At 53.9% G+C, this 57,671-nt stretch carries 51 protein-coding genes and 1 pseudogene (1 of these 52 running past the window's edge); 23 read left to right on the top strand and 29 right to left on the bottom strand.

Translation table 11 applies throughout. The annotated features are described in order from the left end of the window. Positions 1-239, top strand: partial view of a fused MFS/spermidine synthase gene (locus JF44_RS0112385; protein WP_033069315.1) — the final stretch only. 2,050 nt of this gene lie to the left of the window's left edge; only the last 239 of its 2,289 coding nucleotides appear in the window; the start codon falls outside the window, past its left edge; its stop codon occupies positions 237-239. 882 nt (positions 240-1,121) lie between these two features. Then, positions 1,122-2,435: an MFS transporter gene (locus JF44_RS0112375; RefSeq protein ID WP_033069313.1), complete on the top strand. Its 1,314-nt coding sequence runs from the start codon at positions 1,122-1,124 to the stop codon at positions 2,433-2,435. Between the two features lie 7 nt (positions 2,436-2,442). On the opposite strand, the gene JF44_RS0112370 is transcribed toward JF44_RS0112375, so the two are convergent. The 3 genes from JF44_RS0112370 to JF44_RS0112360 form a co-directional block, all read right to left on the bottom strand. Further along, positions 2,443-3,099, bottom strand: coding sequence for a LysE family translocator (locus tag JF44_RS0112370; protein ID WP_033069312.1), 657 nt, complete (start codon positions 3,097-3,099; stop codon positions 2,443-2,445). Positions 3,100-3,274: 175 nt separating this feature from the next. Next, complete coding sequence (locus JF44_RS0112365; protein WP_033069311.1) at positions 3,275-3,970, bottom strand: DsbA family oxidoreductase; 696 nt, start codon at positions 3,968-3,970, stop codon at positions 3,275-3,277. Between the two features lie 150 nt (positions 3,971-4,120). Then, positions 4,121-4,366 carry a hypothetical protein gene (locus JF44_RS0112360; protein ID WP_033069310.1) on the bottom strand — a complete coding sequence of 82 codons (246 nt, stop codon included), beginning with the start codon at positions 4,364-4,366 and terminating at the stop codon, positions 4,121-4,123. Between the two features lie 367 nt (positions 4,367-4,733). Between JF44_RS0112360 and cimA the strand changes: the two genes are divergently transcribed. The 7 genes from cimA to JF44_RS0112325 all read left to right on the top strand — a co-directional run bounded on the left by cimA (position 4,734) and on the right by JF44_RS0112325 (position 12,964). Then, positions 4,734-6,347 carry a citramalate synthase gene (gene cimA / locus JF44_RS0112355; protein WP_033069332.1) on the top strand — a complete coding sequence of 538 codons (1,614 nt, stop codon included), beginning with the start codon at positions 4,734-4,736 and terminating at the stop codon, positions 6,345-6,347. A 168-nt stretch (positions 6,348-6,515) separates the two neighbouring features. Beyond that, positions 6,516-7,298, top strand: a complete 783-nt coding sequence (locus JF44_RS0112350) for an RNA methyltransferase (protein WP_033069309.1) — start codon at positions 6,516-6,518, stop codon at positions 7,296-7,298. Between the two features lie 295 nt (positions 7,299-7,593). After that, positions 7,594-8,211 carry a 30S ribosomal protein S4 gene (rpsD, locus tag JF44_RS0112345; RefSeq protein WP_033069331.1) on the top strand — a complete coding sequence of 206 codons (618 nt, stop codon included), beginning with the start codon at positions 7,594-7,596 and terminating at the stop codon, positions 8,209-8,211. Between the two features lie 607 nt (positions 8,212-8,818). Then, positions 8,819-9,799 carry a Bug family tripartite tricarboxylate transporter substrate binding protein gene (locus JF44_RS0112340; protein ID WP_033069308.1) on the top strand — a complete coding sequence of 327 codons (981 nt, stop codon included), beginning with the start codon at positions 8,819-8,821 and terminating at the stop codon, positions 9,797-9,799. 94 nt (positions 9,800-9,893) lie between these two features. Further along, positions 9,894-10,415, top strand: coding sequence for a tripartite tricarboxylate transporter TctB family protein (locus JF44_RS0112335; protein WP_081944437.1), 522 nt, complete (start codon positions 9,894-9,896; stop codon positions 10,413-10,415). Then, positions 10,412-11,926: a tripartite tricarboxylate transporter permease gene (locus JF44_RS0112330; RefSeq protein ID WP_033069306.1), complete on the top strand. Its 1,515-nt coding sequence runs from the start codon at positions 10,412-10,414 to the stop codon at positions 11,924-11,926. Before JF44_RS0112335 ends, JF44_RS0112330 begins: the two co-directional genes overlap by 4 nt. A gap of 99 nt (positions 11,927-12,025) precedes the next feature. Beyond that, positions 12,026-12,964 carry an AEC family transporter gene (locus JF44_RS0112325; RefSeq protein ID WP_033069305.1) on the top strand — a complete coding sequence of 313 codons (939 nt, stop codon included), beginning with the start codon at positions 12,026-12,028 and terminating at the stop codon, positions 12,962-12,964. Positions 12,965-12,998: 34 nt separating this feature from the next. Here JF44_RS0112325 and JF44_RS0112320 read toward each other — a convergent pair whose 3' ends face one another. The 4 genes from JF44_RS0112320 to JF44_RS0112305 form a co-directional block, all read right to left on the bottom strand. Further along, complete coding sequence (locus tag JF44_RS0112320; RefSeq protein WP_238318439.1) at positions 12,999-15,113, bottom strand: mechanosensitive ion channel domain-containing protein; 2,115 nt, start codon at positions 15,111-15,113, stop codon at positions 12,999-13,001. Positions 15,114-15,397: 284 nt separating this feature from the next. Continuing rightward, positions 15,398-15,733: a Grx4 family monothiol glutaredoxin gene (grxD, locus tag JF44_RS0112315; RefSeq protein ID WP_033069303.1), complete on the bottom strand. Its 336-nt coding sequence runs from the start codon at positions 15,731-15,733 to the stop codon at positions 15,398-15,400. A 93-nt stretch (positions 15,734-15,826) separates the two neighbouring features. Further along, on the bottom strand, positions 15,827-16,735 hold the full coding sequence (rarD, locus tag JF44_RS0112310) for an EamA family transporter RarD (protein ID WP_033069302.1): 909 nt from the start codon (positions 16,733-16,735) through the stop codon (positions 15,827-15,829). A gap of 190 nt (positions 16,736-16,925) precedes the next feature. Then, positions 16,926-17,159, bottom strand: coding sequence for a BolA family protein (locus tag JF44_RS0112305; protein ID WP_033069301.1), 234 nt, complete (start codon positions 17,157-17,159; stop codon positions 16,926-16,928). Positions 17,160-17,472: 313 nt separating this feature from the next. On the opposite strand from JF44_RS0112305, the gene JF44_RS0112300 reads away from it, so the two are divergent. Together JF44_RS0112300 and JF44_RS0112295 are read left to right on the top strand one after the other, a co-directional pair. Further along, positions 17,473-17,967 (top strand): glyoxalase superfamily protein, encoded by a 495-nt coding sequence (locus JF44_RS0112300; protein ID WP_052065839.1) that lies wholly within the window; start codon positions 17,473-17,475, stop codon positions 17,965-17,967. Beyond that, on the top strand, positions 17,964-18,422 hold the full coding sequence (locus JF44_RS0112295; protein WP_238318438.1) for a GIY-YIG nuclease family protein: 459 nt from the start codon (positions 17,964-17,966) through the stop codon (positions 18,420-18,422). The genes JF44_RS0112300 and JF44_RS0112295 overlap by 4 nt, the downstream gene beginning before the upstream one ends. Here the strand turns inward: JF44_RS0112295 and moaA are convergent. The 3 genes from moaA to JF44_RS0112280 form a co-directional block, all read right to left on the bottom strand. After that, the gene (moaA, locus tag JF44_RS0112290) at positions 18,419-19,417 is read right to left on the bottom strand and encodes a GTP 3',8-cyclase MoaA (RefSeq protein WP_033069300.1); all 999 of its coding nucleotides are present in this window, start codon (positions 19,415-19,417) and stop codon (positions 18,419-18,421) included. The genes JF44_RS0112295 and moaA overlap by 4 nt on opposite strands. Positions 19,418-19,630: 213 nt before the next feature. Continuing rightward, positions 19,631-20,443: a hypothetical protein gene (locus tag JF44_RS0112285; protein WP_033069299.1), complete on the bottom strand. Its 813-nt coding sequence runs from the start codon at positions 20,441-20,443 to the stop codon at positions 19,631-19,633. Between the two features lie 159 nt (positions 20,444-20,602). Next, positions 20,603-20,788, bottom strand: coding sequence for a DUF3553 domain-containing protein (locus JF44_RS0112280; RefSeq protein ID WP_033069298.1), 186 nt, complete (start codon positions 20,786-20,788; stop codon positions 20,603-20,605). 314 nt (positions 20,789-21,102) lie between these two features. Here JF44_RS0112280 and JF44_RS0112275 point away from each other — a divergent pair, with 314 nt between their 5' ends. The 6 genes and pseudogenes from JF44_RS0112275 to JF44_RS20685 all read left to right on the top strand — a co-directional run. After that, positions 21,103-21,708, top strand: coding sequence for a histidine phosphotransferase family protein (locus JF44_RS0112275; RefSeq protein WP_033069297.1), 606 nt, complete (start codon positions 21,103-21,105; stop codon positions 21,706-21,708). A gap of 142 nt (positions 21,709-21,850) precedes the next feature. Then, positions 21,851-24,559, top strand: coding sequence for a hybrid sensor histidine kinase/response regulator (locus JF44_RS0112270; protein ID WP_033069296.1), 2,709 nt, complete (start codon positions 21,851-21,853; stop codon positions 24,557-24,559). A gap of 15 nt (positions 24,560-24,574) precedes the next feature. Then, positions 24,575-25,081 (top strand): chemotaxis protein CheW, encoded by a 507-nt coding sequence (locus JF44_RS0112265; protein WP_033069295.1) that lies wholly within the window; start codon positions 24,575-24,577, stop codon positions 25,079-25,081. Positions 25,082-25,163: 82 nt separating this feature from the next. Continuing rightward, positions 25,164-25,529 carry a response regulator gene (locus JF44_RS0112260; protein ID WP_033069294.1) on the top strand — a complete coding sequence of 122 codons (366 nt, stop codon included), beginning with the start codon at positions 25,164-25,166 and terminating at the stop codon, positions 25,527-25,529. Between the two features lie 71 nt (positions 25,530-25,600). Beyond that, positions 25,601-27,295 (top strand): chemotaxis protein CheB, encoded by a 1,695-nt coding sequence (locus JF44_RS0112255; protein WP_033069293.1) that lies wholly within the window; start codon positions 25,601-25,603, stop codon positions 27,293-27,295. 9 nt (positions 27,296-27,304) lie between these two features. Next, positions 27,305-28,111: pseudogene (locus JF44_RS20685) on the top strand (CheR family methyltransferase); the annotation flags it as partial. Positions 28,112-28,838: 727 nt separating this feature from the next. Here JF44_RS20685 and ctrA read toward each other — a convergent pair. Continuing rightward, on the bottom strand, positions 28,839-29,534 hold the full coding sequence (ctrA, locus tag JF44_RS0112245; RefSeq protein ID WP_008891622.1) for a response regulator transcription factor CtrA: 696 nt from the start codon (positions 29,532-29,534) through the stop codon (positions 28,839-28,841). A 436-nt stretch (positions 29,535-29,970) separates the two neighbouring features. Here ctrA and fliI point away from each other — a divergent pair, with 436 nt between their 5' ends. Next, on the top strand, positions 29,971-31,566 hold the full coding sequence (gene fliI, locus JF44_RS0112240; RefSeq protein ID WP_033069292.1) for a flagellar protein export ATPase FliI: 1,596 nt from the start codon (positions 29,971-29,973) through the stop codon (positions 31,564-31,566). A 66-nt stretch (positions 31,567-31,632) separates the two neighbouring features. Continuing rightward, positions 31,633-32,061, top strand: coding sequence for a flagellar export protein FliJ (locus JF44_RS0112235; protein ID WP_033069291.1), 429 nt, complete (start codon positions 31,633-31,635; stop codon positions 32,059-32,061). Positions 32,062-32,126: 65 nt separating this feature from the next. Here the strand turns inward: JF44_RS0112235 and JF44_RS0112230 are convergent, their stop codons facing one another. Next, positions 32,127-32,864: a TerC family protein gene (locus tag JF44_RS0112230; protein ID WP_033069290.1), complete on the bottom strand. Its 738-nt coding sequence runs from the start codon at positions 32,862-32,864 to the stop codon at positions 32,127-32,129. A gap of 155 nt (positions 32,865-33,019) precedes the next feature. Here JF44_RS0112230 and JF44_RS0112225 point away from each other — a divergent pair, with 155 nt between their 5' ends. The 4 genes from JF44_RS0112225 to JF44_RS0112210 all read left to right on the top strand — a co-directional run bounded on the left by JF44_RS0112225 (position 33,020) and on the right by JF44_RS0112210 (position 37,306). After that, positions 33,020-34,261 (top strand): ABC transporter substrate-binding protein, encoded by a 1,242-nt coding sequence (locus JF44_RS0112225; RefSeq protein ID WP_033069289.1) that lies wholly within the window; start codon positions 33,020-33,022, stop codon positions 34,259-34,261. 6 nt (positions 34,262-34,267) lie between these two features. Beyond that, a complete protein-coding gene (locus JF44_RS0112220) occupies positions 34,268-35,953 on the top strand; it encodes an ABC transporter permease (RefSeq protein ID WP_033069288.1) in 1,686 nt (561 codons plus the stop codon). A 3-nt stretch (positions 35,954-35,956) separates the two neighbouring features. Beyond that, positions 35,957-36,604: an ATP-binding cassette domain-containing protein gene (locus JF44_RS0112215; RefSeq protein ID WP_033069287.1), complete on the top strand. Its 648-nt coding sequence runs from the start codon at positions 35,957-35,959 to the stop codon at positions 36,602-36,604. Positions 36,605-36,751: 147 nt separating this feature from the next. Continuing rightward, positions 36,752-37,306, top strand: a complete 555-nt coding sequence (locus JF44_RS0112210; protein WP_033069286.1) for a prolyl hydroxylase family protein — start codon at positions 36,752-36,754, stop codon at positions 37,304-37,306. A 24-nt stretch (positions 37,307-37,330) separates the two neighbouring features. Here the strand turns inward: JF44_RS0112210 and JF44_RS0112205 are convergent, their stop codons facing one another. From JF44_RS0112205 to JF44_RS19995, 17 genes are all read right to left on the bottom strand, one after another. After that, the gene (locus tag JF44_RS0112205; RefSeq protein ID WP_033069285.1) at positions 37,331-37,732 is read right to left on the bottom strand and encodes a hypothetical protein; all 402 of its coding nucleotides are present in this window, start codon (positions 37,730-37,732) and stop codon (positions 37,331-37,333) included. 88 nt (positions 37,733-37,820) lie between these two features. Continuing rightward, positions 37,821-39,428, bottom strand: coding sequence for a hypothetical protein (locus JF44_RS0112200; protein WP_033069284.1), 1,608 nt, complete (start codon positions 39,426-39,428; stop codon positions 37,821-37,823). Positions 39,429-39,435: 7 nt separating this feature from the next. Beyond that, complete coding sequence (locus JF44_RS0112195; protein ID WP_033069283.1) at positions 39,436-40,224, bottom strand: MinD/ParA family protein; 789 nt, start codon at positions 40,222-40,224, stop codon at positions 39,436-39,438. Beyond that, the gene (locus JF44_RS0112190) at positions 40,221-41,201 is read right to left on the bottom strand and encodes a flagellar biosynthesis protein FlhF (RefSeq protein ID WP_033069282.1); all 981 of its coding nucleotides are present in this window, start codon (positions 41,199-41,201) and stop codon (positions 40,221-40,223) included. The genes JF44_RS0112195 and JF44_RS0112190 overlap by 4 nt, the downstream gene beginning before the upstream one ends. Positions 41,202-41,258: 57 nt before the next feature. Next, positions 41,259-43,421 carry a flagellar biosynthesis protein FlhA gene (gene flhA / locus JF44_RS0112185; protein WP_156111678.1) on the bottom strand — a complete coding sequence of 721 codons (2,163 nt, stop codon included), beginning with the start codon at positions 43,419-43,421 and terminating at the stop codon, positions 41,259-41,261. Between the two features lie 89 nt (positions 43,422-43,510). Beyond that, positions 43,511-45,040: a sigma-54-dependent transcriptional regulator gene (locus JF44_RS0112180; RefSeq protein ID WP_033069281.1), complete on the bottom strand. Its 1,530-nt coding sequence runs from the start codon at positions 45,038-45,040 to the stop codon at positions 43,511-43,513. 91 nt (positions 45,041-45,131) lie between these two features. Continuing rightward, positions 45,132-45,926, bottom strand: coding sequence for a motility protein A (locus JF44_RS0112175; protein ID WP_033069280.1), 795 nt, complete (start codon positions 45,924-45,926; stop codon positions 45,132-45,134). Between the two features lie 21 nt (positions 45,927-45,947). Then, positions 45,948-46,202 carry a flagellar motor switch protein FliN gene (gene fliN, locus JF44_RS0112170; protein ID WP_258548896.1) on the bottom strand — a complete coding sequence of 85 codons (255 nt, stop codon included), beginning with the start codon at positions 46,200-46,202 and terminating at the stop codon, positions 45,948-45,950. Between the two features lie 103 nt (positions 46,203-46,305). Beyond that, the gene (locus JF44_RS20000; protein WP_052065835.1) at positions 46,306-47,685 is read right to left on the bottom strand and encodes a FliH/SctL family protein; all 1,380 of its coding nucleotides are present in this window, start codon (positions 47,683-47,685) and stop codon (positions 46,306-46,308) included. A gap of 79 nt (positions 47,686-47,764) precedes the next feature. After that, complete coding sequence (fliF, locus tag JF44_RS0112160) at positions 47,765-49,366, bottom strand: flagellar basal-body MS-ring/collar protein FliF (RefSeq protein WP_052065845.1); 1,602 nt, start codon at positions 49,364-49,366, stop codon at positions 47,765-47,767. Positions 49,367-49,720: 354 nt separating this feature from the next. Then, positions 49,721-51,460 carry a flagellar hook protein FlgE gene (locus JF44_RS0112155; protein WP_033069277.1) on the bottom strand — a complete coding sequence of 580 codons (1,740 nt, stop codon included), beginning with the start codon at positions 51,458-51,460 and terminating at the stop codon, positions 49,721-49,723. Positions 51,461-51,510: 50 nt separating this feature from the next. Then, the gene (locus JF44_RS0112150; RefSeq protein WP_033069276.1) at positions 51,511-52,269 is read right to left on the bottom strand and encodes a flagellar hook assembly protein FlgD; all 759 of its coding nucleotides are present in this window, start codon (positions 52,267-52,269) and stop codon (positions 51,511-51,513) included. A 20-nt stretch (positions 52,270-52,289) separates the two neighbouring features. After that, on the bottom strand, positions 52,290-53,903 hold the full coding sequence (locus JF44_RS0112145) for a flagellar hook-length control protein FliK (RefSeq protein WP_033069275.1): 1,614 nt from the start codon (positions 53,901-53,903) through the stop codon (positions 52,290-52,292). 270 nt (positions 53,904-54,173) lie between these two features. After that, the gene (fliS, locus tag JF44_RS0112135; protein ID WP_033069273.1) at positions 54,174-54,692 is read right to left on the bottom strand and encodes a flagellar export chaperone FliS; all 519 of its coding nucleotides are present in this window, start codon (positions 54,690-54,692) and stop codon (positions 54,174-54,176) included. A gap of 57 nt (positions 54,693-54,749) precedes the next feature. Beyond that, positions 54,750-56,525, bottom strand: a complete 1,776-nt coding sequence (fliD, locus tag JF44_RS0112130) for a flagellar filament capping protein FliD (protein WP_033069325.1) — start codon at positions 56,523-56,525, stop codon at positions 54,750-54,752. A 111-nt stretch (positions 56,526-56,636) separates the two neighbouring features. Beyond that, positions 56,637-56,999 carry a flagellar protein FlaG gene (locus JF44_RS0112125; RefSeq protein WP_081944436.1) on the bottom strand — a complete coding sequence of 121 codons (363 nt, stop codon included), beginning with the start codon at positions 56,997-56,999 and terminating at the stop codon, positions 56,637-56,639. An 84-nt stretch (positions 57,000-57,083) separates the two neighbouring features. Then, positions 57,084-57,671 (bottom strand): flagellin (locus tag JF44_RS19995; protein WP_202901508.1); only part of this gene is annotated, 588 nt, incomplete at its 5' end.

Raw genomic sequence — 57,671 nt, 5'->3', positions numbered from 1 at the left:
TTTACTATTTCTGTTTGGGGAGCAACAAACCGCTAGCAGCCAATGCGGATGTCAAAAGGTCTCTTCTAGAGAAAATTGAACCTATTATGCGCAAAAAGGTTGAGGGGCGCATGTCGGTTGAATATTACTATAAAGGTAATAGACAAGAGATACTGAAAATAAATGAGAGATATCCGATAAATGAGGATCTAAATCCAATTACTGAATACTATATAGGCTATACTCAGAAAGAGTTCTAGAAAATCCAATCCATGGCTGTAATTTGTGTAAGATAGCTTTTTGTGTAGCATTTATCTTAAGCCTGTCTCTTCATCTGGTTTTGGATAGAATTGGTCCTCTAATTGGAGATGGGTAAAGGAGATCATTACGGTCAGCAATGAATAGATCATCCGTATGATCAAGGAGCAGACTTTCAATATGCCTACATTGGGAGGTGTGCTGGACGAACAGCATCGTACTACAAAGATAAAGTAAAGTTCGTTAGCATGGAATTTTCCGATGGCTGCAACCTGACAACGTCAAGGATGAGAACGCAAAGCTTTAAATGCCGATTGGTCCTAGAGTATCCGTTTTGATCAAGCGATTTTTGTGAGTTTACCAGCTTGGATCATAGTCTGGTATTTCTGTAGCAGATCGGGATTGAAGCGCTCTACCAGCTCGATTGCTGGGGGATTGGTGCGAAGCCTGTGAGGCTGGAGATTTGTTTTCAGGGCATGGAACTGGCCTAAGTACATTCTCCGAGAATAGCGATGGCCGTAACTTGCTCCAGTCTGGGGAAAAATGTCCAATGCTCTCCCCATCATAGCAAACTCCAAGAAAGGATACGTTCAAGCACGGGATAACCACCCGCCATCTTACAGAAGCGGAAATCAAACACTAAACATCCCGTTATTCATGCTTGGCCGGGTTCGTTCGAAGTGGGTGTGATGGTCCTGCGCATTTGTCCTGATACAAAAAATTCCCTTCGCGTGAAAAAAGTGTGGAAACCAAGATTGATCAGTGGTTTCGTGCTTTTGCTGAAACAAGTTGTTTGTCTGTATCCACTGTGGATCAGACCAATGCGCGGTAAGCGAAAGTGAAAATGACTGTTCGGTAATCCCAGAAGCGCGAAAGGGCGGCCAATGATCCAGGTTCTGGCAAGTGTGTGGGCACTTCTGATTGGTGTCGTTTTGATCATGCTCGGCAATGGCATGCATTTCACATTGATCGGTTTGCGTGGCGGGATCGAAGGTTTTTCTTCTGCCGAGCTTGCAATTGTGACGTCAGGTTATTTTGCCGGTTTCCTGTCGGGCGCACGCATAACCCCACAGATGATCAAGCGTGTCGGTCATGTCCGGGTTTTCGCAGCCTTGGGCAGCTTTACCTCAGCGGGGTTGATCGCACTGCCCCTGATTGCAGAGCCGTGGGCATGGACGATTTTGCGGGTGATTTTGGGCTTTTGCATGTCGGGCATTTATGTCACGGCGGAAAGCTGGCTGAATGATGCATCAACCAATGAAACACGTGGCAAGGTTCTCTCAGCCTATATGATTGCCCAGACATTTGGCATTATTGGTGCGCAGGGGCTTCTGACGTTTGGGGATGCGGCGACTTCAGCCCTGTTTATCGTGGCGTCCATTCTGGTGTCGATCTCTTTTGCGCCGATCCTGCTGTCGGCAACCTCGGTGCCCATGACCGAAGCTGCGCGGCCGATGCCGCTGAAAGAGCTGTTCATGGGGTCGCCGCTAAGTACCGTTGGCATATTCCTGCTTGGCTGTGTTTATGCGACGCAGACGGGTATGGCGGCGGTGTTCGGGACCCAGATCGAGATGACAACCGGGCAGATCGCGACGTTTGTTGCCATGTTGTTTGGCGGGGCTTTGCTTTTTCAATATCCGATTGGCTGGCTGTCTGATCGCATGGACCGGCGCAAGCTGATCTTTGGTGCGGCGATGGTGGCGATGGGGGCCTGTACGCTCGGCTGGGCTGCGCGTGATGATTTGCTGTTTTTGATGTGCGCGGCATTTGTGGCGGGCGGCATGACAACACCGCTTTATGCGCTGTTTCTGGCCTATACAAATGATTTTCTGCCGCTTGAAGATATGCCTGCTGCATCAGGCGGCCTTGTGTTGACCTTTGGTATCGGTGCGATTTTGGGGCCACTTTTAGCTGGTTGGGCAATGGAAAATCTTGGCCCACAGTCTTTTTGGCTGGTGCTAGCCGGAACTTTTGCGGTTATCTCGGTGTATGCGCTTTATCGCATGACAGTCCGCGAAGCCCTACCGGTGGAAGAAACCGAAAGCTATGTCGGTGTTTTGCCGACGGCATCGCCGATGGCGGTTGAAACGGCCGGTGTTTGGGCTGCTGAACAGGCCGAAGTGGCCGCAGAAGAGGCAGCCGAGGAAGCAAAAGAACAAGCTGAAGCATCTGACACAGAGGCTGAGACCAAGAAATAGGCTGTGCTTAACGGCTTAAGAGCAACTTGACCCCGATAATGGCAAAGAACGCGCCAAGCAATCCATTGATCCAGCCTGCCGCCCGGCGATAAATTGAAATGGCCGGTGCAGTGGAAAAGGCTGTTGCATAAAGCAGATGCATGCTGGTTGAAATCAGGCCGCACCCAAGCACGATGGTCGCCCCAACCCAAAGCGGTGCCCCATCGTGAAAGCCAATTGAGATAATGGCGATCCAGGTCAGAATGGCCTTGGGGTTGGTCAGATGCAGGGCCAACCCGCGCAAGTAATACCCCCGCCCGGATATCTGTTTGGCATGGGATGTGTCTGCGGTGGCAGCATTGGAAGGACGCTTGCGAAAGGCCGTGCAAAAAGCACGGTAAGACATCCAAAGTAAATAAAGACCGCCAAAAATCCGGATTGCGGTCATTGCACCTGCATAGGTTGCAAGAACAGCTGACAGTCCGGTCAGGGTCAAAAGGCCGATGGAAAAAGAGCCGGTCCCAATGCCAAGGGCAAAGCGTATTCCGGCCGGGCGACCCCGATCAAGCGATACGCCCATCAAGCCCAAAAGGGCGGGTCCGGGGCTGACGAGGCCGACAAGCAAGGCGGCATAAGACAATAATATACCGGGCAAATACTGCATGACTTCGGCAAAGCTGAACATGGGGCGTTCCTTTGTGTGGTGGCGAAGTCATCCTAGGGTAATTTACGTTCAGATTGAAACCTTTTGCCAAAGGCATTGTTCTGTCCTGCATCAACCTTGCGCGTACTGTCGTGCCAAACGAAAAAGCCCCGGTCATGTGACCGGGGCTTTGATAATTTGAAATACGGCCTTGTGATCAGGCGTCGTTTTGCGCTTCGGCCAGGATTTCATCCCCCTGGCGGGCGATTTCCGAAAGAGCCTGTTCAAAGACTTCGGGTGGGTGACCGCCGGAAATGGCGAACTTGCCATTCACAACATAGGTCGGCACAGAGCTGATGCCGGCATCGCCAAATTCGTCTTCTTCGGCGCGAACTTCCTTGGCGAATTCGTCACTTTCAAGGATTTCAGCAGCACGTTCCGGCGAAAGTCCGACTTCCTCGACCGCACGTTTGAGAACGCCGTGATCAGAGGTGTTGTCCCCCCCCTGGAAGTAGGCGGCAAACAAATTGAGTTTGAGCGCGGTTTGCTGACCATATTCGCCTTCCTTGCCCGCCCAGTAAAGCAGGCGGTGCGCATCAAATGTGTTGTAGATACGCGCATCCGAACTGAAATGGATCGGGAAGCCGACATTTTCGCCCATCATGGTGATGCGCGCGCGGTTGTCAGCACTTTGGTCGGCATTCAGGCCGTATTTTTCGGCAATATGTTCTGCGAGGTCCTGGCCCTCTGGCGGCATGTCGCGGTTCAATTCAAATGGATGCCAGCGCAGGGTGACGTCGATTTCACCGTCAAGACGGCTGATGGCATCTTCAAGGTTCTTGTAACCGATGATGCACCATGGACAGACCACGTCTGAGACAATATCGATCTGCATGGGAATGGCATTAGTCATTAGATAGGGTCGCCTTGCGTTATGTGAGTTTGGTTACCCCAACACATAATTGACATGGCGTCAAACGCAAGGAAAAGGCGGTAGTAAAGATTGGGCAAGGCTGCTTTTTGCCGGGACAAAGGTATCTGGTAGGGGGGGCTTTATTGGTTGTCAGGGCTGGCGGCGGGCGTGATCAACCATATATTCGGCGAATGTTTCAAGGATTGGGCAGGACCAGTCTGCGCGTATCTGTTGCCCGTCTCTTTCCCAATCGCCGTACCATCGTTCATCAATATCGCGGAAGATCGTATATCTGGCAAAGCGATCGGATGCGGTCCAACAGTTGCGTCCTGCACGTTGCCAGGTCAGACCGGCAAGCATCATGACGTCAACGCTGGTGGCTGCAGTTTTTTCCATTCTTATTGTCCTTGGACATCGGCGTGCTTCGTGGCGGGACGTGGACCGAAGCATTCAGCCTATCTACAACCATAGATTTAATCATCGACTAGTGGGGGTTACAATCATTCAAGGGGACAGGGTAACTATCCTAAAGGTGGGCATTTTTCTGAAATGAGAGTGGAAAATACGCCAATAGATGCAGTTTAGGGCAGTACCGATCAGTTCGCGGCATTCTGCACTTCAGTAATGCTGTTGCGCTGATGGCTGTTTTGCGGCAATTTGCCAGACCCGCAAAAGGCGAGAAATCACCCGCCAGAAACGGACGAAATGGGTGCGGCAGAGAAACTGTCGTGCCGAGAAAGAATATCGATCAGTTGGAATGAAAATGTCAGACAAGCGCGTCTATCTCTATGACAGTACCTTGCGCGACGGGCAGCAGACCCAGGGCGTGGATTTTTCGGCCGCGGACAAGACCGCGATTGCCAAGGCACTGGACGAGCTGTCGATTGACTATATTGAGGGCGGCTGGCCGGGCGCCAATCCGACCGATGATGCATTCTTTGCCAATCCGCCGAAACTGAAAAATTCCAAACTGACCGCCTTTGGCATGACGCGGCGTGCCGGGCGTTCGGCGTCAAACGATCCGGGTTTGACCAGCCTTGCACAGAATGCACCGATCGTTTGCATGGTTGGGAAAAGCTGGGATTTTCAGGTGACCGAGGCGCTCGGGATCGAGCTTGATGAAAACCTGGCGATGATTGCGGACTCAATCGTGCATCTGAAAACCAAGGTTTCCGAAGTCATGTTCGATGCCGAGCATTTCTTTGATGGCTATAAGGCCAATCGGGACTATGCCCTTGCCGCGATCAAGGCGGCCCATGAGGCCGGTGCGCGGTGGGTTGTTTTATGCGACACCAATGGCGGGACCCTGCCAGACGAGATTTTTGACATTGTCACCGATGTCTGCAGCCAGATCCCCGGCAGTCATGTTGGTATTCATTGTCACAATGATACGGAAAATGCGGTGGCGAATTCTTTGGCTGCGGTGCGTGCCGGTGCGCGGCAGGTGCAAGGGACGCTCAATGGCCTTGGCGAACGTTGCGGTAATGCCAACCTGATTTCGATCATCCCGACATTGATGCTGAAAATGGGCTATGACGTTGGCATTTCCCACGAACAGCTTACCCATTTGCGGCGCATCTCGCATATTCTGGATGAGCGGCTTAACCGCGAACCGCTGCGTCAGGCGGCCTATGTTGGTGACAGTGCCTTTGCCCATAAGGGCGGATTGCATGTATCGGCCGTGGAAAAGAACCCGACCTGTTATGAGCATGTCGAACCGCATTTGGTGGGCAACCAGCGCCATATCCTTGTGTCTGATCAGGCCGGTCGTTCGAATATCCTTGCCCGGTTCCGTGAAATCGGGGTGGAGGTTGATCCGAAATCCGAAGCTGTTGGCAAACTGGTTGAAACCGTCAAGCAACGCGAATTTGACGGATATGCCTATGACGGGGCCGAAGCCAGCTTTGAGCTGTTGGCGCGCAAGGCCATGGGCGAGCTTGACCGGTATTTCCGTGTGACGTCTTTCCGGGTGATTGACGAACGCCGCTGGGTTGATGAGCAGGATGAGCAGGTCATCACCATGTCTGAGGCGACCGTAAAGGTCGTGGTCGGCGATGACCAGTTCATGTCGGTTGCCGAGGGCAACGGCCCGGTCAATGCCCTTGATGCGGCGCTGCGCAAGGTTCTGGTCACCGTGCCCGAATACCGCGAAGCGGTCGAACAGATCGAGCTGATCGATTACAAGGTCCGCATCATAACCCGTGGTGACGGCACGCGTGCTGTGACCCGCGTCATGATCGAAAGTCGTGACGCCGAAGGCAATAACTGGGCAACGGTCGGGGTTTCCACCAATATTATCGAGGCGTCTTATAATGCGCTTCGCGATTCCATTACCTATAAGCTGTTCAAGTCCGGTGTGCGCAGTCAGCACGCCTGATCGTGTGATTGAACACGGAAAATACATGCAGCCGGACCCCATAAAGGTCCGGCTGTTTTCGTTTAATATATGAAGCTGGCGCGAACGCTTGGCTTTTGCTAAGTAAGCGCCAATATTGACGGGAATACCCGTAAACATCCTGCATTTGACGACCGGAGAAGACCCGCGATGAGCGACGCCATCGGTACCGCTATCCCTGAAACAGGGGGCATTGCCAATCCGCCCGTGATTATTCTGATTGAACCGCAGCTTGGCGATAATATCGGTAAGGCGGCGCGTGCGATGCTCAATTGTGGGCTGGTTGATTTGCGTTTGGTGCGTCCGCGTGACGGGTGGCCCAATGAACGGGCAACCGCCAATGCGTCGGGGGCGGATATCGTCATTGACAATACCAAGGTGTTTGGGCGCGAAGAAGATGCGCTGGCTGACCTTAACCGCGTCTATGTCACGACCGCACGGACCCGCGATGCGATCAAGCCGGTCTTTACCCCCAAGGGCCTTGCGCCGGAAATGCGCAATGTCGTTGCCAGGGGCGAAAAGGTTGGGGTGATGTTTGGCCCGGAGCGCACAGGGGTGCGCAATGAACATGTTGCCATGGGGGATGCAGTGGTGACCGTGCCGCTTAATCCCGGTTTTACATCACTTAATCTGGCCCAGGCTGTTTTGTTGATTGGGTATGAATGGTGGCAGGCCGGGGTTGATGTGCCCGATTATCAATTGATGATGGCCGATACCTTCCCGGCGACCAAGGACGATATGGAACGTCTTTTTGTTCATCTGGAACACGAACTTGATGAGTCCGGTTTCTTCCGTGTCGCAGAAAAACGCCCCGGCATGGCGCGCAATATTCGCAATATCTTCAACCGCGCGAACCTGACCCATCAGGAAGTCCAGACATTGCGCGGTATGATCGTTGCCATGCGTGGTGGCAAGCACAAGCCAAAGGACTGATCTTGTGTTGCACGTCAGCCGTTTGCCCGTGTGAAAAGCACTTCGGCGTCACATCGTGACAGATCCGGATGCAGTTGGGGGTGGAGATCCCGTGCAAGACGGCAGAAATGCAGGGCTTGCATGCATGGTGATGCGGTCGATTAATGTTTGACTCTTGGTCAATCATCTCTATATTGCGCCTCACTTCCGAGAAAGTGGGTCGAAACGAATGGTTTCGTCCCCGTTCCGTGTGCCCGGTTTTGGGGATTTGGAAACTATCGGGACAATAAGTGATCTTAAAAAAGAGAGTTACAAAATGTCGAAACGTATTGCTGCAAAGCATAAGATTGACCGCCGCCTTGGTGTGAACCTTTGGGGCCGTGCAAAATCGCCGCTGAACAAGCGCGAATATGCACCGGGCATGCATGGTGCCACCCGTCGTAAGAAGCCGACCGATTTCGGTACCCAGCTTTTTGCCAAACAGCAGCTTAAGGGCTACTACGGTTCCATCTCGGAAAAACAGTTCCTGCGTTACTTCAAAGAAGCATCGCGTCGCCCGGGCGATACCTCCGAGCATCTGGTTGGTATCCTTGAGCAGCGTCTTGACGCGGTTATCTACCGTATGAAATTCGTTCCGACCGTCTTTGCTGCACGTCAGTTCGTTAACCACGGCCACATTCTTGTCAACGGCAAGAAAGTAACCATCCCGTCCTACCTTGTTAAAGAAGGTGACGTTGTCGAAGTGAAACCTGCTTCGCGTGAAATCCCGATGGTTATGGAAGCTGCGAACCTGAACGAGCGTGACGTTCCGGAATATATCGACGTTGACGCGAAGGCCTTCAAAGGTACCTTCGTTCGCGTTCCGAAATTTGCTGAAATTCCGTACCCGGTTCAGATGCAGCCGAACCTGGTCATCGAATTCTACTCGCGTTAATCCGAACCGGATTTCGCGACAAACCGATACGAAGACGCCTGCTGGAAACAGCGGGCGTTTTTTTGTGCCTGATTTTTGGTGTGTACAGGGATGGTGCGTGGGGTTTCCCGTCCAATGTTTTGGGATTGCGTGTCGTATCTGAGTTGTAAGCTGTCAGGCAGGCGCTTTCAGATAGACGGGCGGATTCGGCGGCTTTTGTATGAGATGGGTTTAATCAATTGATCTCATGAATGCATATCGTCTGATATTTTCATAATATGAATTTTTACGTGATCCGGTAAAAATCGCAGTTTTCCTGCAATCTGAGTAACCGTCTTATAAAAATGTCATACTATGTTATTTACATCCTTTGTTCTGTTTCCTAAAGTGCTGCTCGGAAACAGGTGATCTGCGCAGCACTGACGAAGTGTAGAGTACATCTGGCAGGCACTATGCGGTTGGGCAGGGGAATGTATCTAGGGTTGTCTGACAACCATATATATTATGAATTATTAAAAGCCAGTCCAGCCAAACAGAATGTGTAACCACGCTGGGAAAAAGAAGCGCAAAGCGCCATCCGGCACAAAGCAGTTGCCTGCCTACGGACAGATTTATCAAGGAGGAAACGATGAAGTCATTTTTGAAGATCGCCAGCACAGCGCTGGTACTAACCATTGGTTTTGCCGGTCAGTCATTTTCGGCTGATTATCCGACCAAAGATATTCGCATGGTCATTCCATGGGGTGCCGGCGGTGGTACGGACGGGATTGTCCGTAAACTGAATACGATTGCCGAGCAGAACATTGATCAGTCGATCTATGCCGAGAATATCGAAGGTGGCATCAGTGCAACCGGCGTCATGCAGGTCATGAAAGCCCGCCCGGATGGCTACACCATCGGTTCGCTGACCTATGACAGTGTCGTGACCGTTCCTTGGCAGGGGCTTCTGCCGAGCTACAAGCTTGACAAGCTTAAACTGATTGCGCGTGTCACCAGTGAACCGGATGCGATTCTGGTTTCGGCTGATGCCCCTTACAAATCTGTTGCAGACCTGATTGCAGCGGCCAAGGAGAACCCGGGGTCGATCAAGGTGGGTATTCAGAATACCGGTTCGCGTCTGCATCTTGCGATGCTGCAATTCCAGGAAAAAACGGGCACCGAGCTTAAACTCATTGCTTATCCGGGTGGTGCTGCCCCGCAGAAAGAAGCAATTCTTTCAAACGAAGTCGATGTGGTTGCGACCAGCATGGGTGATTTCTCTGCCCTGATGGAAGGTGGGGATGTGCGCGGCCTTGTCGAATTCTCCGACAACCGTAACCCGACCTTCCCGGACGTTCCGACTGCGAAGGAAGAAGGTATCGACCTTCAGATCGGTAGCTTCATTGTTTTGGCAGCACCGGCTGATACGCCCGATGACGTCGTTACCAAGGTTGAGGGCATCTATAAGGCTGCGTATGAAAGTGACGCGTTCCAGGAGTGGGTTTCCAAGGTTGGTGTTTCCCCGAACTGGCTCGGCTCTGATGAGGTGACTGACTGGGCGAACGACACCCAGAAAACGCTGTTTGACCAGATGCAGTCCCTGGTTGATCAGGGCGTTATCAAAAAATAGGAAGCATTCAACTCAGTCCGGATGGGGTCGCTTAAGTGATGGACCCCATCCGGTTCTGTTTGGGTCGATTATTGTCGGAACGGAGTTCGTCGCAATGTCATCTGTGAGCATTGCGGCAAGACGAGAGAGCGTTCTTCTGCCTCTTTTCTTGCTGATCATTACCACCATCTATCTTGCCACTGCGCTGCAAATTACCCCTCAGTTCGATGAGGGGCTGGTCGGGCCGTCTTTCGTTCCGGTTCTTGCGTCACTCCTGATGTATCTTGCGCTGTTCTTTGTTTTTCGCGATGCCCTGAAGGCGCCAAAGCCCGCTTTGGAGACACTTGAAAGTGCAAGCGAAGGCGAAGCTGAGACTGAAGCTGAAGAAAAGCCATCTTTGGCAGCGCCGATCAAGATCGTCTGTGTGACGGGCCTGTATATTGCGGTGTTTAAAACCGTCGGATATCCGATTGCGACTTTCCTGTATGTCTATGCGTTACTGTATCTCTTTAAGCTGGAGAATGCGCGACAGGTTCGGCGCATTATCTATTCTGCGATCATCACAGGCGTCTTTTATGTGCTGTTTGCCGTGATCTTCCAGGTCCGGCTTCCGCTGCTGGAGGGACTGTTGCCATGAATTTCATCGTTGAAATTCTGGGCGGGTTCAGCGCCCTCGCATCCCCGGAAGTTCTGGCCTACATGATTGTCGGCTTTTTGATCGGGACATTTTTTGGCAGCGTGCCGGGTTTGACCTCGGTCCTTGCCATCGCACTGTTGCTGCCGATTACCTATAGTCTTGATGTTGTCCCGGCACTTGTGATGTGCGCGTCAATCTTCATGTCAGGCATGTATGCCGGTTCCATTACGGCAACAACCATCAATATCCCCGGTGCGCCGTCATCAATGATGACCTCGATCGAGGGTTATGCCCTGATGAAAAAGGGCAAGGGGGCCAATGCACTAGGTCATGCCGCACTTGGTTCGATGATCGGTGGTGTTGTCGGTGCGTTGTTGCTGATTGCCTTGACGCCGGTTGCCGCCAAGGTGTCGTTGCTTATCCAGACACCGGGCAAGTTTTCACTGATTTTGTTCGCGCTGGTGGTGATTGTCATTTCCCAGCGTGATGCGATTGCAAAAGGCATGGTTGCGACTTTGCTTGGCATCATGATTGCCACCATCGGCATTGATGTCATGCAGCCAATTGCACGCTTTAACTTCGGTACGGAAACGCTGGTTGAAGGCATTGACATGATGCCGTTGATCATCGGGACCTTTGCCATTAGCGAAATCCTGTATCAGGCCTATCAGCGTCATGACCCGATCACGATCGATGCCGATACACGCAATCTTGCCGCGATCCGCCGCAGGGATTTCCTGCCAAGCTGGCATGAAATTCGTGAAATCGGTCTGTTTACCTATTTAAAAAGTGCGCTGATCGGTTATTTCATCGGCATTCTGCCCGGTGCCGGCGGGTCAATGGCGGCCTTTGTTTCCTATGCCGAAGCCATGCGCAAATCAAAGAAACCAAAGGAATACGGCAAAGGTTCACGCGAAGGTATTGCCGCTGCGGAATCTGCGAATAATTCCATGTGCGGCGGGGCGTTTGTACCGATGCTGATGTTCGGTATTCCGGGCGATCCGACGACGGCAATTGTTCTGGGCGTGCTGGTGATTAATGGTCTGCAGCCGGGTCCCCGGTTGCTTGATACTCAGCTTGATCTGATTGCGCCGATGTTTGCGTCCCTTTTGATCAGTGCACTGATCCTGATTCCGCTTACGCTGTTTTTGCTGGGGCCGTACTTCGTCAAGATCGTGTCGATCCGCAAGGCACTTTTGTATTCCTGCATCGCGGTTGTTGCCCTGGTCGGAAGCTATGTTGCAACCTATTCACCCTTCCAGATGATGCTGGCCCTTGTGTTTGGCATTCTGGCCTTCTTCCTGCGCAAGCAGAAATATCCCACTGTTACATTGCTGTTGGGCTTCATCCTTGGTCCGGATCTTGAGCAATATCTAAGGCGTGCCTTGTCGCTGAATGATGGCAATCCGATCACCTTTGTGACCAGTCCGGACAGTTTGTTCTTTCTCGCCCTGACGGCCATTTTCTTCTACTTCATGGTCATACGGGCACCCAAAACACCCAAGGCTTGATAATCTTGCTGCTGAACTTGCCACCAGTCCCGTTGTCCTTCCCCGGGGCGGGTGGCTTTTTCTTGAGGTTGTCAAAGCAAACCATGATTGGGAATAACGATGTTGTTTAACCTTGTCGATCAACTCGGCCCGATCTTCCTGCTGGTGGCGATGGGATTTGGGTTGGCGAAGATCGGTCTGGTCGAACGTGCTTCGATCGAAGGTTTGACCAAGATGACGTTCTGGGCGCTTATCCCGGCAACCTTGTTCGTCACGATATCGGGCAACCGGGTTTCAGAACTGTTTAATCTGTCGATCTGGCTGGCCTACTACGGCGCGGTTGCGATGACCGCCATTTCGGTTTTTGTCCTGCTGCGCATGGGCAAAAGAAACACGACGCCAGAAGCCATTGTGCTGGCCTTTGGGGCGATCTTTTCCAACATCGGCATGTTGGGTATTCCGGTTGTAGATATTTTATTTGGTCATGAGGGATTGCTGGTCCTTGCAACAATATTGTGCATCCATGCAATCGGTCTTTTAACCCCGACGATCTTGCTTCTGGAATGGACGCGGAACCGTAACGGCAATCCGGCAGCCATTATTGGCAAGACCCTGCGTGCACAGGTCTGCAACCCGATCATCGTTGCCATCCTGTGCGGGGTGATTGTTGCGTCCTTTGATATTCCCGTGCCGCAGTTCGCCATGACTTTTTTGGGGATGCTCAAGGCCGCCATGCCGCCGATTGCGCTGATGCTGATCGGAGCTGGAATATATGGTCAGAAGCTGCGCGGGAATCTGGCGACCAGCATCACCGGTGCCATTGCCAAGGTCTGTCTGATGCCCGGTCTGGTCTTCGTGATCGGAATGCTTCTGCATATTCCAATGCAAAGCCTGGCCCCGGCAATTATCATTGCCGCCCTTCCGCCCGGTGTGAATTCGGTTTTGATGGCGTCAACCTATGAAACCGCAAGCGAACGCACAGCAACGACCATGCTGGTGGCAACCGTGCTGTCGTTGATCATTTTGCCTGCGCTGGCCGTGGTCCTTGCCTTTGATTAACGACGAAATGCCCCAGTCCGATCCGTCGCACGTATCATGAACCCGGTTTCGGTTGCGTTTGCTGTTCGGATACTTGCTGTGCAGCAGCGGCGATTGCTTCCTGCTTTTGTTCCGGGGTCGCGTCTTCCGGGACGGCGACCTTGACGTCGCGTGATGCCATCTGGATGCCGTTTTCCTTGAACATCGCCAGAACCCGCTGATAGACGGTTTTGCGGATCATGAACTGTTCACCCGGTTTTGAGGTGTATTTCAGGCCAATCACCATGTTGAATTCTTCCATCCGGCGCACGCCCTGGGATTTCAGCGGTTCGATGAAACTGTCCCCGATCAGCGGATCTTCCAGAAGTTCTGCCGCCAGCTTCTTGACCAGTTTCTTGATCTTGTTCACGTCGGTTTCAAACGGCACCCGGAATTCCAGTTTGACGATGACCCAGTCGCGGCTGTGGTTGACGATGGATTTAATCTCGCCAAACGGAACGGTTTGAAGCGGGCCGCGATGATGGCGAAGCTGCATGGACCGGATCGAGATGTTTTCCACCCGACCGCGCAGGTTTTCCACTTCGATATATTCGCCAAGCCGAAACGCATCATCAAGCAGGAAGAACACGCCGGCAACCACATCGCGCACAAGGGCCTGACTGCCAAAACCAAGGGCCAGGCCGACAACACCGGCACCGGCAATCAGCGGCCCGATATCAACGCCAAGCGATGACAGGGTGACCATCGCAACCATGATGACAATCACGGTCATCGCAAAATTCTTGAGTAAGGGCAAAAGCGTTTCAACCCGCGAAAGCCCCGATCCGCCGCCTTCGTCCCCGGCATTGCCCTGATTGGATGCGCTCATGCGTTCATCAAGAAACGCCTTGATCAGCGACCAGACCAAATCGGCGATCAGCAGGATCATGATGATTTCGGTCGAACTATCAATGATCCGGGCGATGATCCCGGCATCTTCGGCAAGTGCCAGCCGATCAAGGCCCCAGATGCGCCACAAGCTTGCCAGAACAAACACCAGTGCCAAGAGACGCACACCGCGTTTAAGCACCTTGGTAAAGACCGGCACCTTGGGTTTGACGGGGTCGAACTCTTCGCCATTTTCCAATGCGGCCGCTTCGCCCACCGCATTTTGTGCGTCGGCTTTCTGTTTGGCGATATGCAGTTTCTTGCGATGCTGGCTTTCGATGATGTTGCGGAAAACAACATCAAACAGGCAGGCAATACCGATGGCGAGGAGCGCTTTTAAAATACGTTCCGCCCCGATCATGGCCGCCCCGCCCACAAGGACAAACCACCCGCAGACAATGATCGGCCAAAGCCGCGCAATTGATGTTGGCAGTGCAATTGCTTCGACATCGGACGAAGGTGTGTGGCGGGCAAAGAAACGCCCGAGCGATAGGGTGGCAACGCAAAAGGCGATAACCGAAATCACCACCGCATGGTCAAACAATATGATTTCGCTTTGAACCATGGTCGGTGCGGCACTGAACATCCCGGCAAGGGCAAAGGCAAATAATGAAATGCCCGAAGCCCAGGTCAGGTTTTTGGTGAGTGTGTTGGCCGCAGCGGGATCAACATTGATCATGCGAAGGCCTTCTGCCTTCGGCGCAAACAGGAACTGCAGCACGATGATCAGAACACGCAGGGCAAAGAAAGCCATCAAAAGCGACATGACTGCCGACTTCATGATGTCGGGCCAGTCAAACATCATAAAGGTGCCAAGCGACCCAATCGCAAAGATAAACAGCGACAGCAACGACAGGATACACAGGCCCAGAATGTTTTTGAGCCGATCGGAAAACTTGTCGGGGGTGCGGGCCTCAAGATAGGCGCACATCGGGGCGGCAACCCGGCGATAGATCGCCTCAGCCAGAATACCGACACCGACAAAGATCACGGTATAAAGTACGATCTTCATCAGTCCGGTTCGGCCAAAGTCAGATGACATGAATTCAAGCGTTGCATCGACTTCGGCGGGAAAGGCTTCAAGTCCGCGCAGGGTTGCTTCGATACGGGCCTGTGTGCGGGCGACCCCTTCGTCAAGAAATCCATAGTAGCTAAAGGTTTCGTCAACCACGTCATCGTCAGTGGTGGGTGCGTCAACCGGCTGGGCATCATTGGTGCCCGTCATGGCCGAAACAGCGGCCATCTGTGCTTGTGCGGGTATGGGCGGGAGGATGATCGCCGCTGCAAAAAGCCATATGGCCAAGCATGCCATTGTTTTTACTATTGATTTCATGCCGCAACAGTCCCCTGTAATGCCCGTGTTTGCATTCAAACAAGATGGGCAATTGTTCGCAGATCATCAAGAAATAGTTTCAAAACAATCGCTGTATGATCGCATCGGGAGAATGTTACAGCCACGCGGGCAAGAAAAAACGCGCAAGGCCGGGTGGCCGTGCGCGTCTTTTAAAATAGGCTATGGCAGCAGGCTTAGGCCGCGACGCCAACGCCCTTGTCTTTAAGGTGCTGGGAAAGTTCGCCGCTGGCGGCCATTTCACGCACGATGTCACAGCCGCCAAGGAACTCGCCCTTAACGTAAAGCTGCGGAATGGTCGGCCAGTTGGAGAAGTCCTTGATGCCCTGACGGATGGCCGGATCGACCAGCACGTTGACGTCCTTGAACTGAACACCAAGTTCGGCAAGAACCTGAACAACAGCGGCAGAGAAGCCACACTGCGGGAACATTGAGGTCCCCTTCATGAACAGGACGACGTCATTGTCATTGACGTCTTTCTGGATGCGCTCGAAAACCGGATTGTCGGTCATGATGATTGTCCTCGGCTTTGGGCGGCATAGTTCGGGCCGCAAATTCAGATTAAACTTTTATGGGCGAAGATATGGCTGGAACCTGCGGTTCTGTCAACTCTTGGCACGATTTTGACGCGCGCTGCGCAGATTGTCCCAGGTGAAAATCGCAAGCCCGAACCATACCAGCGCATAAGTGACCATGTGCGAATTGGTGAAAATCTCGCCAAAGATCAGAACCGCGACAAAAAACTGCAGCGTCGGGTTGAGGTACTGCATCAATCCAAGCGCCGAAAACTTCATGTTACGCGCAGCATAGGCAAACAGCACCAGCGGCACTGTCGTGCAGATACCAAGACCGATCAGAAGCGCATCTTCGACCAGACCAATATTGCCAAACGCCATCTCGCCAGCGCCGCCAAGCCAGATCAGATAGCCCAGCGCAAATGGTGTCAGCAAAATGCATTCAACAAACAGACCGGCAATCGGGTCGGCCGGGACAAATTTGCGGATCACACCGTAAAACCCGAACAGGGTCGAAAGACCAACAGCGACCCACGGCATTTCGCCGTAAAAGACCAAAAGGTTCAAAACCCCGGCGGTACAGATTGCCACCGACAAAATCTGAATACGGTTAAGGCTTTCGGCAAAGAAAATGCGGCCTAAAATCAACATGATCAACGGCATGATGTAATAGCCGAGGCTGGCTTCAAGCGCATGGGCACTATTGACCGCCCAGATATACAGCAGCCAGTTGCCCGCAACCAAAAGACTGCTGAGGAACAATAAGCCAATCGTGCGCGCAGATGAAATCAGTTCCCAAAGCTTTTTGCGCCGTCCCAGCATGAACACCAGTATCAGCGTCAATATGGCCGACCAGACGATCCGGTGCGACAGAATTTCAAGCGGGGTGGCATAGGCGACCTGTTTGAAATACAGGCCAAAAAAGCCCCAGCAGATAAAGGCGCCAAGCCCGGCAAGGGGGCCTGGGCCAAGTAGTGCCGGTTTTTCTTGTTGTGACATAACTTTTAAGCCGTGGTCAGTTAATGGGGCAGTGACCGGCCGCTACGTCATCGGACCGATTCAGGTATTTTGGGGGGTGTCTCAAAGACGACGGGCGCCGAATATTCTCCGGCGCCCGTGGAAATCTCGGCAGGGCATGATGTTGGTGGCGGTATGCGCTGCCTAAATCTTGCGGGACGTCGTCCTGACGTCAGTCCGGGGCAGAGGTCTGCAGCGCAAGCGCGTGCAATTCACCGCCCATTTTGCCTTTGAGCGCAGAATAGACCATCTGGTGCTGCATCACGCGGGTTTTGCCGCGAAATGCTTCGGATACGACAATTGCTGCATAATGATCGCCATCGCCGCGCAAATCCTCGATGCGGACCTGTGCATCGGGCAGGGCTTCCTTGATCATGCTTTCGATTTCATAGGCTTCCATGGCCATGGCGTTTATCCCTTATCATTGATCGCAGGCCGTATATGCGGCCCCGATAAAACATCTTTTGTCTGGTATATGTTGTTGTCACGGGGGCTGTCAATTTCTGCGCGCTGGCCGGTTTGCGACATTTGTTGATCATGCTCTAAGGCTTGTCACGGGCGTGATATTGCTCTAGTTACCAATGCTTGGTTGCGCACACCTGCCGTCCGCAAGGTCAATGCCTTTGGTAAAGTGTTGCAAATACAAATAATCGGACCCGTTTCCCGATCAGGATACGGCCCGGCAATGCGGACACCCGGCCTCCTGCGTGGAGACGATCATGACTTCAAATACTTTAAATATCAGCCGCACCGATATCGATGCGGATGCTACCGAACAGTTCAAGACACAGGCAAAACGCCTGCGCAAAGCCCTGGCTGCGCGTGATGTGTCGGTTTCACATGCCGGATCGCTTGAATTGCTGGCGCAAAGCCACGGTTATCGCGACTGGAACACGGCCATCGCCATGGCCAGGCGCAATATCCCGACCAATGTGTCAGACCTTAGCATCGGCAAACGTTTTGCCGGATCCTATCTTGGGCATGCTGTCACCGGTTTGATCCGAAGTGTCACCACCACTGCGACACCGGGTGTCTTCCGGGTTGAGGTACATCTTGATGAGCCCGTCGATGTGGTCAAATCAAAATTGTTCACCGGGTATCGGCAACGGATCGGGGCGCGGATCAACGAACAGTGTGAACCCGTGCTGACCAACGGCATGGCCGCACCGGGGCTTTCGATTGATCTGCTGCTGCGTGATCCGCCGGACGCGTGAGCCTCTTAATTGATACCATAAATGAAGAAACCCTCCGGCAGCTTCCCAAAGTTGCCGGAGCCTACGTTCTGGTGATCGAACTTGGCGCTGACCTGACGCTGCAAAACAAACGCTTCGCCGGAACGACCCTGCCCAAAGGAACCTATGTTTATTGCGGCTCGGCCAATGGCCCCGGCGGCATTGCGGCCCGTGTCAAACGCCATTGCAAGGTGACGAAGAAACCCCACTGGCATGTCGATGAACTGACCTCAAACGGGGCCGGGCGGGTTGCTTCGGTGCTGGTGGTGCCGGGTGGGAATGAGTGTAATCTGCGCGGCAGATTGCAAGAGCAAAACATGCCGGTTCCAGTGCCCGGATTTGGCAGCAGTGATTGCACAAATTGTGCGTCACACCTGATCAGTGCAATGAGGGAAGATATCGTGGTTATTTTGGCAGACCTTGCCGAAACTGTTTAGCCCCCGGTCATACTCATATGCCGACCAACGGCCGGTTTCTGGCCTTTGCGGTCAATCACGAAATCATGGCCTTTGGGTTTGAGGTCCATGGCATCATCAAGCATCTGATCAAGCGCGCGTGGGTCGCCGGTGCGGAGTGCCGCACGCAGGTCGACGTGGTCTTCTTGCCCAAGGCACATGTAAAGGGTGCCGGTACAGGTCACGCGTACGCGGTTGCACCCTTCGCAGAAATTATGGGTCAGTGGCGTGATGAAGCCAAGCCGTCCGCCGGTTTCGGCCACCGTGGTATAGCGGGCCGGGCCGGGGGTGACATATTCCGACGGGATCAGGGTGTATTCCTGTTCCAGACGTTCACGCACCGCGGTCAGCGGCAGGTACTGATCGGTGCGGTCGCCATCAATATCGCCAAGCGGCATGGTTTCAATCAGGCAAAGGTCAAAGCCTTCCTTGCCGCACCAGGCAACAAGGCGTGACATTTCGTCTTCGTTGAAATTGCGCAGCGCCACAGTGTTGATCTTGATCGAAATACCGGCCTGTTTGGCGGCCTCAAGCCCGGCCAGCACCTGTTCAAGGCGGCCACGGCGGGTGATTTCGGTGAATTTCTGGGAATCGAGACTATCAAGCGAGATGTTAAGCCGTTTGACGCCAAGGCGGGCCAGATCATCGGCATAGGTGGCAAGCTGACTGCCGTTGGTGGTCATGGTCAACTCGTCCAGCGCGCCGGTTTTAAGATGGCGCGACAGATCGGAAATCAGATCCATTATGCCGCGCCGTACCAGCGGTTCGCCCCCGGTCAGGCGCAATTTGCGAACCCCACGTGTGATAAAGGCCGTGCAAAGCTGATCGAGTTCTTCGAGCGAAAGAACTTCGGACTTGGGCAAAAACGTCATGTTTTCCGCCATGCAATAGGTGCAGCGGAAATCGCAGCGATCGGTTACCGATACGCGCAGGTAGGAGACATGTCTGCCATATTTGTCGATCAGTGGTTTGGTCATGGCGGCGTTTATCTGCTGTGTTTTAGGGGCGCATTGTAAAACGTTTATGGGAAACTGTCGCACAGCAGGCGGGGCTTTGACCAGCCTGTTTAGATCGCGTGTCCTCACCTTTGCGTCAGGTGGGCAAAATCAAAGCCGCCCCAACATTGGCAGGGCGGCTTTGTTCATCGCGTGTTTGCGGGTAACCGTCGGGGCCAGGGGCTGTTGATTGGCTTATGCCGACAGTTTGGCCATATCGGCATCGATGCATTTGATGACGTCGCGCAGTGCGGTAACATCTTCGCTGCCCATTTTTGCAACCAGTTCGGCGGAGTGTTCCGGCACCGCAAGGGTTTTGCGCACATCACGGAACAGCGCATCAAGCAGTCGGATACAATGGGTTTCAGTAAATTCCCACGGCTCGTCGCCCACGGTCATATTGTCATTAACCAGCTGGATCAGCCATTTTTTGCGGTGTTCATAATTGCTGAAATGCAGGGCCATACGCGCAAACACAAGATTGATGCGCGATTTAACCGCCGGTTCCTTGGCAAGATGATCCCAATATTCCGCCGGATCACGCAGTTCGTCGTCATCGTCGGCGTGGGCATCAATGATTTCGTGAATTTCGCGGTCGATTTCCTGCAGCATATCCATGCCGACCATCATGCGAATGACCTTGAAGAAAGGTTGCAGGATCGCGCGGGGCATGGCGCCATGTTCGATATCGCCTGCCTCGTTGCCTTCCAGAAGGTGGTCAAAGCGCGACACCAGCAGGCGGCCAAACGGATCATGGCGCACAACAGCATGTTCACGGGCCTTGATCGTTTCAAGATCGGCTTCAAGCACACCCCATGAGGCGTCAAACAGCTCTTCCTTGTCGCGCAGGGCATTCATGGCTTTGAGAATTTGTTCTTCGCTGACAGCACCGCCATATTCGCGGGCAATGTGGATAAGCCCTTGGGCAAAATTTTCCAGCACTGTGAAGGCAGCAACATGATGGCGTTGCTTGAAGCTGTCACGTGGTGGTTTGTTGGCTGCAATCATGGGGTTTCCAGACCTTCTTAAGACTGTTGCGCTCGTGTCAGGCTCATCTACCTAATGTCTGATAGGAACCATTTTATAGGTTGAATTCATTAACAATTCGAATTGAGCAATTCGTGTGCCAAGCGCAGCGGCCTTTGGCCCCGGTCAACGCGGTTGTTCTTATTCGTAACCCGCTGCGGCTTCGACGATTTCAAGCGCCACGTATCTTGGGCGGATGATTTGCCGGCCGGCTTCTTCGAAATTAACGGCAATCCTGTCGCCATCAACGGCCTGAATGCGGCCAAGTCCCCAATCGGGTTGGCCGGGGTGACGAACGATGGCGCCTGGCGTCAGCAAGAAATCCATTTGGTGCTCTGTCTTTTGTGATGCTCCCCCATATATAGGCGGTTTGGGCCAATAGCACAATTTGTCGCTGGGCAGGCATTGCTTTACGTCGGTCAAATAAGGGGGCGGCAAAATTTGCCGGGCTGCAAAGGCCTGATTTTCGCGTCTGCTAAATAAGCTCTTAATATATCAGGGGCAATCTATGGCTTCCGGAACAGGCCGGTTTGAACGTGACCACATCGGTTTGGTCTGTTCAGGCGGCGGTCCCGGTCGGGCATTGTGTTTTGGCAGCACTTTGCGATGAAGAAATGAATATACCTTGGAGAGCCCGCACTATGGTTCAGGACGCCGCCCTTGAAATGACTCTGATTGAGTTGATCAGTTCACGGATTTGCCATGACCTTGTTGGTCCGGTCGGGGCTGTGAACGCCGGGGCCGAATTGATGGGCGAAGATGGTGTTGCCGATGACGAGGCGTTGGCGCTGATGCGCAAAAGCGGCCTTGAAGCCGCGCGCCGCCTGCAATTGTTCCGTCTGGCGTTTGGGCGTGCGGGCAGCAGTGTCGATACCGGTGCCATGCGCGATGCCGCAGCCCAGACTTATGCGGCCGAAGGCAAGGTCACATTGGATTGGCCCGACTTTCCGATTGATCCATCGCATGGCAGGGTGGTCTTGAACATGGTCATGCTGGCGCGCGAGGCTTTGCCGTTTGGTGGAACGATTTCTGTTTTGCGCGACTCCGGCAAAGTAAGTGTTATCGGAGAGGGCAAACGTGCAGCCCTGCGTCCGGAGATATTGAACGTTCTGGAAAAAGAAGTTTCCGCAGATGCACTCGATCCGCGCAATGTTCAGGCATTTTTCTTGCGGAATCTGGTGAATCGTGGGGGTGGGGTGCTTTCTGTCTTGCAACAGGACGGAAATATTGCATTGATCTATGGATAAAAAATTGACTGCAAGGTCTGGTAATGGCGTGTGATAGCTTCTACGTAAGTAACCGAAGTACTTTACGTTTCTATCTTTGCGCGTGTTGATGGGAGTTCCATTTCCAGCAAGCGACTGATTGTTGGAGGTTTGGAGGGGGTATATGGACGATCTTTTAAGTGAATTTCTGACCGAGACTTCGGAAAGCCTTTCGACGCTTGACGTCGAGCTGGTGAAGCTGGAACAGAACCCGAATGATCCGGACATTTTGTCCAATATTTTCCGCTTGGTTCATACCATTAAAGGAACTTGCGGGTTCCTTGGCCTGCCGCGACTGGAAGCAGTGGCGCATGCGGGCGAGAACGTGCTTGGTAAAATACGCGATGGTGAACTGGTTGTTACACCGGATGCCGTGACGCTGGTTCTTGAATCGATTGATACGATTAAGTACCTCCTAGGCGAGCTTGAGCAAAACGAAGCCGAGCCGGACGGGAATGATGCCGATTTGATCGGTCGTCTTAACCACTTTGCCGATACCGGGACCATCATGGGTGGTTCGGCACCGGCGGCCGAAGCCGCCGCACCAGCAGCAGAAGAAGCTGGTGAAGAACGCGAAATGACGGATGACGAAAAGCTGCAGGCTGCATTTGACGCCGCAGAATATGATCCGGACTTTGAGGTTCCTGACGAAACCCCCGCACCGGAACCAGAGCCCGAGGCACCCGCAGCAGCGGCACCGCCACCTGCGGCGGCAAAGTCACAGGAAGTCGCCCCGGCAAAGCCCGCCGCGGACAAGGCCAAGGCCGAAGCACCGCGTGGCGAGACCAAGGAAAGCTCGGTCGCAGCACAGACCATTCGTGTGAATGTCGAGCTGCTTGAAAATCTGATGACGCTCGTTTCCGAGCTTGTCCTGACCCGTAACCAGCTTCTGCAGATGGTACGTGGCAAGGACGATAGTGAATTTACCGTGCCGTTGCAGCGCCTGTCGCACATCACCACCGACCTTCAGGAAGGGGTGATGAAGACCCGTATGCAGCCGATCGGCAATGCATGGGCCAAGCTGCCGCGTATTGTTCGCGACCTTGCCCTTGAGATGAACAAGAAAATCGATCTGCAAATGATCGGTGCCGATACCGAGCTTGACCGTCAGGTTCTTGAATTGATCAAGGACCCGCTGACCCACATGGTGCGAAACTCTGCCGACCATGGTCTGGAAGATATTCCGGGCCGTCGCGAAGCAGGCAAGCCCGAAACCGGTACGGTAACGCTGAACGCCTATCACGAAGGTGGTCACATCATCATCGAGATTTCAGATGATGGTCGCGGCCTTAACCTTGAGCGGATCAAGGCCAAGGCGATTGCCAACGGGCTTACCACCGAAGGCGAACTGGAAGGCATGGGTGACCAGCAAATCCAGCAGTTCATCTTCAAGCCGGGCTTCTCGACCGCAGAAAAGGTGACCTCGGTTTCCGGTCGTGGCGTGGGCATGGATGTGGTGCGAACCAACATCGAAAAGATTGGTGGTACGGTTGAACTGAAATCGGTCGAAGGCCGTGGTTCCACCTTCATCATCAAGATCCCGCTGACGCTGGCCATTGTTTCGGCCCTGATCGTGGAAAGTGGCGGCGAACGCTTTGCCATCCCGCAGATCAGTGTTCTGGAACTTGTCCGGGCATCAAACAATTCCGAGCATTCCATTGAACGCATTCACGATACGCCGGTCTTGCGCCTGCGTAACCGTTTGCTGCCGCTGGTCACGCTTAAGAAAATTCTTGGTCTTGATACTTCCGAAGAAAGTGACGACGGGGTGGATGAAGAAGCATTCATCGTCGTTGCCCAGGTCGGGACCTATTCGTTCGGCATCATTGTCGACCGTGTATTTGACACGGAAGAAATCGTGGTCAAACCGGTTGCGCCGATCCTGCGTGATCTGTCGCTGTTCTCGGGCAACACCATCCTTGGCGATGGTAGTGTGATCATGATCCTTGATCCAAATGGCATTGCGACGCGCACCGGCGAAATCACCGTGGGTGGTTCGCAAGGTGTCGAAGGCAAGGCCAAGGCCGATGCATCGGATCGTGAAACCACATCCATGCTGGTCTTCCGCGCCGGTGGTAACGAAGTCCGCGCCGTGCCGCTGGCACTGGTGGCCCGTCTTGAGGAAATCGATGTCGAGAACATCGAGCATTCCAATGGACGTCCGCTGGTTCAGTACCGTGGCCGGTTGATGCCGCTTGTCTTCATTGACGGCAGCTATCAGATGAAGGCCGAAGGCCGCCAGCCGACCCTGGTGTTCCAGGATCGTGAGCGGACCATGGGGCTTGTTGTCGACGAGATCGTCGATATCGTTGATGATGTCCTGAATGTCGAGCTGACAGCCGATCAGGATGGTCTTGTTGGTTCTGCCGTGATTGACGGCAAGGCGACTGACCTGATTGATGCCGGTTATTACCTTGAGCTGGCATTTAGCGACTGGTTCGGTAACGAAGACAGCGGTGGCGAGAAAAAACGTGTTCTGTTGATTGATGACAGCCCGTTCTTCCGCAACCTTCTGACGCCGATGCTGTCGGTTTCCGGCTTTAATGTTACGGCGGTCGAAACAGCAGAACAGGCCATGGAGCTTAAAAACCGTGGCGATCTGTTCGATGCGATCATCAGTGATATCGAAATGCCGGGCATGAATGGCTTTGAATTTGCCGAAGCACTGCAGGATGACCCTGCGTGGGGCGAAATTCCGATCATTGCTCTGTCTTCGCACACCAGCGAAGAAGATTTCGAACGTGGCCGTCAGGTCGGCTTTAGCGACTATGTGGCCAAATTTGATCGTGATGCGCTTGTCTCGACATTGGTCCAGACACTGAGCAGCATGTAATCGGGGGAAAGTCTTATGAGCGATAAAAACGCACTCGTTCCGAGCCAGGAAAAAGGCGGTGCCCTTGAGCTTGGTGGCGATAGCCAGGATTTCGTGACCGCGAATATTGGCAAGCAGCTTTTCGGTATCCCGGTTCTGACCGTACAGGATGTTCTGGGGCCGCAACGCATCACCCGTATTCCGTTGTCCCCGCCAGAGGTGGCCGGGTCATTGAACCTGCGTGGTCGTATTGTGACCGCGATTGACGTTCGCAAACGTCTTGGTCTTCGCGACCGGGAAGATGACGATCCGGGCATGAGCATTGTTGTCGATGAAGGCGGCGAGCTATACAGCCTGATGGTTGATCAGGTGGGTGAGGTTCTGAGTGTTCCGAAAAAGGCATTCGAGCAAAACCCGGCGACTCTTGACCCGCGTTGGCGTGAATTTTCGGACGGCATCTTCCGTCTCGACAAAAAGCTTCTGGTAATTCTTGATGTTACCCGCCTGCTTGATTTCACGTCGTCAGTCAAGCAAGCTGGGTAAGCTGAATTTCTATGCCGGGTGCGCAATGTGCCCGGTTCCTGCCATTTTGGCTTAACGATCTAGTTAAACGAGAAGGAAGTCGATGAAGAGTTGTCTCGTCGTCGATGATTCGAAAGTCATCCGAATGGTGGCACGCCGCATCCTCGAAGAAATCGGGTTTGCGGTCGTGGAGGCTGTGGACGGTCAGGAGGCTTTGGAAAAAAGCCTTCAGTCCATGCCAGACGCAGTTCTGCTGGACTGGAACATGCCAGTGAAAAGCGGAATTGAATTCTTGCGTGAACTACGGGCCTCTCCGGGGGGAGACGAACCTGTTGTTGTGTTCTGTACAACTGAAAACGACCTTGAACACATTCAGGAAGCCATCACCGCGGGCGCGAATGAATACATCATGAAGCCGTTCGATAGCGAGATCATCCAGGCGAAGTTTGAGCAGGTCGGCCTGATTTAGATCGGCCTGCGCCATTTGCGCCTGCACACCCTTTCGGAAAGATCTCCTCAATCAAGCGGGGAAGCTATTACGTGGAAGAAACGCCCAACCATTCGCCTTACAAGGTTCTGATCGTTGACGATTCCGCTATTGTGCGTGGACTTGTCACACGGATGATGACCGAAGACGCCGAAATCGATGTCGTCGGTTCGGTCAATAATGGCGAAGAAGCACTGGCAGTGATGGAAGGCGGCAGCGGCATTGAAGTTGTCGTTCTCGACATCGAAATGCCGGTCATGGATGGGCTGACGGCCTTGCCAAAACTGTTGGAAATCGATCCGACAGTCCGCGTGATCATGGCGTCCACCCTTACCAAGCGAAATGCCGACATCAGTTTTCAGGCGATGACGCTTGGCGCGGTTGATTACATCCCCAAACCAAGTTCGTCCAAAGAACTGAATGTTGGCGAAGGCTTCCGCGAGGAACTGCTTGATAAGGTAAAAGCCTGGGCCGAGCAGCGTCGCAAGATGCTTGAGGTCGATAAGGCAGCAGCAATCGCACATGAACAGGCGACAGCGCCACCTGATGCGCCCGAACCGGTTGCGAAACCTGCCGCACCTGAAGCAGGTGCAGACGGTGCCAGTACCGATGACGGTTCTGATGGGGAAGACGGGGACAAAGGATCGTCTTTCCGTGCCGAGATGTCGGTTGAACATCAGCAGCTTCAAAAACAGGGCCGGATTCAGCGCAAACGATTTACCGCAGAGCTGCGCCCGCGTCCGATGCAGCAGCACCGCAGTCAACCGCAGATGCGCCCGATGCCGCAACCAGCACAACCTGCGCCATCGACGCCGTCGGGACAAACACCGCAATCTGCCCCACCTGCATCGTCGCAAACTGATGGGATGACGGTGAAAGCAGTGTCAGGTAATGCGCCATCTGCCGGTGGACCTGCGCCTTCGCGTGACCCGGGGCGTTTGATCCGCGATGCGGCCGTCGCCGCCGGGGGACAGGCAAAGACCGCCGAGAAGGCACCAGCGCGTTCTGCCGCCCCGTCGCCAGCTGCGCGTACTGCGCCGCCAGCGAAACGCCCGACTGCCCCGGCACCACAGAAAACTGAGCGAGCCCGGCAGGCGCGTTCGGGAAGTGCCCCGGCCCCGGCAAAACGTGTGTCAGCTTCAGGCGGGATTTCATTGCTGCCGGAAAAACGTATCAACGTAGAGGCAATTGCGATTGGCAGTTCTACCGGTGGACCGCAGGCCCTGTTTGAGGTGCTGCGCGGTTTGAATGGTGTGCGCCAGCCGATTTTTATTACCCAGCATATGCCTGCGACCTTTACGACCATTCTGGCCGAACATATCACCCGTTTGACGGGGTTAAAGTGCCAGGAAGGGCAAAACAATATGCCAATTGTTGGTGGACAGGTTTACCTTGCGCCCGGCGACTACCACATGGTTGTTGAGGGACGCGGTGGTGGACGTCATCTGAAATTGAACCAGAACCCACCAGAAAACTTCTGCCGCCCGTCCGTTGATCCGATGTTGCGCAGTATCGTCGCGAGTTATGGCGGAAATATACTGACTGCGATACTGACCGGAATGGGACAGGATGGTATGCTTGGTGGACGTGATGTGGTTAATGCGGGGGGTATGGTCGTCGCACAGGATGAGCAAAGCAGTGTTGTATGGGGGATGCCTGGTGCCGCAGCGCATGCCGGTATCTGTTCCGCTGTTCTGCCAATCGGCGGAATCGCGGCCTATATCAAAAAATTTGCGGGGGGTCGTTAACCCACAATGATGAAGCCGGAAGACTTCGAGTTCATAAGCAGACTGATTAAGTCCAAGTCGGGGCTCGTGCTGAGTCAGGACAAGACTTATCTGCTCGAAAGCCGGCTGATGCCGATTGCGCGTAAGCGGGGACTTAAGGACCTGACGGACCTTATTGGTACGATACGCGGTGGCGACCGTGCGCTTGTAGAAGAAGTCGTCGATGCCATGACGACCAATGAAAGTTTCTTCTTCCGCGATACCAAGCCGTTTGATCAGTTCCGTCATGCGGTTCTGCCGCACATGATCAAGTCCCGTGCTTCAAAGAAACATTTGCGTATCTGGTGTGCTGCAGCTTCGTCGGGGCAGGAACCCTATTCGCTTGCGATGATCCTTGATGAGTTCAAGTCCCAGTTGGCCGGATGGCGGATTGAAATCATCGGCACCGATATTTCGCGCGAAATCCTGACCAAGGCACGTGCGGGTCTGTATTCCCAGTTCGAAGTCCAAAGGGGCCTGCCGATTGGCCTTCTGGTTAAATATTTCCAGAAAAAAGATGACCAGTGGCAGATTTCATCGGATATCCGATCCAAGGTTCAATACAAGGAATTCAACCTGCTGGATGATTTCCGCCCGCTTGGACAGTTTGATATCGTGTATTGCCGCAACGTGCTGATTTATTTTGATCAGCCGACCAAAAGCGACGTTTTGGCACGTATATCGGCCCTGATGCCTGATGACGGGTTCCTGTTCCTTGGTGGTGCCGAGACAGTTCTGGGCATTTCCGATAAGTTCAAACCTCTTGCCCGGCAACGTGGCATCTATCAGCTCAGCCGACCTGGTGTGCCTGAGATCGACTTGGCTGCACTTGAAAAAGCGCAGGCAGGGGCTGCGACGGGCGCTGCTGCAACGCCGGGTGGGTTGGCCTTCCCGAAACCCAAACATATGCAAGTTGGTGGCGCTGGTGCGGCCGGAACTGCCGCCCGTCCGGCGGCTGGCACGGCAGGAAGTGCAACGACGCGCCCCGCTGCCCCGACATCAACGACACAGCGACCGCCTGGTGGTGCTACATCAACAACACGTCCGGCGACCGGCGCAAGTGGCAGTTCATACAGCAGGCCTGCAAGTTCGATCGGAGCCGGCGGGACGACCCGCCCCGGTACCACCGGTTCGACCACGCGTCCGGGGACAACCGGAACTTCTGGATCTACGACACGCCCGGCCTCATCCGGTACGACCGGAACCACGGGGACCACAGGGTCGACATATCGCAGGCCGCTGGGGACGGGAACCGGCACAGGTGCGGGCGGGACAACACCGCCACGGCCTGGAACAGGCAGCGGAAGTACTGGAAATTCAAGCGGAACCACACGCCCGTCATCAACCTATGACCGTTCACGTTTTGGCAAGCCGGAAGACAAGAAGTAATTTTCGGTCTGGTTGACAGTACGCAGTTCACAAACAAAAAACGCCCCGGTGCAGTCCGGGGCGTTTTTTGTTGAGCGGGCACTGTAGAGAAGCGTTCAAGCATGCTTGAGCATGCTTGAGCAGGCAAACTCAGGTATCAGGCCGCAGCGCTGTTGGTATCGGGATCGCGCAGGACATAGCCCCGGCCCCAAACCGTATGGATGTAGTTGTCGCCCTTGGTCGCAGACTGGATTTTCTTGCGCAGTTTGCAGACAAAGACGTCAATAATCTTGAGTTCCGGCTCGTCCATACCGCCATAAAGGTGGTTGAGGAACATTTCCTTGGTCAGTGTCGTGCCTTTGCGCAGCGACAGAAGTTCAAGGATGCCATATTCCTTGCCGGTCAGATGCAACGGTTTGCCATCGACATCGACGGTCCTTGCATCAAGGTTGACGTTGAGTTTTCCGGTCGAAATCATCGATTGGGCATGACCGCGTGAACGGCGAACGATCGCCTGCACACGTGCCAGCAATTCGGTTTTTTCGAAAGGCTTGGTCAGGTAATCATCGGCACCGAACCCAAGGCCTTTGACCTTGTCTTCGGTTTCGGTCAGACCCGACAGGATCAGGACCGGTGTTTCGACGCGTGCATCGCGCAAACGTCTTAAGACCTCATACCCGTCAATATCTGGCAGCATCAGGTCCAGTAGAATAATGTCATAATCGTAAAGCTTGCCGATCTCGAGACCATCTTCCCCAAGGTCGGTAGTGTCAATCACCATGCCTTCAGATTTCAGCATCAATTCAATGCTGTCAGCATAGGTGTTGTCATCCTCAACAAGCAGCACCCGCATGTTTCTGCTCCGTTACCGTGTTCCGCAAAAGTCCGTGTTGATCCGGTTGATCGACAAGCGCCCCAACGTTTGCCGTATTTCAGGAAATTTTTCCCCATTCCGTTAACGATACGTTGCTTTGCGACTCGTGGCAAGAAGCCGAGTCGCAAGTTGTTAACTTTTTTTCGTCAAAAGAAACGACTCGGGGGCGGAATACGAGATTCCCCAACGGTTTGCGGCGTTGATCGCAAAAGCCTCATACAACAAAAAAATTCGCTTTTTATCGTCTACACGGCTTTTTAATACCGGATATGCCAATATATTTGGTACGACGCGGTGCAATTTGCCACCCCTTTCAACTGCAGGGTGGGGGAAGTTTCCGTGCTAAAAAAAATTATGGTTAGACCAATCGGGGCGTGACCCTGATTTCCAACATCTTGCTGAAAAGATCCGATACGTGTTTCAGATTGGCCGCAACATCATCGCAGAACTTCGTCGCATTCCCGATTACCGCGTGGTCGGACGGGTGACGGCTGTTCTGGGGTTGCTGGTCGAAATTGGCGGGGTGGAAGGCGCGCTTTCGATCGGTGATCGCTGTAAGGTGAAGCGCCGGGATGGCAAACCAATCATCTGTGAGGTCGTCGGTTTTCGCAATGAACGCGCCCTGCTGATGCCGTTTGGCATTCTTGACGGCATTGGTATTGGCTGCGAAGTCGAACTGGGTGATACCCAACCACAGGTCTATCCCGATGAAAGTTGGCTTGGTCGTGTGGTCAATGCGTTTGGTGAGCCGGTTGACGGCAAGGGCCCGCTGACAGAGGGCAACAAGCCCTATCCCATTCGCAACATGCCGCCATCGGCCCATTCCAGACAACGTGTTGCTGGCAAGATTGATCTTGGCGTACGGGCAATGAACACGTTTCTGACCTGTTGTCGTGGACAACGTATGGGCATCTTTGCCGGGTCGGGTGTCGGTAAATCAAGTTTGTTGTCGATGATGACGCGCCACACCACATCGGATGTGTCGGTTGTTGGTTTGATCGGTGAACGTGGTCGAGAGGCGCGTGAATTTATCGAAGATGATTTGGGCGAAGAAGGTCTGCGCCGTTCGGTTGTTGTTGTGGCAACCTCGGATGAGCCACCCCTGATGCGACGCCAGGCGGCCTATATGACGATGGCGCTGTCGGAATATTTCCGTGATGTTGGTCGCGATGTGTTGTGCATGATGGATTCCGTGACGCGCTTTGCCATGGCCCAGCGCGAGATCAGCCTGTCGGTCGGCGAGCCACCTGCGTCCAAGGGGTATACACCGACCGTGTTTGCGGAATTGCCGCGCCTGTTGGAGCGTGCCGGGCCGGGTGGGCCGGGCCAGGGGTCCATTACCGGGCTGTTTACGGTTCTGGTCGATGGGGATGATCATAACGAACCGATTTCCGATGCGGTACGTGGTATCCTTGACGGGCATGTTGTCCTTGATCGCGCCATTGCAGAGCAGGGCCGTTATCCGGCAATCAATATCCTGCGCAGTGTTTCGCGTACGATGCCCGGCTGCAACAATGATGAAGAAAACCAGATTGTCGCCCGTGCCCGGCAGTTGCTGGCAACTTACGATGATATGGCAGAATTGATCCGCTTGGGGGCATATCGCAAGGGCACAGACCCCAAGGTCGATGAAGCCATCCATTACTTCCCGCTGATTGAAGAATTCCTTAAGCAACGCAAGACTGAATGCACGCGCTTGAATGAAGGTTATCTTGAACTTGCCCGCAGACTTGATCTGTTGGCCCAGCCGCAGGAAGATCAACCGGCAACGCGACAACAGCAGGGCGGCGCGCAGGGACAGGCGGCAACTGCGGCAAACAATATGTCGGAAAACCTGACAAACGACATGCCACCTGCACGTCCGGCCCCTCCGCCATCAGACGGGCCAAAGCTTAACCGCGGACCGAAGGTCAATAGCCGTTCAAAGCGCAGCAATATGCGTGATTTGAACGAAGCCAAGCGTGCCCTGCGTCAGGAAAACAAGGATGCAGATGACGGGGCATCCGAATAATGCGGGTGGCATCAGCAAGTGGACATGCGTGTCCACAACATGTTTACCGATCATAGGGGATAACCTATGGCCAAGGATTTCAAAACACTGGTGCGCATGCGCAAATGGGCGCTTGATGAAAAACAACGCGAACTGGGCGAAATGCTTGGCGTGTTGGGTAATCTTGAGGCCGAGAAAGAAGCGCTTGAACAAGCCGTGCTGGCCGAACAAAAGGTTGCTGCAGAAAATCCCGAACTGGCTGGGTTTGCCTATGGCGGGTTTGCCAATGCGGTGATTGCCGAACGCGAAGCCATCACCAAAATGATTGCCGAACAAGAAGAAAAAATCGACGTCTTTCGCGAAGAAGTCGCCGATGCCTTCAAGGAACTCAAAACCGCCGAAATCGCCGAACGCAACCGGCTTGAGGCCGAACGTGCCGAAGAAGAAAAGAAAGAACAGGACGAACTGGACGAGATCGGCATGCGATCCGTCACCCGGGATGACGGGCTGGTCTGATCACATCAGCCCAAGCATTCCAGTTCTCCAGCCCTCCGGCCCATTACCTTCAGCCTCGACAGTCTTCATCCAGCATTTTCTTCTGCTCGATTTTTGAGTTTACGTTTCCGGTTCAGAAGGTTGAGGGTTTCGACCGACAGGCTAAAGGCCATCGCGAAATAGATGTAACCCTTCGGCACATGGATTTCGACGCCGTCAAGCAGCAGCACAAACCCGACCAATATCAAAAACGACAGTGCGAGCATTTTGACAGAAGGGTGTTTTTCAACAAACTCCCCAATGGTCTTGGCTGCAACGAGCATCACCAGAACGGACAAAACGACCGCAATCACCATGATGGAGATGTGATCAACCAGGCCAACGGCTGTAATCACGCTATCAAGCGAGAAGATCATATCCAGCACCATGATCTGCGCGATGGTCATGGCAAAACTCGACATGATTTTGCCGGGGCCGTGTTCTTCGGGTTCATCAATTGTGTGATGGATTTCCTTGGAGGCCTTGGCGATCAAAAACAGTCCGCCAACAATCAGGATCAGATCGCGACCGCTGATTTCCTGACCAAAGGCAGCAAATAACGGCGCTGTGAGTTGCATGACCCATGCGATCCCGGCCAAAAGAATCAGACGCATGCCCATCGCGGCAAGCAGGCCAATCCGGCGCGCAGCGTTCTGCTGGTTTTGCGGGAGTTTGGAAACAATCACTGACAAAAAGACGATGTTGTCGATACCCAATACAATTTCAAGCGCCGTCAGGGTCGCAAGACCCATCCACATATTCGGATCGCTCATCCATTCAAACATGATCAAAGCCCCAGTTGCGGCCGAATTGATAATAGACAGACCGCAGGTAAGGTGTGATCAGTGACGGTCTAACGCAAGCGTGAATTGATTTTATCCTGCTACAGGCGGAAAAATGACAATAATAAAATCAAACAGCTAGATAAGGATTGTCCGGAATGGGTTCGAAAATGCGCGGTTTTGTTTCAGCTTTGGCATTGGCAACGGGGGTTGCAGCCGCGTCGCTTTCGGTCCCGGCACAGGCCGACCCGGCACCAGATGTCGGGAACTGGCAATCGGTTCTTGATCAGGCGCGTGGCCAAACCGTTTATTGGCATGCCTGGGGCGGAGAGCCGCGGATCAATGATTATATTGCATGGGCCGGGGATCAGGTTCTTGAACGGTATGGCGTTGAAGTTGTGCAGGTCAAACTGACCGATACTGCCGATGCCGTGACGAAGGTACTGTCGGAAAAGACAGCCGGCATTGATGACGGCGGCGCGGTCGATATGATCTGGATTAACGGCGAAAACTTTGCCGCGATGAAGCGCAATGACCTGTTGTTTGGTCCGTGGGCGGAGCAAACCCCGAATTTTGCTTATGTCGATGTCGAAAACAAACCAACCGTGGTGAACGATTTTACTGTTCCGACCGATGGGTTTGAAGCCCCATGGGGCATGGCACAGGTCAGTTTTTATTATGATACGGCAAAGCTTGATACAGTGCCAAAATCGGCACAGGAACTTTTGGAATGGCTGGTAAAACACCCGGGGCGTTTTGCCTATCCGCAGCCACCAAATTATATGGGGTCTACCTTCCTTAAACAGATTTTGAGCGAAGTGGTCGAAGACCCAAGCGTTCTGCAAAAGCCCGCAAATGCGGCCGATGCAACAGAAACCCTCGAACCGCTTTGGGGATATCTTGAAGATTTGCAGCCACTTTTGTGGCGCGATGGTCAGGCCTATCCGCAAAACGGGGCATCGATGCGCACGCTTTTGGCTGATAACGAGGTCGATATCGCCTTTTCGTTTAGTTCCGGCGAGGTGTCATCGGCAATCGAGGCGTTTGAGCTTCCCGATACCGTGCGGTCCTATGTGTTTGACAATGGCACCTTGGGCAATACCAACTTTGTTGCCATTCCCTATAACGCATCTGCCAAGGCCGGTGCGGTTGTTTTGGCCGATTTCCTGATGTCGCCCGAAGCCCAACTGCGCAAGCAGGACCCGCAATATTGGGGGGCTGATACGGTACTTGCAATGGATAAGCTGCCAACGGACATGCAGGATGCCTTTGCCAATCTTGATCTTGGTATCGCATCGCTTTCGCCTGCTGAACGCGGCACGGTTCTGCCAGAACCGCATCCAAGCTGGATGTCGCTGGTCGAAACCGAATGGCAGAAGCGTTACGGCGTTGTGCAGTAACCCTGCATGCTGCGGTTTATCCCGATCCTGACCATTGTGCTGATGATTGGCCCGGTTTCCGCCGGGCTGATTGGCACGTTGCTGCCTGCATTTGGCATTTTACCAGCCCTTGGCGGAAACAGTCCCAGTCTTGATCCATTGGCCGCTTTGTTTGCGCAGCCGGGGCTTGGCAGTTCGATCCGGCTTTCATTTATCAACGGGCTGGCGGCAACTGTGGTTTCGGTTGCGACGGTCATGTTGTTTTGTGCCGCATGGCAGGGCACCCGCATTTTCCATGCGATGCAACGGATTTTGTCACCGATTTTGTCTGTGCCACATGCAACAGCGGCCTTTGGTTTGGCATTTCTGATTGCGCCATCGGGCTGGATGACCCGTGTGGTTGCGCAAGTGGCCGGATGGGACCGCCCACCTGATATCGCGATCATTCATGATCCTTGGGGATTGGCGATGATTGCCGGGCTTGTTGCCAAGGAAATTCCGTTTCTGTTTCTGATGACGTTGGCAGCCCTCCCGCAGGCAGATACCGAACGCACCACACAGGTAACCGCGACCCTTGGTTATGGTCGGGTTGCCGGTTGGTTCAAGGCAACGTTACCACGCATCTACCCGCAAATCCGATTGCCCATTTTGGCGGTTTTGGCCTATTCGACATCGGTTGTTGATGTTGCAATCATTCTGGCACCAACGACACCGGCCCCGCTTGCAGTACGCATATTGGGGTGGTTGTCTGATCCTGATCTTGCATTGCGTTTCATGGCGTCAAGTGCTGCTGTCTTGCAACTTGTCATCGTTCTTGTTGCAATGGCTGTATGGTTTGCCGGGGAAAAGATAATTGCGATCCTTGGCCGCCATTGGGCCGAGGATGGACGCCGTTTTAAACGCGATAAAGGTGCGCGGGGCCTTGGCGCTGTTTTGGCGTTGGTGGCAGCCGGGACGGTGGTGCTGGGTCTTGTGGTTTTGCTGGTCTGGAGCATTGCCGGATTTTGGGCCTTTCCCGACCTGTTGCCGCGTGGTTTCAGTCTGCGACTTTGGGCGCGTGAGCTTGATACGATTGGCAGCAGCTTGGCAACCACGCTTTGCATTGGGATTCCGGCAGTATTGATCGCGGTCGTATTGGTTCTGGCGTGCCTTGAAAACGAGGTGCGCACAGGCAAGTCAGCAGGACGCCGGGCGATGCTTTTGATTTATCTGCCGCTTTTGGTGCCCCAGATCAGCTTTATGTTCGGTCTGCAGGTGTTCTTTACCCTGATCGGCTTGGAACGGACATTGATGTCGGTCGTGCTCGGCCATCTGGTGTTTGTTGCACCTTATGTGTTTTTGTCGCTGTCAGATCCGTTTCACGCACTTGATCCGCGTTATGGGCAAACGGCCCTGTGTCTTGGCGCATCGCCTGCACGGGTGTTTTGGCAGGTGCGCCTGCCGCTTTTGACCCGTGCGGTTCTGACCGCCGCCGCCGTGGGGCTTGCAGTGACTGTGGGGCAGTACCTGCCAACCCTTTTGATCGGGGCAGGTCGATTTGCCACTGTCACGACCGAGGCGGTGGCCTTGGCATCGGGTGGGGATCGACGCATGATTGGCATTTACGGGCTTTTGCAGATGGTTCTGCCGTTTGCCGGGTTTGCCTGCGCATTGTTGATACCGGCGTTTCTGTTCCGTCATCGACGGGGCATGATGGCACAACACAAGGAATGATGGATGCCTGAAGGTATCAAAAAGGGTCTGGAATTGCGCGACGTGCGCATTTGCCTTCGGGGTGTGGAACTGGTGTCGGTGGATTTGACCATTGCGCCGGGCGAAATCGTGACCCTGATGGGGCCAAGCGGTTCGGGAAAATCAAGCCTGCTTGGGCATATCTGTGGAACGCTGCCCGATGTGTTTGACGTGAGCGGACAGGTGATGCTGGATGGCAGTCCGCTTGACGGGATGGCCCCACAAGACCGGCATGTCGGAATTTTGTTTCAGGATGATCTGCTGTTTCCCCATTTGTCGGTTGGCGGAAATCTGGCCTTTGCCCTGCCATCAAGTGTCAGGGGGCGGGCAAACCGCCGGGCACGGGTAGACGAGGCGCTCAGGAGTGCCGGTATGGACGGGTTTTATGATCGTGACCCGGCAACCTTGTCAGGCGGTCAGCGGGCGCGTGTTGCATTGATGCGCGTATTGCTTTCGGAACCTTGTGCATTGCTGCTTGATGAACCGTTTTCAAAGCTTGATAGCGGGCTGCGCGATCAGATCAGGTCGTTTGTGTTTGATCTGTGCCGTAAAAACCAATTGCCGACTTTGATGGTGACCCATGATCCCGAAGACGGGGATGCTGCATCCGGCCGGATCATTCATCTTGACTGAGCAAATGCCCGAAATGTAACGATGGCATGTGGCGAATTTTCTGGAACCTCGCATTAATTGGCCCTATAGCATCTTTCCGCAAAGAATTGTCTTGGACCTGATGCACTACTAAATCAAAGGGTCCACCCCGCATGGAGGATGTCCTGCATGTTTCCAGAAGAAATGTTTGCAATTGTACCGGGTGCGCTTGACACCGCGACCTGTGATCGCCTGATCGCTGGTTTCACCCACGAGATGGATGAAGGCGGCCTTGTGCAGGGGCAAACGGCGACGCATATCCGTCGCTCCAAGATCACATGGTTTAACGAAGAACAGGAACCGGCCGTATCGCGCCGGATCATTGATCTTGTGGCGGATGTGAACCGCAATGTATTTGATTTTTCTTTGGCCGAGTTTGCCGAGGACGCCCAGATTGCCTGCTATGCCGGGGATCTTCGCGGTCATTATGACTGGCACAGCGACATCGGTGCATCCGATGTGGCGCGCCGTCGCAAACTGACCATGGTGATCCAGCTATCTGCCCCGGATCAGTATGAAGGCGGGCTTTTGCAGCTTAATCCAGCCGGGAATTTCATCGACGCGCCGATGGAACGGGGGACGGCGATTTTCTTTCCAAGCTTTGTCTTGCATCGGGTTGCACCAACCACGGCGGGGTTGCGTTATTCACTGACGCAATGGGTACACGGCAACCCGTTTCGCTAAGGTGGCAATAGCGTTTTTGCACCGTCAGTAGCGTTCCAGCCGATCCAGAAGGCGGGGGTTGCCCCATTTGGGCTGACGGTCTTCAAGCGCGGTTTCGTGATGGAACACCTGATCATTATCAGCGGTCTGTTTGTCCAGGCGCAGGCTGATCCAGCGGGGTACAAGTTCGTTGTTGAAATCATCCATCAGAAGCACTGCCGCACTTTCAAAGTTTTCAAACGTGATATTTGAAATTTCGGCATAATATTCCGCAAGATTGTTGGTCTTGAGGATCAATCGGTCCGGCACATAGCGTAGCGTCATGCGGGCCGGAAAAACTTCCTCTGTGCCGGTCAGATTACTTTGCAACGTCACGACATAGTCGATCTGCGGGCCGGGGTTTGCCTCGGTCAGGATCAGGTTACGACGTTGATAAATCTCAAGCATTCTTCCAACCGTTCTCATTTGTTACGCTCATTCAGGATACGCGCATGGCGTAGGCGGGAAAAGTATTCATTTCATGCCCGTAGACCGATCAGGCTTCGATCCCGTGATGGGGGTTTGACCCATCCGGGTCTGCCATCGGGGCGATTTCGACAAAACGCGATCCGTCCTGAAACACGAGATGGCCGGTATAACCGGCAATTTGCAGGGCCTCGCGGAAGATGCTGCGAATGTCATCGCGGTTGTGCGCTTGCAGCGGGTTTTCCGTGCGAACAATCAGGTCAAACTTGCTGTCTTCGCCTTTGACCAATCCATCAAGTTGCGTGTGACCGACCACACTGAAGGACAAATCAAGCAGGAAACGTGTTCCCTGATCATCGGGTTTGTCCGGATCATTGTCGCGGTCGCCATGACGCCACCCCAATTGAAGCTGTTCGATTTTGTCGCCCATGTTAAATGGCATTGCCATCACACGCCAACCATCTGGGCGTTCTTCGGTTGCCATCGCCCGCAATTGGCCAAAATCGCCTTCAAGTCGCTTAAGCCCGCCGCCGTCAATGTCTTTAAGTGCAGCCAGACTGTTGGCGGCACGATCCCCCAACCAGCCACGCAAATTGCCGCCCGATCCATTGATGGCAGCAAAGAAGAACATCATGGTGGTGGTCAATTTGGGACCAGCCTGCGGGATATTGTTAAGCAGGCTGAGTGCAGCCCCCGGATCATGCTGTTGCAGGGCACTGACCGCCTTTTGCAAACTGTCCCAGTCGTGGGTCAGGGCTGCAGTTTGCCCACGTGCGACCAATTGCGCTTCGGTCATCTGGGGAGTGGTCCCGACCTTGGCAGTCCCGGATGGATCGACGCTAAATGACAGGGTCGCACCTGTTGGTGCCGGAACCGGAAGTTTGATTCCGACGATCCCTGCATTGGTGCGAAGGGCTGTAAATCCTTGTGGCAGCATGCGGGCTTCGGGACTATCGGCAGGCAAAACAGTCCCGGTAAGCATCAAGGTGCCGCTTGGCAGCGCCGCAGATGAGCTTTGCGCGACAACGGTTGACGCCATGCCAGCACCAGCACCAGCCGCAGTTGGGGCGCCAGTTGGGCCCGCTGCCATAACGTTTGCGGCCTGTTGAGGCGTTACGGTGCCTTGACCAAGGAAAATCACCTGTGTCTGACTGCCTGCGGGCAATTGGGTGCCATTTGGCATATTGAGGATCGATGTTGTCACCGCGCTAAAAGTCTGCCCGGGTGTCAAGCTGCTTGCGGTGATGCCGCCTGCTGTGAGGCTACCGGCAGCACCCGACCCGGCGGGGGTCAGGGTTTGGGGCAGCAATTGCAGACGCATGTCGTCTGCGCCGCCTGTCCCTGTTTGGGTGCCCGCGGCATTGGTCGTTGGAATACGGGCCCAGATCAGGTCACCCAGATTGCCCGGAAGCGGTGTGGGCACCTTTACCGTGACCGACCCGAGTGCAGTGGCAAGTGTAAGCTGATTGCCCGATTGGGATTGAACCGATGCCTGCAGAAGCGTTTCGACAGGCAGTTTTGCCAAGGCGCTGGCAACCTGTTGGGAGGTCGCGGTTGTGACAGTGGCGTTTACCTGTGCAGGAACAGAACCCTGACTAGCCTGTCCGGCTGTGCCTCCCGCCGAAGCATTTCCGCCAGCAGAAGGGCTGGGCGATATGGCTTGTGGCGGGAGCGTCATGGCAAACCTATTCCTCGAGAAGGTTTTGGGCGATCGCCTCTATATCTTGGGCGGCATCGCAGTTCGGATGACGGGTCAAAAGTGGTGTCTGATTACGAATGCATTCCGATACACGTGCATCCGCACGAATAACGCCAAGCAACGGCGGCGATATTTTCAAGAACCCCTCACAGGCCTTGAGCAGCTTGTTATAGATCGCCTGACCTTCTTTTTTGTCCTTGGCCATATTTACCACAACCCGGATATCGGTTTTCGGGCGCGCCATGTGGGTCACTTTGATAAAGGCATAGGCATCGGTCAGCGAGGTTGGATCACCGTTGGTAATCACGATGACCGTGTTCGCCAGGCCCGTCATTTGACGCACGCCCTGATCAACACCCGCACCAAGATCAATCAATACCTTATCATATTCCTTGCCAGTCTGGATCAAATCGTCTGACAAGGCCTGAAGTCGGGTGGCCTGAAGATTGGCAAGGCTGCCCGATCCGCTGCGACCGGCGATGATGTCAAAATCGCCATCAGGGAAATGGGTCACCGCGTCTTTCAGGCTGATTCGCCCGGAAATGACGCCGCCAAGGTCATATTTCGGCATCAGGCCAAGCTGAATGTCGATGTTGGCCAGCCCAAGGTCACCGTCAAACAAAAGGGTCTTGTGACCTTCCAGAACCAGCGCATGGGTCAGGGTAATAGAAAACCAGGTCTTGCCCACGCCGCCTTTCCCAGATGCGACGGCAAGAACATTGCGGCCTCTGGTGCGCGGGGCAGATTTGGGTGCAGCATCAGACTTGGTAGTCATTTCACGACCTCGGATAAGCTCGGTTTCGCGGTTTCAGCGCGATGGGACGGTATCAGGAGTTTTGCCAAGGCGAGGGGACTCAGAGCCGTTAGGCCGTCCGCAACCTGGGCTGTCATACTGACATTGCAAAGGGAAAGATTTCCTGAATCCGCACCATATAGCGCACCGCCAAGGCGGGCAGCAACATCAAGCCGCGAAATCATCACGCGTGTTGCGCCGCCATCGGCAAAGGCATTGGCAATATCAGCAGACTCATCGGCATCAATTCCCGCAGGGTTCACCAGTACCGGTTCACTTGGTACTGCCCTGATGAATTCACAAAGCGTGCCAATCTCTGTTTCAAGATAGGGATTGCAGCTTGCGGTATCGATCAACATGACATCGGCATCACGAATTTCACCAAAGCGTGCTTTGAGTTCATCTGGTGATTTGGCCTGATGCAAATCGATCTTTAAAATACGGGTAAAGGCTTCAAGCTGTGCGATGCCACCGGCGCGCTTGTAATCGGTTGTAAGTACGGAAACTTTGCGTTTCTTCATTACAGCACGTGCGGCGGTTTTGGCCACCGCCAGTGTCTTGCCCGACCCCGGTGGCCCAACAAAGGCCAAGGCACGCGGCGTGTTTTTTTCGGGCAGCGGTGCAAAATCAAAAATCTCGTCAAGTGCACCAGCCAGCAATTGTTGTTCGGATGCGGCGGCGGTTTCGCGTGCCATCAGGTCACAAAGACGAATGCGCAGCCGTTCGGGCAAATTATGCCGTGTCAGGGCGGCTTCTACTGCATCAAGCTGTTCCTGCAGGGCCGGGGCCGGGCCGCCGTCCTCTTCAATGTCGGGATCGTGATCAAGAGCCGCCGTCAGGCGCACACCGCTGCCGGGTATATCCTGGGTCGATACGATGATGGCGTCGGTGCCCATGTGCTCTTTTACAAGCGCCATCGCCTCGGTCATCGTAGGGGCGGTAAAGGTCTTAAGCCGCATGTGGTTCCCCCCACATGAGTGTATCCGCAAACAGGGCGGTTACGATGATGTTCCCCATCAAACCTGCCCCAGCGTTTTTAGCTGCGCTTTGGGATGAATTTCGTTTTGCGACATCACCACCGTGGTGGGGCGGAAACGCTCGACGATTGAACGCACATATGGACGGATGCCCGGGCTGGTCAAAAGGACCGGGGATTCCCCCATCATGCCCAGCCGTTCAAACGTGGTGCGAACCTTGTTGATGAATTCCTGCAACTGGCTTGGCGGGATGGAAAGCTGTTTTTCCTCGCCCGATCCAACCAGACTTTCAGCAAAGACCTGTTCCCATTGCGGCGACATGGTCACCAGCGGGATGACGCCATCCTGATTGGTGTTCACATCCGACAACTGCCGCGCAAGGCGGGACCGTACATGTTCGGTCATAAACGTCGGGTTGCGAGTAAAGGCGGTGGATTCCGCAACACCTTCAAGAATGGTCGGCAGATCGCGGATCGAGACGCGCTCGGTCAAAAGGTTCTGAAGCACGCGCTGAACACCGCCCACCGATACCTGACCCGGTACGATGTCTTCGACCAGTTTTTTCTGGTCTTCATCAAGCTCATCAAGCAGTTTTTGCGTTTCCGCATACGACAGCAGCTCGGGCATGTGATCCTTGATCACTTCGGTGATATGGGTCGTGATCACGGTTTGCGGATCAACCACGGTATAACCGCGGAACATGGCTTCTTCCTTCATGCCCTGTTCGATCCACATGGCAGGCAGGTTGAAGGTCGGCTCCATAGTTTTTTCGCCCGACAGGGTGATTTCCTCGCCGCGTGGATCCATGACCAGCAACATGTTCGGGCGCAGGTCACCACGGCCAGCCTCGATCTCCTTGACGCGCAGGACATAAGTATTGGCAGGCAGTTGCATATTGTCCTGAATACGAACCGATGGCATGACAAAGCCCATGTCACCGGCAAGCTGACGGCGCAGTGCCTTGATCTGGTCGGTCAGTTTCTGACCACGTTCGGTACTGATCAGCGAGAGCAACCCGTAGCCCAGTTCAAGCCGGACATAATCCATACGCAAGGCATTGGCGATGGGTTCTTCTGGCGGTGGGGCTGCGGCATCGGCTGCGGCCTGGGTTTCTTTCATCTGTTCTTCGGCAACGGCGTCTTTCTGGCGCTTGCCCATATAGTAGGCAAGATAGCCCAACCCGATCGCCAGCCCGAGGAACCAGACCATCGGGATACCCGGCAGAAGCGACATGCCCGCCATCAGGGCGGCGGCAACGCCAAGGGCTGCGGGGTAATTACTGACCTGACCGAAAACGGCCTTCTCGGTTGCGCCATCAAGGCCACCCTTGGTGACCAGAAGACCAGCCGCAGTCGAGACGATCAGGGCCGGAATCTGCGACACCAGACCATCGCCAACCGTCAGAATGGTGTACATCTCGGTTGCTTCGCCAAGGGACAGCCCCATCTGGGCCGTGCCAATGATGATGCCACCAACAACGTTGATAAATGTAATCAGAATCCCGGCGACCGCATCACCACGAACAAACTTCGACGCACCATCCATCGACCCGAAGAACGAACTTTCGTCTTCAAGTTCCTTACGGCGGGCTTTTGCCTGTTCCTCGTTGATCAGACCTGATGACAGGTCGGCGTCAATTGCCATCTGTTTGCCGGGCATGGCATCAAGGGTGAAACGTGCAGCGACCTCGGCGATACGCCCGGAACCCTTGGTGATCACGACGAAGTTAATGATCACCAGAATGGCAAAGACAATAATCCCGATTACGAAGTTGCCCGAGATCAGGAAACTGCCAAACGCCTCGATCACTGCACCTGCCGCATGGGTGCCTTCGTGGCCGTGACCCAGAATAAGGCGGGTTGTCGCAATGTTAAGTGCAAGCCTGAGCGAGGTTGCCACCAGCAGGATCGTCGGGAAAGAGTTGAATTCCAGCGGTTTTTGAATGAACAGGGATGTCATCAGGATCAGCACGGAAAAACTGATCGAAAGCGCAAGCATGAAATCCATGAGCCACGGCGGCATCGGGAACATCATGACCACAAGGATCATGATGAAGCCAAGCGCCATGGCAATATCGCCACGTTTCATGGCAGATGCGATACGCGCCTGCAGGCCGCCGAGGTTTATACCCCCGGGCGCACCGCCATCGGGGCCTTTGGAGCCGCCAGATTCAGTCGGTGTGAGATCTTGACCTTCGGCCATGGTGTTTGCTTGTTATCCTGTTGCTTGCGCGTTGTCTGCTGTGTGGGTCCCAATCTTGAATATGGGGCATATGTACGCAGATGTCATGTTCAGTCGTGACCATCGCCAGGGGCGGGTACGGCAAGTCCATCATCGCTGTATTGGCGCAATTTATTACGCAGGGTACGGATGGAAATGCCCAGAATATTGGCCGCATGGGTCCGGTTGCCAAAGCAATGCTTCAATGTATCAATGATCAGATCACGCTCGACAGCGGCAACGGTACGCCCGACCAGGGCCGAGGTAACCGAATCTGCAGTTTTTGTGCCTTCGTCAGCGGACCCGTGATCCTCAGACAGTGCGTCATCTGCCGGTGCGGCCGGTATCGGGGCAGATGTTTGGGGTGGTGGTGTGCCTGGCTGATAGGCCGCCGCACCATACGCGGCATTTGCGTTGGCATAGGCCGAACTTGCCCGTGCCGGTGCGCTTGGTGCAGGGGCTTCGGCTGCAGGGGCCGGGCGTTGCGATGGTTCGCTGCTTCCGGCCCCTGAAAGCATGATGGCCTCGGGGCCAATTTCATCGGGGCCGGCAATCAGGACTGCGCGATGCATGGTGTTTTCAAGTTCGCGCACATTGCCCCGCCAGTGATGCGACAGCAACCGCTGGATCGCAAGCGGGCTGATCGGACGGATTGGAACATCATTGGCTTCGGAGTATTTTTTGACAAAGAATTCAGCCAGAACCGGGATGTCATCGGGGCGTTCGCGCAACGACGGAATGTCGAGATTGACCACGTTCAGGCGGAAATACAAATCCTCGCGGAAGTTCCCTGCGTTGACTTCGGCCTCTAGATTGCGGTTGGACGTCGCAAGGATGCGAACATCAACCTTGACCGGGCTTTTGCCGCCAAGCCGGTCGATTTCCTTTTCCTGAATGGCACGCAGAAGCTTCGCCTGCAGGCGCACGTCCATTTCGCTGATTTCATCAAGCAAAAGCGTACCGTTATTGGCTTCTTCGAACTTGCCGATCCGTCGTGCCTGCGCGCCGGTGAAGGCACCTTTTTCATGACCGAACAGCTCGGATTCGAGAAGGTTGTCGGGGATCGCCGCACAGTTTACCGCCACAAATGGTTTGTCAGCGCGGTTGGACTTGCGATGCACGTAACGCGAAATGATTTCCTTACCCGTGCCGCTTTCGCCCGTGATCAGGATAGATGCTGAACTATTGGCAACCTGAGATGCCAGACGCAGGGTTTCGGCCATGCGCGCATCACGATGGATCAGTGCGTGGCTTTCTTCGGTGACGGCTTCAAAGATGGCGGCGATCAGGTCTGCCTCAGGTGGCAGGGGAATGAATTCCTGCGCACCGGCCTTAATGGCATTTACGGCACCGTTGACATCGTTGCCGATGCCGCAGGCAACCACAGGCACATTGATGCGTTCCTGACTGATGGCGTCAATCAGGGCAGCAACATCAAGGGTGATGTCGGCCATCACCAGATCAATCCGGTTGCCGGTACGCAGGATGTTAAGCGCAGTTGTTACACTTTCGGCCAGTTGAACCGAAGCGCCGCGCGCCATTGCGATCTTGCTGGCTGCGCCTATCTGTCCGCCCAGTCCACCAACGATCAGTACCTGCATCGTCTCATCTCTTTCCGATCAGTTCCAAGTGACCCTGACACTAAACATATGGGTGCCGTGTCAGGGGCATTGCTTGCATTCACGTTTATGATCAATCGAAGTAGCTGACGCGTTTTGACGGCGGCAGGATCGAGTTGATCAGCATTTCCAGACGGCGGGGGTTTTCCTGCCGCCCGATGGAGACAGCGCCAACCATATAAACCGAATTCAACAGTTCTTCATCATTCGAGTTGCGCTCAAGTTTACCGGCAAGCGGCATGAACACCATGTTGGCCAGAACCGCGCCGTAGAAAGTGGTCAAAAGTGCAACAGCCATTGACGGACCAATGGATGACGGATCATCAAGGTTGCCAAGCATCTGCACCAGACCGATCAGCGTGCCGATCAACCCCATTGCCGGTGCAACGTCGCCAGCCTTGCGCATGATGTTCGCGCCCTTCTGGTGGCGGCCGATGGTGGCGTTCATGTCTTTGCGCATGATCGCTTCGACTTCTTCGGCGGGTGTGCCGTCAACGACCAGTGACAGCCCTTTCCACAGGTATTCTTCGCTTTGCAGGCTATCAAGATGGCCCTGAAGTGACAGAACGCCCCCCTTACGGGCGATTTCCGCAAGTTGAAGAATCTGCAGGGCAGCATCTGCCGGATTGCGCGACTTGTGAAAGATTGTGCGCATCAGAATTTTGCCAGAGCCAAGAAACTCGCCCAAGGCAAAACTCACAGCCGTAATGGCCGCTGTACCGCCGATCACAATCAGGACAGAGGGGATATCGATGAAAGCGCCCGGCGACCCGCCGAAAATAATAGCGGCAATCACTAGCGAGAAGCCAATGATCAGTCCCCCGACTGTCGCAATGTCAAACGACGTTTTCGTCCCCCCTTCGGCCATAGTCGCATATCCTCTCTTACGTTAGCTTTTCTCAGATTTGATGATTTCTGTCATGGTCACACCAAGACGATCTTCCACAACCACCACTTCGCCACGTGCGACCAGACGGTTGTTAACATAGATATCAATAGCTTCACCAACCTTACGGTCAAGCTCTACGACAGCACCACGACCAAGTTTCAGCAATTGGCTGACCTGCATGGTTGCTTTTCCAAGGACCGCTGAAACCTGAACGGGAATATCGTACACGGCTTCCAAATCCTTGGATGTCTTCATCTGCTCGCTACCGGCTTCGGCCGCGGCGAGAAGTTCGGTACCTTCACCCTCAAGCTCAATGTGGTCGTCGTTATCGAGTTCCGAGAGTTCGAGATCGTCATCATCAGCCATTTTCGTCTCCTGCGTCTTTGGTCGGTTGCTTCACAGCAGCCATCTCGTCGGCCGTGGTCGTCGGGTTTTCCTGCGTCTCTGTCGGCCCGTTTGCCGGTGGCGCACTATCGGGCGGAGCAGGTTCTGATGCAGGGCGCGGCGCGGTCGCCGTACCATGATCCTCGTTTTCCCCTGTGCGGTCTTCTTGCGCCACCTCGGCCCCGGACTGCGGAGCCGGTTCGGCTGCCGTTTCCTCGGGGGTTGGCGATCTCGTTACTGCGTCATCAGATGCATCATTTGTGCTTGCCGGTTCGGATATCGTATCATCTTGCGATGTTTGCATATTCCGGGCGTCGGTGCTATCGCCTTCTTGCCGGTGCGGGGCACTTGGGGCAGCTTGTGATGGCGTTTCGATGTCTGCGGCATTTTGCTCGTCGGATACCGGGTCCTGATCCGCGACGTCGTCCAACGTTTGGTCGGAACTGTTTGTGTCTTTGACCTGTTCTTCAGGCGCATCTGTGCGGGGCAGGGGCTGCGGAGTTTCTAGTTCTGCAGCACTTTGGTCAAAAGTCTCCTCCGCCGGAGCGGGGGACTTGATGGTTGTGCTTTCGTCCGGAATACGGCTTTCCTGAATTTCAACATCGCCCATATCACTTTTGGGCAGGTCATGGTCGCTTGCATGCAGATCAAGGGCATTGTCGACAATCGCATTGATTTCAGACCAGACACGCGCACTGTCGCGCACCGCCGTGCCGTCGCCCCATGAAACAAGACAGTCGCCCGTTGCGACGTCAGGTTCGCCGACCACGATAACCTTGCCAGAAAAGCCCCGCGACATGGCAATGCGTTCGGCTGCCTCGCGGACAGGTGTTTCAAGATCGGGGTGAACCTTGATCATGACTTTGGGCGCTTCAAACAGATTGGCCAGACACTGGCGTACGATGTTTTCGATCTCGGTCAGATCATATTGCGCAGACCAGGCAGGGGCCAGTTTGCGGATGACACCAAGGGCAACATGAATGGCGTCCTCATTGATTTTGGCGTTGGCGCGTTTTTGCTGCTCGTCAATCTGGGCCAGTTTCTCGGCGATTTCGGATTCTACGTCACCAACTGCCTTTTCAAGCGAGGCCATGATCTGTTGATGTGCTTCGTCAAAACCTTGTTTGTGGCCTTCGGCAAAACCCTGCTCGTGACCGGCCTTTTGGGCGTCGGCCACCATCTGTTCGCCCTGTTCCTCGGTATAAACCGGCGGAGGAGGGGGCGGGGTTTCTTCTTTTTTCTTCTTCTTTTTCTTGCCCAGTTCGTAATGCTCATCTTCGTCGCCTGCCGAACGAATTACGTTGTCGGCATCGTCAAAGCTTAGAGAGAATGTGAACTTTTCAATGGCCGTCATATCGAACTGCTAAACCGCCTTGAGCAACAAAAGGAAGGCAGCCTCCGGACTGCCAGTGAGCCAACGACTGACAGGATCATCAGCTTTCCTGATACAGCCAGTTGCGAATGATCGAAAGAGCTTCTTCCGGGTGTTTCTCCACGATCTCGCCGATTTTCTTGACCGAAGACGCTTTCACACGGCCTTCAACCTGCGACAGGTTGATCAGCTCTTCACCTTCATCCATGCCCGGTGCCATCGGCACAGGTGCCGGACCTTCAAGCGCAGGCGTGCCTTCTGCGGTCATGTCGTCAGACAGAAGCTGACGCTGTGCCATATCCGCCGCACTTGGCAGGGTTTCGAATGCACGGGTCAAAAGCGGGCGAACCACCAGCAGGATGACCAGGATTGCGACAATGGCAAGAACCAGCATCTCGGCAATGCGGAAGATTTCTGCCTTGTCGAGACCAAGGAAGGTGTCGATCTCTTCATCCGGGAACAGGTCTGCGGTATCGGCGAATTGCATGTTGATGACTTCGACCTGATCGCTGCGCTGCGGGTCGTACCCAATGGCACTGCGCACCAGTGCTGCGATCTTTTCGATGTCTTCGGGGGAACGTTCCTGATAAAGGCGATCACCGTTTTCGTCTGTGGTGTAGGTCCCGTCGACAAGGACGGCCACAGTCACACGGGAAATCTCGCCGATTTCCTTGATCTGTGTGGTGGTGGTTTTGGAGATTTCGTAGTTTACCGTTTCTTCTGTACGGTTTTCTTGACTTTGCGTGCCAGCACCCGCACCACCACCGAAGTTTGCATCGGGCAGGTTGTTTTGAAGTGTTACCGGGTCCGTACCTTCGGTCTCGGAATTTGTGGCGTTTTCTTCAATCGTCTGGCTTGAACGAATGACCCGTTCATCGGGGTTAAAGCGTTCATCCGCCGTGGTAATTTTGTTGAAATCCATCTCGACGGAAACTTCTGCGCGCACTTCTCCATACCCAAGGGATCGCGACAGAAGGTCTTCGATGGTATTGCGCAGGCGGCTCTCTGTGCGGATGCGCATTTCATCAGCGGTCTGCGTCAAGAAGGTCGAGGATTGCTGTTCACCATCACCGCGCGCCAGAAGACGACCACGTTCATCAATGATCGATACTTTGCCCGGGTTAAGCTGCGGAACGGCGGCCGCGACCAGATGCTGAATGGCGACAACCTGTTCAGGTTTCAATTCCCCGCCTGCCATTTTCACCGCAATCGAGGCACTTGCCTCCTGCGTTTCGCGCGAGAACATTTGACGTTTGGGCAGAACAAGGTGAACACGGGCCTGCTGGATCGACTGGATCGAGGCAATCGTTCTGGCCATTTCGCCTTCAAGGGCGCGGACATGGTTGATGTTTTGTTCGAAACTGGTGGCGCCAAAGCCGTCGGCATTATCAAAGACTTCGTAACCGACAGAGCCGCCAGCCGGAAGGCCGCTTTCGGCCATGGTCAGGCGCATCCGATTGACCTGGTCGCCCGGCACGAGAATTTCGGTACCGTTGTTGAGAAGCTGATAGTCGACCTGCTGATCTTCCAGACGATTGACGATCTGGCTGGCATCGCCCGGGTCAAGGTCGCGATACAACAATTCCATGTTCGGTGCGGAAACCCGCATGATCAGGAAGGCAAAAAACACAAGCAGCAACACACCCACGCCACTGATGGCCATCAGGCGTGTTGGTCCCAGACTTTTGAGTGTTTGCAACAAGCCGCCCACGTTCGACTGCTCCGAAACGAAATTTCACCACTGTCCCAATGCCGATCGGTCCATACGGAATACGACCAGCATCAACAACGAATAGTTCTCCATGTTGAAGAACAGGTTAACAACCGGCAATTTTTGCCCAGTCATCGGATTTAAATTCACCAGCGATTTGAATCATTTGGATAATTGATGACTGTTGTTTTCTCATCTTTATGTAGTAAGTCATATGGCCAAAAAGAAGCCCGGCAAAAATGCCGGGCGAGTCTGTATTGGTGCAATGTGTTTCAGGGCGGCTTAACGCCCTGAAACGGATATCAATTACCGTTTGACCCGGATCAGCTCGTCGAGCATCTCATCGGTCGTAGTGATCGTTTTGGTGTTTGCGGAATATGCGCGTTGGGTCACGATCATGTTGGTGAATTCCTCACCCAGATCGACGTTCGACCCTTCAAGTGCAGATGCCACAACGTTACCCGCACCGTTCAATCCCGGTTCGCGCAGCAGGTAATCACCGGATTCTCGAGTCTGGCGATATACGTTGCCGGTATGGTTTTCCATTTCATCAGGGGCTTCGAAGGTGGCGATTGCCAACTTGTACACCGGACGTTTGACGCCGTTGGCGAATTCGACCTGCAGGAAGCCTTCCTCGGTCAGCGCATAGTTCACCATGGTGCCGGCCTGTGCGCCGTTCTGGTTGATGAAGTGGGTGGTGTAATTGACAAGGTTACCATTGGCATCTGAGCCGGCAGCAAACTGCGTAATACCGTTGCCCAGGCCGATTGTGCCGAAGTCGAGGTTGATGGCACTGTCATCGGCACCATTCGTCCATTCAGCGGAGATATCGGCATCGGTCAAATCACCGGCTGTGCCAACGTTTACACCCGCGACGGTTGCGACAACACCGTCAAAGGTCTGAAGGTTGCCTGAACCATCAAAGGTGATGGTACCTGCCTGGATAAGGCCGCTCGGATGATCGGTTGCGTCAAGCTCGCCGGTGGTCGTGTTGCCGGTCAGCTCAAACCCCCAACGGTTCTGGCCAAGTTTGACAACCTGCAAGTTGACGGTATGGGCCGAACCCAGGGAGTCATAAATGGTTACCGGCATGCTATTGTCTTCGGCAACGGTGCCAGTTGCCAAGTTACCCGCAGTATAGGTCGGGGCAAGGGTGCCCGGAACACCCGGAATACCAAGGGCCGTCAATGGTGTGCCGGCCGCGTTGGCAAAGGTGACGCCCTGATCGGCAAAGGCGCCGGTAAGTGTTAAGGTGTCGTTCGTGCCGGTTGTAGTCGTGGTGGCATCGATACCGGTAACCGCACTGATCGCGGCAGCCAGATCTTCCAATGTATCACCTGTGTTGATGGTGATCGTGCTGGTGGTGCCATCATGGGTGATCGTGAATTGATCACCGTTGGCGATGCCGGCAAGGCCCGTCAAATCGGTCGTGTCATAGTCGATACCGACGGTCGTCGATGTGGCAGTGCCGCCGGTAACTGCGGTTTCATCCGAGTTCAGGTTGGCGCCGAATTCGATATTTGTGGTCGAGGCGGCAGCCGTCAGGATCGAGTTGATATCAAGAACCTGAAGATCGGTAATTGCCGAGCTGTTTGACGTCGTGGCATTGCCGTTGGCATCCTGAAGGTTGCCTTCACGGTCGGTTGCCCAACCCTGAACATAGTAACCTGCGGTGTTGCGCAAATAACCGTCATCATCGGGTTTGAAGTCACCGGCGCGGGTGAAGAACAATTCATCGTTCGTACCCGGGTTTGCGTTGGAACGCACGATGAAGAAACCATCACCCGAAATGGCCGCAGCCGTTGTGGATGATGTTGCCTGCAGCAAGCCTTGCTTACTGATCAGGGCCGTCGGGTGGAAACGAACACCACCCGGCGTATAGCGCGTATCGGTGGCTGATTCGGTCACCAGGGTCGAGAAACGACCAATGGTACCCTTGTAGCCAACGGTATTAAGGTTCGAGATGTTGTCCGAGATGACGCCCAGATTCTGAGACTGCGCATTCAGGCCGGAAACACCGGAAATCATTGCACCAAAGAGGCTCATTTTTATTCTCCTGCATTTACAGGTTGTTGATCAAATCCGGATGAATGCCCTTAGGCAGCTTCTTCCTGCTCGTCACTTCCGGAACCGTCATCGGCTGTTTCAGTTCCGCTCGCGCCCAACTTCACGTTGGTAAGTGTCGAGAACGGTACAGAAACGTCACCAATGCGGAGGTAAATGTCGCTATCGCCAATATCGACGCTATCGACAGAACCGATGATGCCGATCGCAACAGATGCCGGATCGCCGTCTTCATCGGCAAAGGTATCGCCATTTGCAGCCAGCGGTTTGACAACCAGCGTGTAGGCACCTTCGTCCTGTTCAACGCCACTGTTGTTCTTACCGTCCCAGGTAAAGGTCTGGAGGCCGGAAATGTCGGTATGTTCTTCGGAGTAGATCGTTGCGCCATTTTGATCCTGAATCTGCAGCTGCAGACGCGGAACTTCCGGCGAAACGTTGTATTTGTAGGTGAGCTCTTCACCTTCTTCGAGCCAGTTGGTATCGCCAACGGCTTCGATTTCAGCACCGACATAGGACAGTGCGGAAAGCTGACGTTGCTGACCTTGCATCGCAATAAGGTCTTCAAGGTTTTTGTTGCTCTGAATGCCTTGCTCAACCTGGGCGAACTGGCTTAGCTGGTCGGTGAATTTATCACTTTCCATCGGCGAGGTCGGGTCCTGATTCTTGAGCTGCGTCGTGAGCAGGATCAAAAACGTATCGAAGTTCTGGGCCAGCTGACTGGAAGAGCTGCTGGACGCGGCATTTGTATCTGCCTGTGATAGTCCAACATTGGTCAGGGATGAAACGGTCATGGGATTGTCCCTTTACCTTCTTAAATCCGGATGTCGACAAGGCCATTGGGATTGATCCCATAGCCAATTGCGACATGTTCGGCGAGTTCGGTTCCACTCAAGACGTCACCGTCGTCCGGGCTGCTGCCCTGATCAGCGGTTGCATGCGATTGGCCGTTGCCATCCTGACCTTGGCCACCTTCATTTCTGTGTTCGAAGGTAAAGCTTTGACTGTCTGCATTCAGTCCGGCGTCTTTCAGGGCCTGCTGCAAGGCGCGCGAGTCCTGACGCAACATATCAAGCGTTTCACGCGTATCGGCCTGAATAACACCCTGGATCCGGCCGTCTTGACCGATTTCCATTTTCACATCCACGCGTCCAAGATGTTCCGGACGGAGTTGGACGGAAATCTTGTCGACACCTTCGCTTGCGGCGTTGCGGATTGAAACGGCGACCTGTTGCTGCACCTGTTGTGCCGGGGCCTGACGTGCGGTCTGCGCTGTTTGGCCGCCTGAGTTGGTTTGCAGCAGGTTGTTTGTGCTGTTGATTTGTCCGTTTGCGCCTTGGGCAGTGGCTTCGCTGCCACCGGTTGCTGTTACCGCACCGTTTGCGGCGGTGTTTTGCGGCGCAGGCGCGGTGTTTTGTAGGTTCTGTGAGCCAGCTGCTGTTGCCATTGCCTGCTGTGCGGCCTGGGCAGTTTGTGCGGCCTGGGCAGTTTGTGCCGGGTTGGTTGCATTGGCCTGCTGATTGGTATTTGCGGCTTGACCATTGATGGTCGTGTTGGTTGCCGCGTTAACATCGGATTTGGCTTTGGCATCACCGGTCATGGAATCAACAACCCGTGACAGAAACTTGTCAGAGGTCAATGTGTCACCGGTGTCTGTTTCAGCACCGTTCAATGCCATTTTGGCCGATGACGCCGCAGCGGGCTGTGAAAGTGCGGTTGAACTCATCAGGCCATCGGTCGTGGCATCTGCTGCGGCCGCACCGTTCAATGGGTTCACATTGCCCTGACCATTTGCCGTAGCCGGGGTGTTGACTGCTGCTGCTCCGGCGACCTGCGCTCCTGCAGGCTGTGCCTTGGCAAGTTCTAGTGCCTCAGGGGAGCCGGGAAGGGGAATTGACTGTGCAGGTTGGTTGGGATCAACCATGCCATCTGCAGCAAGTGTATCATCGGAAGAACCATCTGAGTTTGCAGTGTCATCATCAGAGGATGCCGTGTCTTGTGCATTGTCCTCGGAGGAGGCATCAGCATCACGTTCGCCGCCATTGTTTTCAGCGTGGTGAGTGTCTTCATGTGCTGCTGGATCATCGTCAGAATGTTTTGCTTCCACATTTTGTGGATCGTCAGCACGCGGTTCATCGTCATGACGGGCATGATCATCGAAATCATCGTGTGCGATATCATCCGGACGGTCATCTGGCTGATGTTTGCTTTGCGCAGCTCTTTCGGCTTCAAGATTGGCACGGTCTTCTTCGCGTGCGCTCTGGGCAGATTTTGCCGCGTCATATTTAACCTGCTGGCTATGCTCAGACCAGTTATCTGTGATCGATGCCATGATGTCACCAAAGCCGGAACCCTTGCTTTCGCTGGAAGTTGCGCCGGGAACGGAGACAGTTGGCAAAATATTATTTGTAATCGCAGAGCTGTTCATGACCTTGGTCCTTTTGGAAGCAGTGTCAGAACATGTGCAAGTGCTGGGCCAGTTTAGAAAATTAACGAACTCTACATATTTTCAGGAGGTTAGCCGGGCGTTCCTGTTGCAGGGCAATTTTTGCCGCGAGGGACTTGTCGCAGGGGCAGGCAAAATGCGCCGGATAAAGGAGGCATGGGTTTCTAAAGAAACTGGTTGGAACGACAAAGGCCTTCGCTTTTGCAAAGGCCTTTGTGTGATTGGGCTAAGAGTAGTTCAGTCTCTGAGGTTTTAAGCCGAGATCGATACGCCGGATTTCGGCGGCTGCGGTTCTTCGGTTTTTTCTGTGGTGCCGGGATAGGCGGAGCCGGAGCCTGACGCATTTGCCTGTGCGGGTTGAGGCTGTTGCGCAGACATCATCGCTTGGCGCAGTTCACCTTCACTTTTCTCTGCAAGTTCTGACCAGGAATCACGCAAAGGTTTTAGCAGGGTAATGACTTCTTCTGCTGCACTTGCGTCGTTATGACGGTCAACATCCATCAAACGCACCAGACAATGCATATAGATCTGTTCAAGGTTGGCGGCAATTTCCCCACCCTGGTCCATATCAAGTGTGTTTGAGAGGTGCGCCAAAAGTTCCTGTGCGCTAGAGTTCGCGTTGCAGCGGCCCTGAATGTCATTCTTCTCGATCGCATTTATTGCTTCTTGCAGTCGAGATAAGGTTTTTTCATACAGCATAAACACCATTTTCGCCGGAGAGGCGGTGTTCACCTGTTGTTGTTTATAGGTATGGGCGGCGTGTTCGTTCATGCGACACTCCTCGAAAAGCGGTGCGTCTTATCAGTTTGCATGTCTGAAGGGCAAAAGTTAACTACTTTCTTTGCCTGCAGCCATCAATTCATCGAGAGAACTTTGAATGTTTTTCATTTTTGCCAGCGCCGTTTCCATGGCAATGAACTTATCCATCAGCACTTCGCGTTGTCGCTCAAGCCGCTCATCAAGCTGATCGATTTTCTCTTCATAAGAGGTGTTCTTGGTCTCAAGTTCCGAGATAGCTTGGGTAAGGGTACCATTTTCGCTATCCAGCATTGATTCAAGTTGAAAATGGAACTGGGCGCCAATCCCGATACTGGTATTTAGCGTTGCAGTATCGGCCGCATTTCCATCACCACTATAGAATACGCGCAAACCATCTTCTGTTGTGATGGAGTTCCCGTTTACAGTTGCGTTTACGCCTGTCTCAACAACATTTCCGTCAGTATCGAATATATCGTAAGTGACGCTATTGATTACACCAGCGGAGGCGTCAATGTTAAACACGTACTCCCCTGCACTGGTTTGGCTGCTGAAATTTGTCATGGTTACATCGGAATTATCCGATTTACCACGGAACAAGAAAAGCTCCATCACTTCCCTTGGATTGTTTAACAATGCTTCGTTTAAAGCTGTTTCATCAAGCTGCAGAGTCTTTTCAAGGGAGGGATCGGAACTTGCGCCAAACTCTGCAAATTCGATCCCGATTTCGGCCAGCACTGTATAGTCATCCTGGTCTACCTGGTCGGTAACACCAGCAGCGAACGAGCCAGCGAGTTGTTGCAGAGCAGACTCGATACTTTTGACCGATGTGTTACCTACCAGGGTAGCATCTTCAGAAGACTCGCCCGTTGTCGGGTCCACATAGGTTTTCTCATTTATGAACGACTGGACTGCATTGTAAGCATCAACGAAGTCAAGTATTGCTGTTTTAGCTTGGTTAAGATCTTGCTCGATTCCAATCGTTACTTCTGTACCTGGTTCTGCATCATAGAGATTGATCGTCAGACCTTCTATCAAATCGGAAAATTCGTTTGATCCACGGGTAACAGAAATGCCATCCAACTGGATCATCGCATCATTGCCATTATCAATGACATTGCCTGCATTAATCGTCGTGGCATCGGTTAGCACACCAAGGTTCTGAAGAATTGAGCCGGTGTCGTCGCTAAATGACATTCGGTTATCGACACCTTCTTCAGTCGATGTGAATATGATCGTACTTTCGGTATCTGATACTTTGACCACAGAAGCCTGTACGCCCGTACTTTCTTTGACGTTATTGATTTTGTTGCGGATATCCTCAAGCGTGTCACCGGCATTTACTGTGATGCTAGAGCTGCCGACGCCACCTGTAACAGTGAATTCACCTGTACCTGTCAATCCGGTAACATCGGCACCAGATGCCACAGCCTGAGTATTGCTGGAAAGCTTGTGTTTGCTGGCAACCTGATCAATTTCGAACGTGTAGCTGCCGGTTTCTGCAGCGTTGGATGCCACAACACCGATTAGCGACCCAGCATCAGTCCCATTGGAGGAGGCAAAAATCTGTTTTGCTTCGAAGATATTTTTCGAATTGTCAAAACTTGTGGCACCGTAGAGGTTGGCCACAGAATCTTTAAGCGTTCCGAAAAGTGTCTGCAATTCTTTGAGTGCGACAAGCTTTTCGTCGTTTTCTTCTATACGTTTTTCCAGACTGTCTGCCGGAATGCGGCGGGCAGCAATCATCTGGTCGACAGTGTCGACGAAATCGATGTTAGACGAGCCACCAGACAACTGGACACGGCCATTTTCGCCAACATAGATGTTGTTAAGATTCAAGCTGCTCATCGGTTTAGCTCCCTGGGCATCCGCAGTCGGCATCTGTGACTGATTGTCGAACTATAGTGCTCTCATAAACTGACAGCAAGAAGTGTGCCTAACTGGTGCCCGATCGCTTGGTTAAATTTCTTCGTCCACGAAGCTACCCAGATATTCGCGCATCTGGGAAAACAGCTGCTGTAGTTCTTTGGACGGCAGTTCGCGCAGGACTTCACCGCTTGCGCGATCAGTGATCTTTGCAACAACACGCCCAGTATCCTGATTGAAGTTCAATTCAACACGAGCATCGTTACTTGCAATTTCCGGAATATCCAGCTTGCTAAGCGCGGCTTGAAGTTTTGAAGCCTGGTTACCGGAGTTGGAAGTTGCCGTTTCGAACTGTTGCAAAGGGGAACTTGCGGGCGCAGAAGGGACTGTAACGGAAGGCTTGCTGTTCTGAGCCGTAGCATTACTGGAATTAAGTGTGTTTGTCGTGAGTTCCATCTGACCCTCCTATGCCACCGAAGGCAAAGGTTAATCCGGAAATGAGATGAGGGAAAACCCCTCATCTCATTACGGATATCCGGATTACTGCAGGAGACGCAGCAGGTTCTGCGGCATCTGGTTAGCCTGTGCCAACATGGCGACACCGGACTGAACCAGGATCTGCTTTGAAGTGAAGGCTGTCATTTCGGCAGCAACATCAAGGTCAAGCAGTGTTGAACGTGCCGATTCGTTGTTTTCAATCGACGAAGCCAAGTTCTGTGCTGCAAAGTCCAAGCGGTTTTGACCTACACCAACTGCCGAACGTGCGGTCTGCAGTTGGTCGATTGCGTCGCCCACAACTTCAATTGCAGCACTGGCATCCGCGGCCGTAGCAAAGCTTGCAATATCAGACAGGTTTGAGCCAGCGCCCGACCCCAAAGTGGTTGATTTGGTGACCGTCAAATCGAAGGTCAGGTCATCCTGTGCGGCAACGTTACCTGAACCGATTTTGAAGGTCAGCTGTGCTGCCTGGCCGGTTTCTTCTGCGATGGTAAGGGTTGCAGCGTCTGTGCCGCTATCAACGCCCGCAGTGGCGGTTGCGGTAAAGTTGGAGTTCAGCGTGACGCTGATGCCCAATTGACCGAAGGAGAGGGTGTCGGTCTGGGATCCGGTGATTTCTTTGCTGCCACC

This window comes from Thalassospira australica (assembly GCF_000763295.1).
GTDB classification, from domain to species: Bacteria; Pseudomonadota; Alphaproteobacteria; order Rhodospirillales; family Thalassospiraceae; genus Thalassospira; species Thalassospira australica.
This window is presented reverse-complemented; position numbering and strand designations above follow the sequence as displayed.

Excerpts from the sequence above, each read along its gene's own strand:
- JF44_RS0112215 (WP_033069287.1), top strand. The coding sequence starts at position 35,957 with ATGCCTGAAGGTATCAAAAAGGGTCTGGAATTGCGCGACGTGCGCATT.
- JF44_RS0112270 (WP_033069296.1), top strand. The coding sequence starts at position 21,851 with ATGGACGATCTTTTAAGTGAATTTCTGACCGAGACTTCGGAAAGCCTT.
- JF44_RS0112280 (WP_033069298.1), bottom strand. The coding sequence starts at position 20,788 with ATGGATTTCTTGCTGACGCCAGGCGCCATCGTTCGTCACCCCGGCCAA.
- JF44_RS0112175 (WP_033069280.1), bottom strand. The coding sequence starts at position 45,926 with ATGGCCGAAGGGGGGACGAAAACGTCGTTTGACATTGCGACAGTCGGG.
- JF44_RS0112180 (WP_033069281.1), bottom strand. The coding sequence starts at position 45,040 with ATGCAGGTACTGATCGTTGGTGGACTGGGCGGACAGATAGGCGCAGCC.
- JF44_RS0112195 (WP_033069283.1), bottom strand. The coding sequence starts at position 40,224 with ATGACTACCAAGTCTGATGCTGCACCCAAATCTGCCCCGCGCACCAGA.
- JF44_RS0112145 (WP_033069275.1), bottom strand. The coding sequence starts at position 53,903 with ATGAACAGCTCTGCGATTACAAATAATATTTTGCCAACTGTCTCCGTT.
- rpsD (WP_033069331.1), top strand. The coding sequence starts at position 7,594 with ATGTCGAAACGTATTGCTGCAAAGCATAAGATTGACCGCCGCCTTGGT.
- JF44_RS0112260 (WP_033069294.1), top strand. The coding sequence starts at position 25,164 with ATGAAGAGTTGTCTCGTCGTCGATGATTCGAAAGTCATCCGAATGGTG.
- JF44_RS0112375 (WP_033069313.1), top strand. The coding sequence starts at position 1,122 with ATGATCCAGGTTCTGGCAAGTGTGTGGGCACTTCTGATTGGTGTCGTT.
- JF44_RS0112210 (WP_033069286.1), top strand. The coding sequence starts at position 36,752 with ATGTTTCCAGAAGAAATGTTTGCAATTGTACCGGGTGCGCTTGACACC.
- JF44_RS0112325 (WP_033069305.1), top strand. The coding sequence starts at position 12,026 with ATGTTGTTTAACCTTGTCGATCAACTCGGCCCGATCTTCCTGCTGGTG.
- rarD (WP_033069302.1), bottom strand. The coding sequence starts at position 16,735 with ATGTCACAACAAGAAAAACCGGCACTACTTGGCCCAGGCCCCCTTGCC.
- JF44_RS0112235 (WP_033069291.1), top strand. The coding sequence starts at position 31,633 with ATGGCCAAGGATTTCAAAACACTGGTGCGCATGCGCAAATGGGCGCTT.
- JF44_RS20000 (WP_052065835.1), bottom strand. The coding sequence starts at position 47,685 with ATGACGGCCATTGAAAAGTTCACATTCTCTCTAAGCTTTGACGATGCC.
- JF44_RS0112275 (WP_033069297.1), top strand. The coding sequence starts at position 21,103 with ATGGTTCAGGACGCCGCCCTTGAAATGACTCTGATTGAGTTGATCAGT.
- JF44_RS0112360 (WP_033069310.1), bottom strand. The coding sequence starts at position 4,366 with ATGGAAAAAACTGCAGCCACCAGCGTTGACGTCATGATGCTTGCCGGT.
- JF44_RS0112330 (WP_033069306.1), top strand. The coding sequence starts at position 10,412 with ATGAATTTCATCGTTGAAATTCTGGGCGGGTTCAGCGCCCTCGCATCC.
- JF44_RS0112155 (WP_033069277.1), bottom strand. The coding sequence starts at position 51,460 with ATGAGCCTCTTTGGTGCAATGATTTCCGGTGTTTCCGGCCTGAATGCG.
- JF44_RS0112370 (WP_033069312.1), bottom strand. The coding sequence starts at position 3,099 with ATGTTCAGCTTTGCCGAAGTCATGCAGTATTTGCCCGGTATATTATTG.
- JF44_RS0112205 (WP_033069285.1), bottom strand. The coding sequence starts at position 37,732 with ATGCTTGAGATTTATCAACGTCGTAACCTGATCCTGACCGAGGCAAAC.
- JF44_RS0112305 (WP_033069301.1), bottom strand. The coding sequence starts at position 17,159 with ATGGCCATGGAAGCCTATGAAATCGAAAGCATGATCAAGGAAGCCCTG.
- JF44_RS0112200 (WP_033069284.1), bottom strand. The coding sequence starts at position 39,428 with ATGACGCTCCCGCCACAAGCCATATCGCCCAGCCCTTCTGCTGGCGGA.
- JF44_RS0112365 (WP_033069311.1), bottom strand. The coding sequence starts at position 3,970 with ATGACTAATGCCATTCCCATGCAGATCGATATTGTCTCAGACGTGGTC.
- JF44_RS0112265 (WP_033069295.1), top strand. The coding sequence starts at position 24,575 with ATGAGCGATAAAAACGCACTCGTTCCGAGCCAGGAAAAAGGCGGTGCC.
- JF44_RS0112230 (WP_033069290.1), bottom strand. The coding sequence starts at position 32,864 with ATGTTTGAATGGATGAGCGATCCGAATATGTGGATGGGTCTTGCGACC.
- JF44_RS0112285 (WP_033069299.1), bottom strand. The coding sequence starts at position 20,443 with ATGATTGCAGCCAACAAACCACCACGTGACAGCTTCAAGCAACGCCAT.
- fliN (WP_258548896.1), bottom strand. The coding sequence starts at position 46,202 with ATGAAGACATCCAAGGATTTGGAAGCCGTGTACGATATTCCCGTTCAG.
- grxD (WP_033069303.1), bottom strand. The coding sequence starts at position 15,733 with ATGACCGACAATCCGGTTTTCGAGCGCATCCAGAAAGACGTCAATGAC.
- fliS (WP_033069273.1), bottom strand. The coding sequence starts at position 54,692 with ATGAACGAACACGCCGCCCATACCTATAAACAACAACAGGTGAACACC.
- fliD (WP_033069325.1), bottom strand. The coding sequence starts at position 56,525 with ATGAGCAGCTTGAATCTTAACAACATCTATGTTGGCGAAAATGGCCGT.
- JF44_RS0112225 (WP_033069289.1), top strand. The coding sequence starts at position 33,020 with ATGGGTTCGAAAATGCGCGGTTTTGTTTCAGCTTTGGCATTGGCAACG.
- JF44_RS0112320 (WP_238318439.1), bottom strand. The coding sequence starts at position 15,113 with ATGGCCGCTGTTTCGGCCATGACGGGCACCAATGATGCCCAGCCGGTT.
- JF44_RS0112150 (WP_033069276.1), bottom strand. The coding sequence starts at position 52,269 with ATGACCGTTTCATCCCTGACCAATGTTGGACTATCACAGGCAGATACA.
- flhA (WP_156111678.1), bottom strand. The coding sequence starts at position 43,421 with ATGGCCGAAGGTCAAGATCTCACACCGACTGAATCTGGCGGCTCCAAA.
- moaA (WP_033069300.1), bottom strand. The coding sequence starts at position 19,417 with ATGACCAAACCACTGATCGACAAATATGGCAGACATGTCTCCTACCTG.
- fliF (WP_052065845.1), bottom strand. The coding sequence starts at position 49,366 with ATGGCCATCAGTGGCGTGGGTGTGTTGCTGCTTGTGTTTTTTGCCTTC.
- JF44_RS0112340 (WP_033069308.1), top strand. The coding sequence starts at position 8,819 with ATGAAGTCATTTTTGAAGATCGCCAGCACAGCGCTGGTACTAACCATT.
- JF44_RS0112190 (WP_033069282.1), bottom strand. The coding sequence starts at position 41,201 with ATGCGGCTTAAGACCTTTACCGCCCCTACGATGACCGAGGCGATGGCG.
- ctrA (WP_008891622.1), bottom strand. The coding sequence starts at position 29,534 with ATGCGGGTGCTGCTTGTTGAGGATGACAACACCTATGCTGACAGCATT.
- JF44_RS0112335 (WP_081944437.1), top strand. The coding sequence starts at position 9,894 with ATGTCATCTGTGAGCATTGCGGCAAGACGAGAGAGCGTTCTTCTGCCT.
- cimA (WP_033069332.1), top strand. The coding sequence starts at position 4,734 with ATGTCAGACAAGCGCGTCTATCTCTATGACAGTACCTTGCGCGACGGG.
- JF44_RS0112350 (WP_033069309.1), top strand. The coding sequence starts at position 6,516 with ATGAGCGACGCCATCGGTACCGCTATCCCTGAAACAGGGGGCATTGCC.
- JF44_RS0112125 (WP_081944436.1), bottom strand. The coding sequence starts at position 56,999 with ATGGAACTCACGACAAACACACTTAATTCCAGTAATGCTACGGCTCAG.
- JF44_RS0112220 (WP_033069288.1), top strand. The coding sequence starts at position 34,268 with ATGCTGCGGTTTATCCCGATCCTGACCATTGTGCTGATGATTGGCCCG.
- JF44_RS0112300 (WP_052065839.1), top strand. The coding sequence starts at position 17,473 with ATGACTTCAAATACTTTAAATATCAGCCGCACCGATATCGATGCGGAT.